The organism is Streptomyces sp. NPDC002057 (assembly GCF_040296665.1).
Taxonomy (GTDB): Bacteria; Actinomycetota; Actinomycetes; order Streptomycetales; family Streptomycetaceae; genus Streptomyces.
On record NZ_JBEOXR010000040.1, the window covers coordinates 1 to 57,671 of the forward strand.

At 73.3% G+C, this 57,671-nt stretch carries 47 protein-coding genes (1 of these 47 running past the window's edge); 29 read left to right on the forward strand and 18 right to left on the reverse strand.

Annotated features, from left to right (window positions below; translation table 11 throughout):
• Nucleotides 1-118 precede the first annotated feature (118 nt).
• Nucleotides 119-505, forward strand: coding sequence for an amphi-Trp domain-containing protein (locus tag ABT129_RS26440; protein ID WP_351906454.1), 387 nt, complete (start codon nt 119-121; stop codon nt 503-505).
• A 23-nt stretch (nt 506-528) separates the two neighbouring features.
• On the opposite strand, the gene ABT129_RS26445 is transcribed toward ABT129_RS26440, so the two are convergent.
• Together ABT129_RS26445 and ABT129_RS26450 are read right to left on the reverse strand one after the other, a co-directional pair.
• Nucleotides 529-723, reverse strand: coding sequence for a hypothetical protein (locus ABT129_RS26445; RefSeq protein WP_015033610.1), 195 nt, complete (start codon nt 721-723; stop codon nt 529-531).
• A gap of 151 nt (nt 724-874) precedes the next feature.
• Entirely contained in the window at nt 875-2,020 is a 1,146-nt protein-coding gene (locus ABT129_RS26450; RefSeq protein ID WP_351906457.1) for a PP2C family protein-serine/threonine phosphatase, read from the reverse strand.
• Nucleotides 2,021-2,126: 106 nt separating this feature from the next.
• Here ABT129_RS26450 and ABT129_RS26455 point away from each other — a divergent pair, with 106 nt between their 5' ends.
• The gene (locus ABT129_RS26455) at nt 2,127-3,356 is read left to right on the forward strand and encodes a GNAT family N-acetyltransferase (protein ID WP_351906460.1); all 1,230 of its coding nucleotides are present in this window, start codon (nt 2,127-2,129) and stop codon (nt 3,354-3,356) included.
• A gap of 47 nt (nt 3,357-3,403) precedes the next feature.
• Here ABT129_RS26455 and ABT129_RS26460 read toward each other — a convergent pair whose 3' ends face one another.
• Both ABT129_RS26460 and ABT129_RS26465 read right to left on the reverse strand, forming a co-directional pair.
• Nucleotides 3,404-4,213 carry an Fpg/Nei family DNA glycosylase gene (locus ABT129_RS26460; protein ID WP_351906463.1) on the reverse strand — a complete coding sequence of 270 codons (810 nt, stop codon included), beginning with the start codon at nt 4,211-4,213 and terminating at the stop codon, nt 3,404-3,406.
• Nucleotides 4,213-4,707, reverse strand: coding sequence for a ribose-5-phosphate isomerase (locus tag ABT129_RS26465; RefSeq protein WP_351906466.1), 495 nt, complete (start codon nt 4,705-4,707; stop codon nt 4,213-4,215). Before ABT129_RS26465 ends, ABT129_RS26460 begins: the two co-directional genes overlap by 1 nt.
• A gap of 196 nt (nt 4,708-4,903) precedes the next feature.
• Here ABT129_RS26465 and ABT129_RS26470 point away from each other — a divergent pair, with 196 nt between their 5' ends.
• A complete protein-coding gene (locus ABT129_RS26470) occupies nt 4,904-6,358 on the forward strand; it encodes an amino acid permease (RefSeq protein ID WP_351906469.1) in 1,455 nt (484 codons plus the stop codon).
• A gap of 81 nt (nt 6,359-6,439) precedes the next feature.
• On the opposite strand, the gene ABT129_RS26475 is transcribed toward ABT129_RS26470, so the two are convergent.
• Entirely contained in the window at nt 6,440-7,033 is a 594-nt protein-coding gene (locus tag ABT129_RS26475) for a biotin transporter BioY (protein WP_351906472.1), read from the reverse strand.
• A 263-nt stretch (nt 7,034-7,296) separates the two neighbouring features.
• Between ABT129_RS26475 and ABT129_RS26480 the strand changes: the two genes are divergently transcribed.
• The 3 genes from ABT129_RS26480 (at nt 7,297) to ABT129_RS26490 (ending at nt 11,113) form a co-directional block, all read left to right on the forward strand.
• The gene (locus tag ABT129_RS26480; protein WP_351906608.1) at nt 7,297-8,682 is read left to right on the forward strand and encodes an amino acid permease; all 1,386 of its coding nucleotides are present in this window, start codon (nt 7,297-7,299) and stop codon (nt 8,680-8,682) included.
• A gap of 116 nt (nt 8,683-8,798) precedes the next feature.
• Entirely contained in the window at nt 8,799-10,217 is a 1,419-nt protein-coding gene (locus ABT129_RS26485) for an amino acid permease (protein WP_351906475.1), read from the forward strand.
• Between the two features lie 251 nt (nt 10,218-10,468).
• Entirely contained in the window at nt 10,469-11,113 is a 645-nt protein-coding gene (locus tag ABT129_RS26490; protein ID WP_351906478.1) for a superoxide dismutase, read from the forward strand.
• A 164-nt stretch (nt 11,114-11,277) separates the two neighbouring features.
• Here the strand turns inward: ABT129_RS26490 and ABT129_RS26495 are convergent, their stop codons facing one another.
• Nucleotides 11,278-11,913, reverse strand: coding sequence for a mycothiol-dependent nitroreductase Rv2466c family protein (locus tag ABT129_RS26495; protein ID WP_351906481.1), 636 nt, complete (start codon nt 11,911-11,913; stop codon nt 11,278-11,280).
• A gap of 143 nt (nt 11,914-12,056) precedes the next feature.
• Here ABT129_RS26495 and pepN (ABT129_RS26500) point away from each other — a divergent pair, with 143 nt between their 5' ends.
• Both pepN (ABT129_RS26500) and ABT129_RS26505 read left to right on the forward strand, forming a co-directional pair.
• Nucleotides 12,057-14,621 (forward strand): aminopeptidase N, encoded by a 2,565-nt coding sequence (pepN, locus tag ABT129_RS26500; RefSeq protein WP_351906484.1) that lies wholly within the window; start codon nt 12,057-12,059, stop codon nt 14,619-14,621.
• 185 nt (nt 14,622-14,806) lie between these two features.
• Nucleotides 14,807-15,811 carry a hypothetical protein gene (locus ABT129_RS26505; protein ID WP_351906487.1) on the forward strand — a complete coding sequence of 335 codons (1,005 nt, stop codon included), beginning with the start codon at nt 14,807-14,809 and terminating at the stop codon, nt 15,809-15,811.
• Nucleotides 15,812-15,838: 27 nt separating this feature from the next.
• Here the strand turns inward: ABT129_RS26505 and ABT129_RS26510 are convergent, their stop codons facing one another.
• Genes ABT129_RS26510 through ABT129_RS26520 form a run of 3 tightly spaced genes read right to left on the reverse strand, consistent with a single transcriptional unit; the run spans nt 15,839 to nt 17,703 of the window.
• Entirely contained in the window at nt 15,839-16,306 is a 468-nt protein-coding gene (locus ABT129_RS26510; protein WP_351906490.1) for an NUDIX hydrolase, read from the reverse strand.
• 34 nt (nt 16,307-16,340) lie between these two features.
• On the reverse strand, nt 16,341-17,237 hold the full coding sequence (locus ABT129_RS26515) for a pyridoxamine 5'-phosphate oxidase family protein (protein ID WP_351906493.1): 897 nt from the start codon (nt 17,235-17,237) through the stop codon (nt 16,341-16,343).
• Nucleotides 17,238-17,247: 10 nt separating this feature from the next.
• Nucleotides 17,248-17,703 carry a VOC family protein gene (locus ABT129_RS26520; protein ID WP_351906496.1) on the reverse strand — a complete coding sequence of 152 codons (456 nt, stop codon included), beginning with the start codon at nt 17,701-17,703 and terminating at the stop codon, nt 17,248-17,250.
• A 127-nt stretch (nt 17,704-17,830) separates the two neighbouring features.
• On the opposite strand from ABT129_RS26520, the gene ABT129_RS26525 reads away from it, so the two are divergent.
• The 3 genes from ABT129_RS26525 (at nt 17,831) to pepN (ABT129_RS26535) (ending at nt 22,258) form a co-directional block, all read left to right on the forward strand.
• Nucleotides 17,831-18,373, forward strand: a complete 543-nt coding sequence (locus tag ABT129_RS26525) for a CGNR zinc finger domain-containing protein (protein ID WP_351906499.1) — start codon at nt 17,831-17,833, stop codon at nt 18,371-18,373.
• A 137-nt stretch (nt 18,374-18,510) separates the two neighbouring features.
• The gene (locus tag ABT129_RS26530; protein ID WP_351906502.1) at nt 18,511-19,527 is read left to right on the forward strand and encodes an aspartate-semialdehyde dehydrogenase; all 1,017 of its coding nucleotides are present in this window, start codon (nt 18,511-18,513) and stop codon (nt 19,525-19,527) included.
• 154 nt (nt 19,528-19,681) lie between these two features.
• Entirely contained in the window at nt 19,682-22,258 is a 2,577-nt protein-coding gene (gene pepN / locus ABT129_RS26535) for an aminopeptidase N (protein ID WP_351906505.1), read from the forward strand.
• A gap of 121 nt (nt 22,259-22,379) precedes the next feature.
• On the opposite strand, the gene alc is transcribed toward pepN (ABT129_RS26535), so the two are convergent.
• The 4 genes from alc to ABT129_RS26555 all read right to left on the reverse strand — a co-directional run bounded on the left by alc (nt 22,380) and on the right by ABT129_RS26555 (nt 26,544).
• Nucleotides 22,380-23,504 carry an allantoicase gene (alc, locus tag ABT129_RS26540; protein WP_351906508.1) on the reverse strand — a complete coding sequence of 375 codons (1,125 nt, stop codon included), beginning with the start codon at nt 23,502-23,504 and terminating at the stop codon, nt 22,380-22,382.
• Nucleotides 23,505-23,607: 103 nt separating this feature from the next.
• Nucleotides 23,608-24,534, reverse strand: a complete 927-nt coding sequence (locus ABT129_RS26545) for a LysR family transcriptional regulator (protein WP_351906511.1) — start codon at nt 24,532-24,534, stop codon at nt 23,608-23,610.
• Nucleotides 24,535-24,544: 10 nt separating this feature from the next.
• Nucleotides 24,545-25,576, reverse strand: coding sequence for a DMT family transporter (locus tag ABT129_RS26550; protein ID WP_351906514.1), 1,032 nt, complete (start codon nt 25,574-25,576; stop codon nt 24,545-24,547).
• Nucleotides 25,577-25,581: 5 nt separating this feature from the next.
• Nucleotides 25,582-26,544 (reverse strand): EamA family transporter, encoded by a 963-nt coding sequence (locus ABT129_RS26555; protein ID WP_351906611.1) that lies wholly within the window; start codon nt 26,542-26,544, stop codon nt 25,582-25,584.
• 157 nt (nt 26,545-26,701) lie between these two features.
• Here ABT129_RS26555 and ABT129_RS26560 point away from each other — a divergent pair, with 157 nt between their 5' ends.
• Entirely contained in the window at nt 26,702-27,208 is a 507-nt protein-coding gene (locus ABT129_RS26560; protein WP_351906517.1) for a MarR family winged helix-turn-helix transcriptional regulator, read from the forward strand.
• Nucleotides 27,209-27,307: 99 nt separating this feature from the next.
• Here the strand turns inward: ABT129_RS26560 and ABT129_RS26565 are convergent, their stop codons facing one another.
• From ABT129_RS26565 to ABT129_RS26575, 3 genes are read right to left on the reverse strand one after another with little or no spacing between them, the layout of a single operon-like run.
• Nucleotides 27,308-27,535, reverse strand: a complete 228-nt coding sequence (locus tag ABT129_RS26565; protein ID WP_351209892.1) for a hypothetical protein — start codon at nt 27,533-27,535, stop codon at nt 27,308-27,310.
• 20 nt (nt 27,536-27,555) lie between these two features.
• On the reverse strand, nt 27,556-29,664 hold the full coding sequence (gene malQ / locus ABT129_RS26570) for a 4-alpha-glucanotransferase (RefSeq protein WP_351906520.1): 2,109 nt from the start codon (nt 29,662-29,664) through the stop codon (nt 27,556-27,558).
• 1 nt (nt 29,665) lies between these two features.
• Complete coding sequence (locus ABT129_RS26575) at nt 29,666-29,866, reverse strand: hypothetical protein (RefSeq protein ID WP_351906632.1); 201 nt, start codon at nt 29,864-29,866, stop codon at nt 29,666-29,668.
• Between the two features lie 233 nt (nt 29,867-30,099).
• Here ABT129_RS26575 and ABT129_RS26580 point away from each other — a divergent pair, with 233 nt between their 5' ends.
• Complete coding sequence (locus tag ABT129_RS26580; protein ID WP_351906523.1) at nt 30,100-33,342, forward strand: beta-N-acetylglucosaminidase domain-containing protein; 3,243 nt, start codon at nt 30,100-30,102, stop codon at nt 33,340-33,342.
• Nucleotides 33,343-33,405: 63 nt separating this feature from the next.
• Here ABT129_RS26580 and ABT129_RS26585 read toward each other — a convergent pair whose 3' ends face one another.
• Nucleotides 33,406-33,969, reverse strand: a complete 564-nt coding sequence (locus tag ABT129_RS26585; protein ID WP_030325842.1) for an HNH endonuclease — start codon at nt 33,967-33,969, stop codon at nt 33,406-33,408.
• Nucleotides 33,970-34,225: 256 nt separating this feature from the next.
• On the opposite strand from ABT129_RS26585, the gene ABT129_RS26590 reads away from it, so the two are divergent.
• The 14 genes from ABT129_RS26590 (at nt 34,226) to ABT129_RS26655 (ending at nt 53,338) form a co-directional block, all read left to right on the forward strand.
• Nucleotides 34,226-35,287 carry a mechanosensitive ion channel family protein gene (locus ABT129_RS26590; RefSeq protein WP_351906527.1) on the forward strand — a complete coding sequence of 354 codons (1,062 nt, stop codon included), beginning with the start codon at nt 34,226-34,228 and terminating at the stop codon, nt 35,285-35,287.
• A gap of 211 nt (nt 35,288-35,498) precedes the next feature.
• Nucleotides 35,499-36,710, forward strand: a complete 1,212-nt coding sequence (locus tag ABT129_RS26595; protein ID WP_351906530.1) for an ROK family transcriptional regulator — start codon at nt 35,499-35,501, stop codon at nt 36,708-36,710.
• A gap of 72 nt (nt 36,711-36,782) precedes the next feature.
• Nucleotides 36,783-38,129, forward strand: coding sequence for an ABC transporter substrate-binding protein (locus ABT129_RS26600; protein WP_351906533.1), 1,347 nt, complete (start codon nt 36,783-36,785; stop codon nt 38,127-38,129).
• A 16-nt stretch (nt 38,130-38,145) separates the two neighbouring features.
• The gene (locus ABT129_RS26605) at nt 38,146-39,144 is read left to right on the forward strand and encodes a carbohydrate ABC transporter permease (protein WP_502981919.1); all 999 of its coding nucleotides are present in this window, start codon (nt 38,146-38,148) and stop codon (nt 39,142-39,144) included.
• 3 nt (nt 39,145-39,147) lie between these two features.
• Nucleotides 39,148-40,035: a carbohydrate ABC transporter permease gene (locus tag ABT129_RS26610; RefSeq protein WP_351906536.1), complete on the forward strand. Its 888-nt coding sequence runs from the start codon at nt 39,148-39,150 to the stop codon at nt 40,033-40,035.
• A gap of 8 nt (nt 40,036-40,043) precedes the next feature.
• The gene (locus ABT129_RS26615) at nt 40,044-41,309 is read left to right on the forward strand and encodes a 6-phospho-beta-glucosidase (protein ID WP_351906539.1); all 1,266 of its coding nucleotides are present in this window, start codon (nt 40,044-40,046) and stop codon (nt 41,307-41,309) included.
• Nucleotides 41,300-42,289, forward strand: coding sequence for an N-acetylglucosamine kinase (locus ABT129_RS26620; RefSeq protein WP_502981920.1), 990 nt, complete (start codon nt 41,300-41,302; stop codon nt 42,287-42,289). Before ABT129_RS26615 ends, ABT129_RS26620 begins: the two co-directional genes overlap by 10 nt.
• A gap of 257 nt (nt 42,290-42,546) precedes the next feature.
• A complete protein-coding gene (locus ABT129_RS26625) occupies nt 42,547-43,974 on the forward strand; it encodes a GlnX family signal transduction membrane protein (RefSeq protein WP_502981921.1) in 1,428 nt (475 codons plus the stop codon).
• 11 nt (nt 43,975-43,985) lie between these two features.
• The gene (locus tag ABT129_RS26630) at nt 43,986-45,023 is read left to right on the forward strand and encodes a glutamate ABC transporter substrate-binding protein (protein ID WP_351906542.1); all 1,038 of its coding nucleotides are present in this window, start codon (nt 43,986-43,988) and stop codon (nt 45,021-45,023) included.
• A gap of 55 nt (nt 45,024-45,078) precedes the next feature.
• A complete protein-coding gene (locus tag ABT129_RS26635; protein WP_351906545.1) occupies nt 45,079-46,356 on the forward strand; it encodes a coiled-coil domain-containing protein in 1,278 nt (425 codons plus the stop codon).
• A 76-nt stretch (nt 46,357-46,432) separates the two neighbouring features.
• Nucleotides 46,433-48,985 (forward strand): serine/threonine-protein kinase, encoded by a 2,553-nt coding sequence (locus ABT129_RS26640; RefSeq protein WP_351906623.1) that lies wholly within the window; start codon nt 46,433-46,435, stop codon nt 48,983-48,985.
• A gap of 2 nt (nt 48,986-48,987) precedes the next feature.
• Entirely contained in the window at nt 48,988-50,460 is a 1,473-nt protein-coding gene (locus ABT129_RS26645; RefSeq protein ID WP_351906548.1) for a PP2C family protein-serine/threonine phosphatase, read from the forward strand.
• Between the two features lie 53 nt (nt 50,461-50,513).
• Nucleotides 50,514-51,845, forward strand: coding sequence for a vWA domain-containing protein (locus ABT129_RS26650; RefSeq protein WP_351906551.1), 1,332 nt, complete (start codon nt 50,514-50,516; stop codon nt 51,843-51,845).
• 41 nt (nt 51,846-51,886) lie between these two features.
• Nucleotides 51,887-53,338: an FHA domain-containing protein gene (locus ABT129_RS26655; RefSeq protein ID WP_351906554.1), complete on the forward strand. Its 1,452-nt coding sequence runs from the start codon at nt 51,887-51,889 to the stop codon at nt 53,336-53,338.
• 9 nt (nt 53,339-53,347) lie between these two features.
• On the opposite strand, the gene ABT129_RS26660 is transcribed toward ABT129_RS26655, so the two are convergent.
• Nucleotides 53,348-54,301 carry a methyltransferase domain-containing protein gene (locus ABT129_RS26660; RefSeq protein WP_351906557.1) on the reverse strand — a complete coding sequence of 318 codons (954 nt, stop codon included), beginning with the start codon at nt 54,299-54,301 and terminating at the stop codon, nt 53,348-53,350.
• A gap of 85 nt (nt 54,302-54,386) precedes the next feature.
• Between ABT129_RS26660 and ABT129_RS26665 the strand changes: the two genes are divergently transcribed.
• Together ABT129_RS26665 and ABT129_RS26670 are read left to right on the forward strand one after the other, a co-directional pair.
• Nucleotides 54,387-54,791 (forward strand): globin, encoded by a 405-nt coding sequence (locus tag ABT129_RS26665; protein ID WP_351906560.1) that lies wholly within the window; start codon nt 54,387-54,389, stop codon nt 54,789-54,791.
• A gap of 208 nt (nt 54,792-54,999) precedes the next feature.
• Nucleotides 55,000-57,671: the 5' portion of an FtsX-like permease family protein gene (locus ABT129_RS26670; RefSeq protein ID WP_351906563.1), read on the forward strand. The gene runs 679 nt beyond the window's last position; 2,672 of the gene's 3,351 nt are visible here — the first part of the coding sequence; the start codon lies at nt 55,000-55,002; its stop codon lies off the right edge, out of view.

Below are 57,671 nucleotides of genomic sequence, written 5' to 3' on the forward strand. Positions count from 1 at the left end.
GATCCCCCCCCCCCGCCCCCGGGCCGCGGGGCCGCGGGGCACAACCCACCCCCCCCCGGCCCCGAGGCGTTCACGGGCACGAGATGCCGGGCCGGGCGGGCGCGCGCAGACTGGGCTCATGACGGACCTGAAGTTCGAGCAGAAGCGCTCCCTGTCCCGCGCCGAGGCGGCGGACCAGCTCACGGCGCTCGCCGCCGCCCTGCGTCAGGGCGGGGAGGCCGAGCTGGAGCTGGGCTCGGGGACCCTGAGCCTGCGGATCCCGGACGAACTCCGCTGCGAGGTGGAGTTCGAGGTGGACGACGGCGAGATCGAGCTGGAGATCGAGTTCAAGTGGCCGACGGGCCGGTCCGGGAAGAGGGCGCCCGCGCCCGCCGCGTCGGCGAAGCCGGCCGCCGCGGCCGCGCCGGCCGCGAAGTCCGCGCGCTCCGGCTCCACGCCCGCCAAGTCCGCGAAGGCCCCGGCCGGTGGCAGGAGGACGAAGCGGGCGGCGGCGAAGTCCTCCTGAGGCCCGCCCGCGCGGCCGTCGGCTCAGAACTTGATGGAGGCGACCGTCTGCGTTATCGAGTCCAGGAAGCGCTGGATGTCGTCCGCCATGCCGGTCGAGGCGAGGAAGAAGCCGAAGAGGACCGCGACCACGGCCGGGCCGCCCTTGAGGTTCCCCCCTCGGATCAGCACCACCAGGATGATTGCCAACAGCAACACCACAGACAGTGAAATGGCCACAACTGATCACACCCTCGGTCGGTCCCGCCTTGCCCGCCGGGGAGCGCACGCCTGACACCCCCCGGCTCCATGGTGCCACCAACCCCCCTGCCCCCGCTGCACGGTGACGAATCGTCGATGAGAGGATCACGTCACACGGCGGGCGGGCCGGTCAGACCGGGCGGGAGATCAGGAGCAGGGCACGGTCGTCGTTGACGTCCTTGGCGACGGCCTCGATCAGGTGCCAGGCCACGCCGTCGAAGCCCTCGGCGACGCAGCGGTCGGCCTCGCCGGTGAGGCGGTCGATCCCCTCGGCGATGTCCCGGTCGGCGGCTTCGACCAGCCCGTCGGTGAAGAGCATGAGGACGTCGCCGGGGCGCAGCGAGCCCTTGACCGGGTGGAACTCGGCGCCGTCGTAGACGCCGAGCAGGGGTCCCTCGCCGGCCATCTCCTCCCAGCGGCCGCTGCCCGCGTGGAGCTGCAGGGCGGGGAGGTGGCCGGCGGAGAACAGTTCGTAGTCCCCGGACTCCAGGTCGAGGACGAGGTGGATGGAGGTGGCGAAGCCCTCGTCCCAGTTCTGCCGGAGCAGGTAGCCGTTGGCGGCGGGCAGGAAGCCGTCCGGCGGGAGCGAGCCGAGGAGTCCGCCGAAGGCACCGGAGAGCAGCAGGGAGCGGGAGGCCGCGTCCATGCCCTTGCCGGAGACGTCGGTGAGGACGACCTCCAGGGTGCGTCCGCCGTGGGTGCGGGCGGCGACGACGAAGTCTCCGGAGAAGGACTGGCCGCCGGCCGGGCGCAGTGCCATCTCGCGGTGCCAGCCCTGCGGGAGCCGGGGCAGGGCGCTCTGGACGCGGATGCGTTCGCGCAGGTCGAAGAGCATGGTGCCGCCGCGCCGCCAGGGGACGCCGACGCGGGCCCGGAACTGGGCGATGAGCAGGCCGAAGAGGCCGCAGGCGGCGACGACCAGGACGGTGCCGGGGGTGACCCGGGCGGGGCCCTGGGTGTAGGGGCCGAGGACGACGGACTCGACGATGAGGGCGCCCGCCGCGGCCGCGTAGAGACCGAGGAGGCTGGCGGGGCGGAGCAGCAGTCCGCCGGCGACGATGGGCAGGACGAGGGCGGCGGGTGCGCACCAGACGGGGTTGAGGACGGTTCCGCAGGCGATGGCCGGAATCATCAGGAGGAGTCCGGCGAAGGCGAGCCAGTCGGAGCCGTCCCCGCGGAAGTAGTCGACGCCGGACTTGCGCAGCGCGATGCGGGCCCGGCGGGCGCGTCTGCGCGTCCGGGCCGCGTACGTGTTCACTCCGGCGCGGTGTCCCATTGGCCTGGACCCTATCCATCCCGTCCGACATCGCGCAGGGGTACCCCTGTGACAATGTGCGTGAAATCGGGTCGCCCCGGGCGCGCGCCGCTGATATCGATGGCATATGACGACTGAACTGCGGGTTCTCGACCCGAGCGAATGGGATCGCTGGTACGGAGTCCTCGAACTCGCCTTCGGGGGTGTGCCCGAGGCGCCGGAGGAGCGGCAGCTGTGGCGCGACCTGACCGAGTTCGACCGTTCCCTGGGGGTCTGGGACGGTGACCTGTGCGTGGGGACGTCGGGGGCGTTCACGTTCCGGCTCACGGTGCCGGGCGGGGCCTCGGTCCCGGCGGGCGGCGTGACGATGGTGAGCGTGGCCGGCACGCACCGGCGGCGCGGGATCCTGACCTCGATGATGCGGCGGCAGCTGGACGACCTGCGGGCCGCGGGCGAGTCGCTCGCGGTGCTCACGGCCTCGGAGCCGGAGATCTACGGGCGGTTCGGGTACGGGGTCGCGGCGTACGCGACGCGGGCGACGATCGACACGACGCGGGTGCGGCTCTCGGTGCCGGAGGGTACGGACGGGGTGGCGCTGCGGCAGGCCGATCTCGTGGAGTCCTCGGCGGCGTGCGAGGCCGTGTACGCGCGTCTCGTGCCGACGCGGCCGGGGCTGCTCGCGCCGATGCCCGGCTGGGAGCGGCTGGCGCTGCTCGACCCGCCGGACAGCCGGGAGGGCGCGTCGCCGCGGCTGTGCGTGCTCGCCGAGCGGGACGGTGAGGTCGTGGGGTTCACCCACTACTCGATCAAGCCGGACTGGACGTTCGCGGGGGCGACGGGGGCGGTGAACGTGCACCGGCTGTTCGGGCTCGACCCGGTGGCGGAGGCGGCGCTGTGGCGGTTCCTCTGCTCGGTGGACCTGACCTCGGAGGTACGGATCCAGAGCCGGCCGGTGGACGACGGCTGGCAGCATCTGGTGAGCGACGTCCGGCGCTGTTCGCCGACGCTGCGGGACTCGCTGCACGTGCGGCTCGTGGAGGTGGGCGCGGCCCTTGAGGCGCGGACCTATCAGGCGCCGGTGGACGTGGTGTTCGAGGTGGAGGACGCGTTCTGCCCGTGGAACGAGGGGCGTTGGCGGCTGGCCGGGGACGCGAAGGGCGCGAGCTGTGTGCGGACCTCGGATCCGGCGGATCTGACGCTGTCGGTACGGGAGTTGGGCTCGGCGTACCTGGGCGGGACCTCGCTGGTGTCGCTGGCCGCGGCCGGACGGGTGCGGGAGCTGCGCGAGGGGTCGCTGGTGGAGGCCTCGGTGGCGTTCGGCTCACCGGCGGCGCCGTGGCTGCCGCACGGGTTCTAGGGAACGCGGCCGCGTGGCGGGCCCGGTCTCCCCGGCCGGCGCGGCCGCTAGGACTGCTGGCAGCCCGGGCACCAGAAGAGATTGCGGGCCGCCAGCTCCGCCGTGCGGATCTCCGTCCCGCAGAGGTGGCAGGGCAGGTGGGCGCGGCGGTAGACGTAGACCTCGCCGCCGTGGTCGTCCACGCGCGGCGGGCGGCCCATCGCCTCGGGGGTGTGCTCGGGGCGGACCGTGTCGATGCGGTTGAGGCGGACGCCCTCGCGCATCAGTCCCACGAGGTCGGTCCAGATCGCGTCCCACGCGCGGCGGGTCAGGTCCCTGCCCGCGCGGTACGGGTCGATGCCGTGCCGGAAGAGGACCTCGGCGCGGTAGACGTTGCCGACGCCCGCGATGACCTTCTGGTCCATGAGCAGGGCGGCGACGGTCGTGCGGGACTTCGAGATCCGGGCCCAGGCCTTGGCGGGGTCGTCGCCGGCGCGGAGCGGGTCCGGGCCCAGGCGGTCGTGTATCGCCCGCTTCTCGGCGTCCGTGATCAGGGCGCAGGTGGTGGGCCCGCGCAGGTCGACGTGCGCGTCGGCGTCGGCGATCCGCAGCCGGACGGTGTCGGTGGGCGGCGGGGCGGGTGTGGTGCCGAAGTTCACCTTGCCGAAGAGGCCCAGGTGGATGTGGACCCAGCCCATGCCGGCGAAGCCGAGGAAGAGGTGCTTGCCGTGGGCCTCGGTGGTCTCCAGGACGGTGCCGTCGAGCAGCGCCGCCGAGTCCGCGAACTTGCCCTGCGGGCTGGTCACCCGCACGGACCGGCCGCCGAACCGTTCCCGGTGGTCGGCGGCCAGTCGGTGGATCGTGTGCCCTTCGGGCATCAGGCGGTCGGCTCCTGCGGGTGGTGGGCCGGGATCGGGGGGAGCTCGCCGGTGTTCTCGTACGCGGTGAGCATGTCGATCCGGCGGGTGTGACGCTCGTCACCGGAGTACGGGGTGTTGAGGAAGATCTCGACGAACTTCGTCGCCTCTTCCCGGGTGTGCATCCGGCCGCCGACGGAGATCACGTTGGCGTTGTTGTGCTCGCGGCCGAGGGCGGCGGTCTGCTCGCTCCAGGCGAGGGCGGCGCGCACCCCCTTCACCTTGTTCGCGGCGATCTGCTCCCCGTTGCCGGAGCCGCCGATGACGATGCCCAGGCCGTCCGGGTCCGCGGCCGTCTTCTCGGCGGCGCGCAGGCAGAACGGGGGGTAGTCGTCGAGGGCGTCGTAGATGTGGGGACCGCAGTCGACGGGCTCGTGGCCGTGTGCCGTGAGCCACTCGACGAGGTGGTTCTTGAGTTCGTATCCGGCGTGGTCGGAACCGATGTAGACGCGCATGGTGCCGAGTGTGGCATGTCAGGGGCCGGGTAGCAGGCATCGGGGTCGGGACCTTCATCCGGTCTGGTACGGACCTTCGACTCTCGCGAGGCCGTCCGTACAACGATCCGGAATGAGGTCTTCCGATCACCCCCGTTCGCAGGGTTCAATGCTCGGGCTCGTGACCCGAGTGCCCCCCACACACAAGGAAGCGTTCATGAACACGCAACCGACCCTGACGAAGGACGGCGAGGAGACCGGCACCACCGGTACGTCGCCTTCCTCCGACGGTCTCAAGGCCGGACTCAAGAACCGCCACCTGTCGATGATCGCCATCGGTGGCGTCATCGGCGCCGGCCTCTTCGTCGGCTCCGGCTCCGGCATCGCCGCCGCGGGCCCCGCGATCCTGCTGTCCTACGCGCTCGTCGGCACCATGGTCGTCTTCGTGATGCGCATGCTCGGCGAGATGGCCGCCGCCCGGCCGTCCTCCGGCTCCTTCTCCGCCTACGCCGACCAGGCGCTCGGCCGCTGGGCCGGATTCAGCATCGGCTGGCTGTACTGGTTCTTCTGGGTCGTCGTCCTCGCCGTCGAGGCGACCGCCGGCGCGGTGATCCTGGAGAGCTGGATCCCGGCCGTCCCGCAGTGGGCCTGGGCGCTCATCGTCATGGTGGTGCTCACCGCCACCAACCTCGGCTCGGTCGCCTCCTACGGCGAGTTCGAGTTCTGGTTCGCCGGGATCAAGGTCGTCGCCATCGGCGCCTTCGTCGTCATCGGCCTGCTCGCGGTCTTCGGGGTGCTCCCCGGCTCGGACAACCCGGGCGCCGGATTCGCGCACCTCACCGATGCCGGGGGCTTCTTCCCGATGGGCGCGGGAGCGATCCTCACCGGTGTCCTGATGGTCGTGTTCTCCTTCATGGGCAGCGAGATCGTCACCCTCGCCGCCGGCGAGTCCGAGGACCCGCAGAAGGCGGTCACCAAGGCCACCAACAGCGTGATCTGGCGGATCGGCGTCTTCTACCTGGGCTCGATCTTCGTGGTCCTGACCCTGCTTCCGTGGGACGACAAGTCGATCGTCGAGAAGGGCTCGTACGTCGCCGCCCTCGACTCCATCGGCATCCCGCACGCCGGCCAGGTCATGAACGTGATCGTCCTCACGGCCGTGCTCTCCTGCCTGAACTCCGGTCTCTACACCGCCTCCCGCATGGCCTTCTCGCTCGGCCGCCGCGGTGACGCCCCCAAGGCCTTCGCCAAGGTCAACAAGCGGGGTGTGCCGGTGCCCGCGATCCTCGGCTCGGTCGTCTTCGGCTTCGTCGCGGTCTTCTTCAACTACAAGTGGCCGGACACCGTCTTCGCGTTCCTGCTGAACTCCTCCGGCGCGGTGGCGCTCTTCGTCTGGCTGGTCATCTGCGTGACCCAGCTGCGGATGCGCGGCATCATCCTGCGCGAGTCGCCGGAGAAGCTCGTCGTGAGGATGTGGCTCTTCCCGTACCTGACGTGGGCGACGATCGCCATGATCGTGTTCGTCCTCGGTTACATGCTCTACGACGGCGGCAGCGCCCGTGAGCAGGTCGTGCTCTCGCTCCTGGTGGCCGCGCTGGTCATCGTGATCGCCCTGGTCAAGGAGCGGTTCACGAAGTCCTCCGGACCCTCGGAGCTCTCCGAGCGCGTGTAGCGCCGAAGACAGCCGTACGCGAGAGGGCCCGCCGTTCCCCGGGGAACGGCGGGCCCTCTCGCGTACGCGGACGGGCGGGGCTCAGCCCTTGCGGCCGAGGAGCTTCCAGGCCGTCGGCAGGACGCCCATGGCGAGGGCCGCCTTGAGGGCGTCGCCGATGAGGAACGGGGTGAGGCCGGCCGCGACGGCCTGGCCGAGGCTCATGCCGGTGGCGAGGGCCAGGTAGGGGACGCCGACCGCGTAGATGATCGCCGAGCCGAGCACCATCGCTCCGGCGGTGCGCAGGACCGAGCGGTCGGCGCCGCGGCGGGCGAGGGCGCCGACGACCGTGGAGGCGAGGAGCATGCCGAGGATGTAGCCGAAGGACGGCATGCCGTAGCCGGAGGTGGCCTGCGCGAACCACGGCACGCCCGCCATGCCCACGACCGCGTACAGGGCCAGGGCGAGGAAGCCGCGGCGGGCGCCGAGCGCGGTGCCGACGAGCAGGGCGGCGAAGGTCTGGCCCGAGACCGGGACCGGGGAGCCGGGGACCGGGACCGAGAGCTGCGCGGCGAGGCCGGTGAGGGCGGCGCCACCGACGACCAGGGCGATGTCGCGGGTGCGGCTCGCGGGGAGCAGGTCGGCGAGGACGGTGCCCGCACGGAGGGAACGGACGGGGGCGGCGGCGGTGCTCATCGGTACTCCGCGGGGGTGAGGGTGGGTGGGACAGGTTGACGGTATGCCAGGAGTGAACGCTCGATCACCGTCAGCCGCCGACAAAGCGCAAGCCAGCCGCTTCATCGGGTTCTGACAAAGGGTGGTTTTCATGCCCGGCGCTACGTGACCCTCGTCACTGGCAACTCGCTGGGAGACGCCCCTTTTGCGTCAAGGGGAGGTCAACAGAGAGACTGTGGAGTCTCCATAAAGTGTCAACTCCCCGAGAGCGCGAGTCCCCCACCATGCGCGACGCCCCGCCGTCCCCTCTGGTCACCGAACCGGAGCCCCTCTCCCACGGTCTGAAGCAGCGTCACCTGACGATGCTGGGGCTCGGCGGTGTGATCGGCGCCGGGCTCTTCGTCGGTTCGGGCGCGGGCATCGCCGTCGCCGGACCCGGCATCGTGGTCTCGTATCTGATCGCCGGCGCCCTCGCGATGCTGGTCATGCGGATGCTGGGCGAGATGGCGGCGGCGATGCCCGCGTCGGGAGCCTTCTCGGTGCACGCGGAGCGGGCGCTCGGCCGCTGGGCCGGCTTCTCGGTGGGCTGGCTGTACTGGTTCCTGCTCGTCGTCGTCCTCGCCGTGGAGGCCACGGGCGCGGCGCGGATCGCGAACGGCTGGGTGCCGGGGGTCCCGCAGTGGGGCTGGGTGCTGGTCTTCATGGTCGTGTTCACCCTCGCCAACCTCGCGGCGGTGAAGAACTTCGGCGAGTTCGAGTTCTGGTTCGCCGCCCTCAAGGTCGGCGCGATCGTCCTCTTCCTCGTGCTCGGGACGCTGGCGATCGTGGGCTGGCTGCCCGACACGGACCCGCTGGGGCTCGCGAACCTGACCGGGCAGGGCGGTTTCCTGCCGAACGGCTGGGCGGGAGTGGTCTCCGGGGTCCTCGCGGTCGTCTTCGCCTTCGGCGGCCTGGAGGTCGTGACGATCGCGGCGGCCGAGTCGGACGACCCGGCCAGGAACGTGGCGCGGGCGGTGCGCAGCGCGGTGTGGCGGATCCTCCTCTTCTACGTGGGCTCGATGCTGGTCATCGTGACGCTGCTGCCGTGGACGTCGATGGAGCCGGGCGAGTCGCCGTACGTGGCGGTCCTGGACTCGATCGGGGTGCCGGCGGCGGGCCAGATCATGAACGTGGTGGTGTTCGTGGCGCTGCTCTCGGCGCTCAACGCCAATCTGTACGGCTCCTCGCGGATGGTGTTCTCGCTCGCGGAGCGCGGGGAGGCCCCGAAGGGGCTGCTGCGGGTCTCGGGCGGCGGGGTGCCGCGCCGGGCGGTGCTCGCCTCGGTGGCCTTCGGGTTCGTCTCCGTCCTCCTCAATCTGAAGTGGCCGGACTCCGTCTTCCTCTACATGCTCAACGCGGTCGGCGCGGTGCTCCTCTTCGTCTGGGCGCTGATCGCGGTCTCGCAGCTGCGGCTGCGGCGCCGGATCGAGCGGGAGGCGCCGGAGACGCTGACGCTGAGGATGTGGGGCTTCCCCTGGCTGACCTGGGTGGCGCTCGCCGCGATGGGCGCGGTGCTCGTCCTGATGCTGACGGACGACGCGGCCAGGCCGCAGGTGCTGTGGTCGGGGGCGGCGACCGGTGCGGTGCTCCTGGTCGCCTGGGTGCGGGAGCTGCGTACGAACCGGAGCTGATTCTTCACCTTGTGTGAAGGTCGTGCCCGTATAGCGGACATGCGTTCCCTGTGAGCGGTGACGCCCCACAGACTGTGGGCTCCCTCCCCGTCTCAGCTAGTGAACAGGGCTCGCCCATGTCTCGGACCACCGCGCCCGCGCCGGCCGACCGCAAGGACGGCGCGACCGCACCTGCCGAGGGCCTCTCGCACGGCCTCAAGCAGCGCCATCTCTCGATGATCGCCCTCGGCGGCGTCATCGGGGCCGGACTCTTCGTCGGCTCCGGCGCCGGCATCGCCGCCGCCGGGCCCTCGATCGTCATCGCCTACGCGATCTCGGGCGTGCTCGTCATGCTCGTGATGCGGATGCTCGGCGAGATGTCCGCGGCGAACCCGGCCTCCGGCTCCTTCTCCGTCCACGCCGAGCGGGCGCTGGGCCCCTGGGCGGGCTTCACCGCGGGCTGGGCCTTCTGGTTCCTGCTCTGCGTCGCCGTCGGTCTCGAGGGCATCGGCGCCGCGAAGATCATGACGGGCTGGTTCCCGGGCAGCCCCGAGTGGGCCTGGGTCGCGCTCTTCATGCTGGTCTTCTGCGCCACCAACCTGGCGGCCGTGAAGAACTTCGGCGAGTTCGAGTTCTGGTTCGCCGCCCTCAAGGTCGGCGCGATCGTCCTCTTCCTCGGCATCGGCGTGCTCGCCATCGTCGGCGTCCTGCCCGGCACGGACGCCCCCGGCACCGCGAACCTCACCGGCGACGGAGGCTTCTTCCCGCACGGCTCCGAGGGCCTGATCATCGGTCTGCTCGCCTCCGTCTTCGCGTACGGCGGTCTGGAGACGGTCACCATCGCGGCGGCCGAGTCGGAGCACCCGGTGCAGGGCGTCGCCAAGGCCGTGCGCACGGCGATGTGGCGGATCGCGCTCTTCTACATCGGCTCGATGGCGGTCATCGTCACCCTCGTCCCGTGGGGCGACAAGGCGGTCGTCGAGAAGGGCCCGTACGTCGCGACCCTCGACCACCTGGGCATCCCGGCGGCCGGTCAGATCATGAACGTGGTCGTGCTCGTCGCCCTGCTGTCGGCGATGAACGCCAACATCTACGGCGCCTCCCGCATGGCCGGTTCGCTCGTCTCGCGCCGCCAGGGCCCGAAGGCGCTCGGCCGCACCTTCGGCGGCGTCCCCCGTCCGGCGGTGCTCGTCTCCTCCGTCTTCGGCTTCGCCTGTGTGCTGCTGAGCTACTGGCGCCCGGATGACATCTTCGTCTGGCTGCTCAACACGATCGGCGCGATCATCCTGGTCGTCTGGTTCTTCATCGCCGCCTCCCAGCTGGTGCTGCGCCGCCGCACCGAGCGCGAGGCGCCCGAGAAGCTGGTCGTGCGGATGTGGGCCTTCCCGGTCCTCACCTGGGTGGCGCTCGCCGGCATGGCGGCGATCTTCGTCCTGATGGCCCGCGAGGAGGGCACCCGGGTGCAGCTGTACTGGACGGGCGGCCTGACGCTGCTGCTCGCCGCCGTCGGCTTCGCCCGGCAGAAGCTGCGCGGACCGGTGGCCGAGGAGGCCTGACCCCTCCCCACCCGTTCCGGCGCCGCGCCCCGTCGAGCTCACGCTCGGCGGGGCGCGCTGCCGTCTCCGGGGCCTCGACGAGGCGGCCCCAGCGCCGGTTGGTCCGTTCGGCGGAGCGCGCGGAAGCAGTACGAAGGAACCAGAGGACCAGGACCGGCTTAGGACCAAGGACTGATCAACATCGCGCGCACCTACTGTTAGCCTGCACTTGCATATAGGTTGCAATAAGAGGTCAGTCGAAGGGCTCGGTAATGGCGATCTACACACTTCCGGAGCTGCCGTACGACTACGCGGCGCTGGAGCCGGTGATCAATCCGCAGATCATCGAGCTGCACCACGACAAGCACCACGCCGCGTACGTCAAGGGAGCGAACGACACCCTGGAGCAGCTGGAGGAGGCGCGCGACAAGGACCAGTGGGGCTCGATCAACGGCCTGGAGAAGAACCTGGCCTTCCACCTCTCGGGCCACATCCTCCACTCCATCTACTGGAACAACATGAACAGCCCGAAGGAGGGCGGCGGCGGCGAGCCGCTGGCCGCCGACGGCATCGGTGACCTCGCGGACGCGATCACCGAGTCCTTCGGCTCCTTCGCCAAGTTCAAGGCCCAGCTCACCAAGGCCTCCGCGACCACCCAGGGCTCCGGCTGGGGCGTTCTCGCGTACGAGCCGATCAGCGGCCGCCTCATCGTCGAGCAGGTCTACGACCACCAGGGCAACGTCGGACAGGGCTCCGTCCCGATCCTGGTCTTCGACGCCTGGGAGCACGCGTTCTACCTGCAGTACAAGAACCAGAAGGTCGACTTCATCGACGCCATGTGGCAGGTCGTCAACTGGCAGGACGTGAGCAAGCGCTACCACGCCGCCAAGGCCTCGGTACCCCTGATCTCCTTCTGAGGACCGGAGCCCGCACAGGGCTCCCCCCGTCGTCCCACTCGTGATCGTCTTCTCAACCTTCACGTGCGGACGGAATGACGAAGAACCCCCGTGATGACATGAATCACGGGGGTTCTTCCATGCCGCCGGGCCGCTCGGCTCCGGCCCGGCCCGGCCGGAGCGGACTAGTGGAAGCTGGGCGCCTCGGTCCGGGTGCGCTTGATCTCGTAGAAGCCCGGCGTCGACGCCACGAGCAGCGTGCCGTCCCAGAGCCGGGCCGCCGCGTCACCGCGCGGGGTCGGGGTGACGACGGGGCCGAAGAAGGCGACCTCGTCGCCGTCCGGGCCCGGCACCGCGATGACCGGGGTGCCGACGTCCTGGCCGACCTTGTCGATGCCCTCCGTGTGGGAGGCGCGCAGCTCGGTGTCGTACGTGTCCTTGTCGGCGTACTCGACCAGGTCCTCCGGCAGACCGGCGTCCTTCAGGGCGCCGACGATCGCCTCGCGGGTCGGTCCCTCGCCGTTGTTGTGGAAGCGGGTGCCGAGCGCCGTGTAGAGCTTGCCGACGACCTCGTCGCCGTGCAGCTGCTGGGCGGCGACGACCACCCGGACCGGGCCCCAGGCCTTGGTCTCGATCAGTTCCCGGTACTCGGCCGGGACCTCGTCGAGCCGGTTCTCGTTGAGCACGGCCAGGCTCATGACCTTCCAGCGCACGTCGACCGGGCGGACCCGCTCCACCTCCAGCATCCAGCGGGAGGTCATCCAGGCCCAGGGGCAGAGCGGGTCGAAGTAGAAGTCTGCGGTGGTCCTGCTCTCGGACATGTCACTCCTCGGTACGGCCGTGATGAAGGCGGTGTGCCAAAGGGAACGAACGCCGAAGGCGCGTGGCGGCATTCCCGTGTGCCGGGTGACAGCCGCACATGGGAGGATCGGTGCTGTTTCGAACGCGCCACGAAGGAGTGACCGTGCCCGGTGAGAATCTGTCCCGCGACGAGGCCCACGAGCGGGCAGCGCTGCTGTCCGTCGACGGGTACGAGGTCGTCCTCGACCTGCGGTCGGCGGTCGGCGACTCCGACGAGGCGGTGCGCACCTTCCGCTCGGAGACGACGATCCGCTTCCGCCGCACCGGCGGGGGCACGAGCACGTTCGTCGACCTGATCGCCCCGTCCGTGGACGCGGTCACCCTCAACGGGCGCTCCCTGGACCCGGCCGTCGTCTTCGACGGCGCGCGGATCGCGCTCGACGGCCTCGCCGACGAGAACACGCTGGTGGTCGACGCCCGGTGCGCCTACAGCCGGACCGGCGAGGGCATGCACCGCTTCGTCGACCCGGAGGACGGCGAGGTCTACCTCTACACGCAGTACGAGCCGGCCGACGCCCGCCGCGTGTACGCCACCTTCGAGCAGCCCGACCTGAAGGCCCCGCACCTCTTCTCCGTGACCGCGCCCGAGGGCTGGACGGTCTGGTCGAACGGCGCCGGGGAGCAGGACGCCGAGGGCGTGTGGCGGTTCGCGGAGACGGCGCCGATCTCCACGTACATCACCTGCGTCGTGGCCGGCCCGTACCACTACGTCACGGACTCGTACACGCGCGCGCTGCCCGACGGGACCGAGCTGGAGATCCCGCTCGGCGCGATGTGCCGCAAGGGGCTCGCGAAGCACTTCGACGCGGACGACGTCTTCCTGATCACCAAGCAGGGCCTCGACTTCTTCCACGACAACTTCGACTACCCGTACCCCTTCGGGAAGTACGACCAGGCCTTCGTCCCCGAGTACAACCTCGGCGCGATGGAGAACCCGGGCCTGGTGACCTTCCGCGAGGAGTACATCTACCGGGGCAAGGTCACCCAGGCCGCGTACGAGAGCCGGGCCAACGTCATCCTCCACGAGATGGCGCACATGTGGTTCGGCGACCTCGTCACCATGGTGTGGTGGGACGACCTCTGGCTGAAGGAGTCCTTCGCGGACTTCATGGGCTCGTTCGCGAACGCCGAGGCCACCCGCTTCACCAACAGCTGGGTGACCTTCGCCAACAACCGCAAGGCCTGGGCGTACCGCGCCGACCAGCTGCCGTCCACCCACCCGATCACGGCCGACATCCGTGACCTGGAGGACGCCAAGCTCAACTTCGACGGCATCACCTACGCCAAGGGCGCGTCGGTCCTCAAGCAGCTCGTCGCGTACGCGGGCCGGGACGCGTTCCTGGAGGGCGCGCGCCGCTACTTCAAGCGCCACGCCTACGGGAACACCCGGCTCGCCGACCTCCTCACCATCCTGGAGGAGACCTCGGGCCGCGACATGAGGTCCTGGGCGAAGTCCTGGCTCCAGACCTCCGGCGTCAACACCCTGACGCCGGCCGTCACCTACGACGCGGCGGGCCGGATCACCGAGCTGGCCGTCGTCCAGGAGGGCGGCGAGCTCCGTCCGCACCGGGCCGCCGTGGGCCTCTACCGGCTGACGCCGGACGGTGCGCTGACCCGGTACGCGCGGGCCGAGGCCGACCTCACCGGAGCCCGGACCGTCGTCGCCGACCTGGCGGGCGAGGAGAGGCCCGACCTGGTCCTCGTCAACGACGACGACCTCACCTACTGCAAGATCCGCTTCGACGAGGGCTCGCTCGCCACGCTGCGCGCGCACCTCGGCGACATCACCGACCCCCTCGCCCGCGCCCTGTGCTGGTCCGCGCTGTGGAACCTGACCCGTGACGGGCTGATGCCCGCCCGGGACTTCGTCTCCGTGGCGCTCGCCTTCGCGGGCCGCGAGACCGACATCGGCGTCCTCCAGATGGTGCACGCCTGGACGAAGTCGGCCGTCACCCTCTACGCGGCCCCCGAGTGGCGCGAGGAGGGCGGGCGACTGCTCGCCGAAGCGGGCCTGCGCGAGCTGCGGGTGGCCGAGCCGGGCAGCGAGCACCAGCTGACCTGGGCGCGGTTCCTCGCCGCGACCTCCTCCACCGACGCCGACCTCCAGCTCCTCGCGGGGCTGCTCGACGGTACGGCGAAGATCGACGGCCTCGACGTCGACCAGGAGCTGCGCTGGGCGCTGCTCTCCCCGCTGGCCGTGCACGGCCGCGCGGACGAGGCCCGGATCGGCGAGGAGCTGGCCCGGGACGACACGGCGACGGGCAAGCGCCACCAGGTCCGCCTGCTCGCCTCGCGCCCCTCGGCCGCGGTCAAGGCGCAGTCCTGGGCGCAGGTCGTCGAGGCGGACACCCTGTCGAACGCGCTGGTCGAGGCGACCATCGCGGGCTTCGTCCAGCCCTCGCAGCGCGCACTGATCGCCCCGTACGCGGAGAAGTACTTCGCGGCGATCGAGCGGCTGTGGGACGAGCGGTCGATCCAGATCGGCATCGACGTGGTCAAGGGTCTCTTCCCGGGGCTCCAGGACGACGAGGCGACGCTGACCGCGACGGACGCCTGGCTCTCGGCGCACGAGGCGGCGGCGCCGGCGCTGCGCCGCCTGGTCCTGGAGGCACGGGACGACCTGGCGCGGGCCCTGCGCGCGCAGGCGTGCGACCGCCTGGCGGCGTGACGCCGCACCCGACGGAGAAGGGGGTCGCGGGCTTCGGCCCGCGGCCCCCTTCGGGCGTTCCGGCCCCGGTGGACGCGCCCCTCATCGGCAGTCGAACGCGCGTACTTTAGGGCGAGCTTGTCCCCAAATGTCGACGAGCGTGTAACAGGGGTTAGGGGAGCCTTCGGGAGCGGAAGACCCCCGGCATGAACCACAACACCCCCATCACCCCCCGCCCCCTCCCCCTCGCCTCCCGCACCGGTGGCACGGAACGCCTCGCGTCCGCGGACCAGTTGAGGGCCCGGGGCATCCCGGCCGGCGAGGTCGCCGCGCGCTGCCGGCCCGGCGGCTGGCAGCAGCTGCTGCCCGGCGTCTTCCTGCTCCAGCCGGGGCCGCCCACCAGCGAGGACCGGCTGCACGCCGCGCTGCTCTACGCCCGCAGGACCGCGGCCCTCCCCACCCAGGGGCCCGACGCGATGATCACCGGGCTCGCCGCGCTGAACCTGCACCGCTTCGCCTCCGCTCCCCCGCTCACCTCCCTGGAGCGGATCGACGTCCTGGTCCCGCGCACCCGGCGGCTGCGCTCGACCGGCTGGGTGCGGGTGGTGCGCGCCCCCGAGTCCCCCGAGCCCGTCGCGCTGACGGGTGTGCCGGTCGCCCCGGTCGCCCGCGCCGTCGCCGACGCGGTGTCCGGGCTCTCGGACGCGGAGACCGTACGCCGGCTGCTCACCGAGGCGGTGCGCGGCGGGCACTGCGAACCGGGTGCGGTGGTGCGGGAGTTGAGCCGCGCACGGCTGCTCACCCGGCCGCACGTGGTGGACGCGGTGGACACGCTGCTCGCCGAGGGGCGGTCGCTCTCCGAGGAGCGGCTGTACGAGATGGTGCGGGCGTTCGGCCTGCCGGACCCGCTGTGGAACGTGGACCTGCGGCTGCCGGGCGGCCCGCACCTGGGCGGGGTGGACGCCTACTGGCCGGACCAGGCGGTCGCCGTCGAGCTGGACACCCGGGCTCCCCGGCAGGAGGACGACGCGGTGTGGTCCGAGTACACCCGCAAGCGCGAGCACCTGGAGCGGCTCGGCATCACGGTCGTCCACCTGACCCCGCGCAAGCTGCGCGAGGCGATGGACCAGCAGGCCACCGTGGTGCGTACGGCCCTGATGGCCGCGCCCGACCGGCAGCCCGCCGCGTACGTCGCCGTCCTGCCCCGGTGACCCGCCGGGGTGCCGGTCGAGCGGTTCTCAGCCGTTCGACGGATCGGCGAGCCGGGAGCGGCCCACCGGGGGCCGTTCGCGCCAGAGGTCGAGGCCGATGTCGACGAGTTCGACGCGGGCCAGGCCGGGGACGGCGTCGAGCGGATGCCAGGCGGCGAGGTCCGTGGAGCCCCCGGTCTCGTTGCGGAGCGCACCGCCGGTGACCTGGACCTCGTAGATGATCCGCAGCCCCTGGAAGTCTCCGGGACCCGCGAGGCGGCGCAGCCGGGCGCGGCGGATGGAGTCGATTCCGAGGAGGGCGGTGGGTTCGGTGAGGTAGCCCGTCTCCTCCTCCACCTCGCGGACCACGGTCTGTACGGGTTCCTCCCCGTGTTCCATGCCGCCGCCCGGCAGGGTCCACCGCCTGGTGCCGTCGCCCGCCACCCAGCGGGCGAGGAGCACCTCCCCGTCCCGTACGCACACGGCGTAGGCCGCCACCCTCAACTCCTGCTTCATGAGCCGAGGTTAGAGCCAGTACGCGGGGCGGTGGTCACGGGGTGTCGGCGGGCGGGTTGGACGGGGAGTACTCCGGGGGCGACCAGCGCAGGGGGCTCCCCGCCGGGGTCTCGACGACGCGCTCGACGCGGAAGCGGGTGACGCGCCCGTCGGGGCCGTACTCGGTGTGGGCGAGGCCGCTCAGCTGGAGCGTCGTCCCGGTCTCCCAGTCCAGGAACAGCAGGCCCGCGCGGCCGTCCGCCTCCAGGTTCCCCAGGGTCAGGAACATGGCGTTGCCGGGGTAGTCGCGCCAGCTGAGCTCCCGGGGCGTGTCGACCCGGACGAAGCCGGGGTTGCCGCCGCGATGGCTGGTGTCGACGCCGTCGGGGGCGGCGGTGGCCACGAAGAAGGTGTCGGCGGCACGGACGCGGCGCACCTGGTCGGGGGCGAGCGCCTCGCCGTGCCGCACGGCACCGGTCTCGGGGCGGGCGGCGTCGGAGCCGTACCACTCCCGCTTCTGGAGGTACTTCGGGCAGTTCGAGAAGACCTGTTCGGCCTCGATCGTGAACCCGCGCGCGCTGGGCCGGGCGATGCCGTTGAGGCGCATGCGGCGGCGGGTGCGGGGGTCGAGGGCGAGGGTGCCGACGGGTGTGCCGGCGGGGGTGATCGCGTCGGCGAGCGGGTCGTGGGCCGGGATGCCGCCGGCGACGGAGACGGTGTGCGGGCCGGTGGCGCGGGTGAAGCCGGGCGGGCCCGTGAGGAGGCCGGCCCAGACGCCGCCGGCGCGGTCCGCCGCGCCGATCATCAGCATCGGCTGGGCCTCCAGGAAGGCGGCGGCGACGGGGCGGATGCCGGGGGTGATGGAGCGGCCGACGTGGGCGGCGAGCTCCTGGACGCCGAGGTGCGCCTGCACGGCGAGGGAGCCGTCGTGGTAGGCGGGGACGGTGGTCATCGGGTCCTCCTTAGAAGAAACCGCAGGTCGGAGCCGAGCCCGAGGGGGCTTCCGCGCCCTCCGCGCCCTTCGGGACCGAGATCTCCAGGCGGGTGCCGTCCGGGTCGTGGAAGAAGATGCCGCCGGAGGCCGCGCCCTCGTGGTGGGCCACCACGCCCTCGTGGGCGAAGGTGGCGCCGCGCGCGGTGAGCGCGGCCTCGGCGGCGCGGACGTGGTCGAGGGACTCCGCCTCGAAGGCGAGGTGGTGGAGGCCGGCGCGGCCGGGGGCGTACGCGGTGTCGGCCTGTTGCCAGAGGGTGAGGACCAGGCGGCCGTCCCGGCCGAGGAAGGCGAAGCGGCTCTCCCCCTCGGCGCCCCGGCCGAGGGTCTCGAAGCCGAGGACGTCCCCGTAGAAGGTGAGCGAGCGGTCGAGGTCGGTGACGTTCAGGCCGACGTGGTGGGTGGTGAGCGTGCCGATGGCGGTCATGGCGGTCCTCCTGGCGTGGCCGGCCCCCTCGGGCTAACCTCTTAATACGACTTTAGAGGTTAGACGCGAGGAGCGTCAACCGCTCACGTACCCTTGAGGGGTTAGTTCATCGAGGAGGGCTCCCGCCATGACCGCCATCGACCCACGACCGCTCACCGGCGAGCCCGTCTCCCTGGACCTCCTCAACACCCGCTGGAACGAGGAGGGCGTCCGCCGGGACCTGCTCTCCGGGGTCGAGGGCCTCGCGGTCTGGCTCGCCGCCAACGGCCTGGACGACCGGTTCACCGCCGACGCCGCCACCCTGCGCCACACGCTCACCGCCCGGGACGCGCTGGCCGCGCTCGTCGACCACCCCGGCGACCCCGCCGCCACCGCGCGGGTCGACGCCGTCCTCGACCACGGCCGCATCCGGGCCACGCTCACCGCCGAAGGCCCCGGCGAACGGCCCGAGTTCGACGACCCCGCCCGGGGCCCGGGCTGGACCGCCGCCCGCGACTACCTCGACCTGCTGCGCGGCGCCCCCGACCGCATCCGGGCCTGCGCCCACGAGGCGTGCGTCCTGCACTTCTTCGACACCTCGCGGAACGGCACCCGCCGCTGGTGCTCGATGGCGGTCTGCGGCAACCGCGCCAAGGCCTCGCGCCACTACGCCCGCACGAAGGAGGGCTGAGGGGCGGAGCCGGGCGGCGGAGCCGGGGAAGAGCCCCGCACCCGTCCCGACCCTTGGACAATGGATTGGACAAGGCGACCCGGGACATACGCATCATGGACCGGCAGCAACCTGCACATACGTACGGAGGAGTCCCCGTGAAGGTCGGAATCGTCGGAGCCACCGGTCAGGTCGGCACAGTCATGCGGAAGATCCTGGCCGAGCGGAACTTCCCGGTCGACGAGCTGCGGCTCTTCGCCTCCGCCCGCTCCGCCGGCACCGTCGTGGACGGGGTCACGGTCGAGGACGCCTCCACCGCCGACTACACCGGCCTGGACATCGTGCTCTTCTCCGCCGGTGGCGCCACCTCCAAGGCCCTCGCCGAGAAGGTCGCCGCCCAGGGCGCCGTCGTGATCGACAACTCCTCCGCCTGGCGCCGCGACCCCGAGGTCCCGCTGATCGTCTCCGAGGTCAACGCGCACGCGATCAAGGACCGCCCCAAGGGCATCATCGCCAACCCGAACTGCACCACGATGGCCGCCATGCCGGTCCTCAAGCCCCTCCACCAGGAGGCCGGCCTCACCGCGCTGATCGCCACCACCTACCAGGCCGTCTCCGGCTCGGGCGTGGCCGGCGTCGCCGAGCTGCGCACCCAGGCGTGCGCCGTGGCCGAGACCGCCGACCAGCTGGCGTTCGACGGCGAGGCCGTCGCGTTCCCCGAGCCCACCGTCTACCAGCGCCCGATCGCGTTCAACGTGGTCCCGCTGGCCGGCTCGATCGTCGACGACGGCTCCTTCGAGACCGACGAGGAGCAGAAGCTCCGCAACGAGTCCCGCAAGATCCTGGAGATCCCGGAGCTCAAGGTCTCCGGAACCTGCGTGCGCGTCCCGGTCTTCTCCGGCCACTCCCTCCAGGTCAACGTCCGCTTCGAGCGCCCGATCAGCGTCGAGCGCGCCTACGAGCTCCTGAAGGACGCCGAGGGCGTCGTGCTCTCCGAGATCCCGACCCCGCTCCAGGCGGCCGGCAAGGACGCCTCGTACGTCGGCCGCATCCGCGTGGACGAGACGGTCGACAACGGTCTGGCGCTCTTCCTCTCCAACGACAACCTGCGCAAGGGCGCGGCGCTCAACGCCGTGCAGATCGCGGAGCTGGTCGCGGCCGAGCTCAAGGGCTGATCCGCACCGTACGCGCGAGGGGCGGCCACCCACCGGGGTGGCCGCCCCTCACGCGTGCCGCGACCCGGTCCGCCGCCGTGGAAATGTCCGGTGCGCCGCCGAGGCGCCCCGTGGAAGGATGGGCCAAACGTCACGAAACCGAGGAGTTGACCGGGTGCCTGGCACGAACCTGACCCGTGAAGAGGCTCAGCAGCGGGCGGCGCTGCTGACCGTGGACGCGTACGAGGTCGAACTCGACCTCTCCGGTGCGCAGGAGGGCGGCACCTACCGGTCCGTCACCACCGTCCGCTTCGATTCCGCCGAGGCCGGTGCCTCGACCTTCATCGACCTCGTCGCGCCCGCCGTCCACGAGGTCGTCCTCAACGGCCACGCCCTGGAGATCGGCGCCGTCTTCCGGGACTCCCGGATCGCCCTGCGCCATCTGCAGGAGGGCCGCAACGAGCTCAAGGTCGTCGCCGACTGCGCGTACACCAACACCGGTGAGGGTCTGCACCGCTTCGTCGACCCGGTCGACGACCAGGCCTATCTGTACACCCAGTTCGAGGTGCCGGACGCGCGGCGGGTCTTCGCCTCGTTCGAGCAGCCCGACCTGAAGGCGACCTTCCAGTTCACCGTGAAGGCCCCGGCCGGCTGGAAGGTCATCTCGAACTCGCCGACCCCGGAGCCCAAGGACGACCTCTGGGTCTTCGAGCCGACCCCGCGGATCTCCACGTACATCACCGCGCTGATCGTCGGCCCGTACCACGCGGTGCACTCGACGTACGAGAAGGACGGGCAGACGGTGCCGCTGGGCATCTACTGCCGTCCGTCGCTCGCCGAGTTCCTCGACGCGGACCACATCTTCGACGTGACCCGCCAGGGCTTCGACTGGTTCCAGGAGAAGTTCGCGTACGACTACCCGTTCGCCAAGTACGACCAGCTCTTCGTGCCCGAGTTCAACGCGGGCGCGATGGAGAACGCGGGCGCGGTCACCATCCGCGACCAGTACGTCTTCCGCTCGAAGGTGACGGACGCGGCGTACGAGCGGCGCGCCGAGACGATCCTGCACGAGCTCGCCCACATGTGGTTCGGCGACCTCGTGACCATGGAGTGGTGGAACGACCTGTGGCTGAACGAGTCGTTCGCCACCTACACCTCCGTCGCCTGCCAGGCCTCGGTGGCGGGCACCCGCTGGCCCAACGCCTGGACGACCTTCGCCAACGCGGAGAAGACCTGGGCCTACCGCCAGGACCAGCTGCCGTCCACGCACCCGATCATGGCCGAGATCAACGACCTGGAGGACGTGCTCGTCAACTTCGACGGGATCACGTACGCCAAGGGCGCGAGCGTCCTCAAGCAGCTCGTCGCCTACGTCGGCCAGGACGAGTTCTTCAAGGGCGTCCAGGCCTACTTCCAGGCGCACGCCTTCGGCAACACCCGCCTCTCCGACCTCCTCGGCGCCCTGGAGGAGACCTCCGGGCGCGACCTCAAGACCTGGTCGAAGGCGTGGCTGGAGACGGCCGGCATCAACATCCTCCGCCCGGAGATCGAGACCGACGAGAACGGCGCCATCACCGCCTTCGCGGTCAGGCAGGAGGCCCCGGCGCTGCCCGCCGGCGCCAAGGGCGAGGCCGTCCTGCGCCCGCACCGGATCGCCATCGGCTTCTACGACCTCGACGAGGCCGGCAAGCTGGTCCGCACCGAGCGCCTCGAACTCGACATCGCCGCCGAGGGGCTGACCGCCGTACCGCAGCTCGTCGGCAAGGCCCGCCCGGCCGTGGTCCTCCTCAACGACGACGACCTGTCGTACGCCAAGGTCCGCCTCGACGAGGTGTCCCTGAAGAACGTCACCGCGCACCTCGGCGACTTCGCCGAGTCGCTGCCGCGCGCCCTGAGCTGGGCCTCGGCCTGGGACATGACCCGCGACGGCGAGCTGGCCACCCGTGACTACCTGGAGCTCGTGCTCTCCGGCGTCGGCAAGGAGACCGACATCGGCGTCGTCCAGTCGCTCCAGGGCCAGGTCAAGGCGGCCCTCGACCTGTACGCGGCGCCCGAGTGGCGCGAGGCCGGCCTGACCCGCTGGACCGAGGCGACGCTCGCGCACCTGCAGGCGGCCGAGCCGGCCGGCGACCACCAGCTGGCGTGGGCCCGCGCCTTCGCGGCGACCGCCCGCACCCCGCAGCAGCTGGACCTGCTCGCCGCCCTCCTGGAGGGCCGCGAGACCGTCGAGGGTCTGGCGGTCGACACCGAGCTGCGCTGGGCGTTCGTGCAGCGGCTCGCGGCGACCGGCGTCTACGACGAGACGGAGATCGCCGGCGAGCTGGAGCGCGACCGCACGGCGGCGGGCGAGCGCCACGCGGCGACCGCCCGTGCGGCCCGCCCGTCGGAGACGGCGAAGGCGGAGGCCTGGGCCTCCGTCGTCGAGGACGACAAGCTGGCGAACGCCGTGCAGGAGTCCGTCATCGGCGGCTTCGTCCAGTCCGACCAGCGCGAGCTGCTCGCCCCGTACACGGCGAAGTACTTCGCCGCGATCAAGGGCGTCTCGGAGACCCGCAGCCACGAGATGATCCAGCAGATCGTGGTCGGCCTCTACCCGACGCTCCAGGTCTCGCGGGCGACCCTGGACGCGACGGACGCGTGGATCACCGAGCACGACCCGGCGCCGGCGCTGCGGCGTCTGGTGACCGAGTGCCGCGCGGGCGTGGAGCGCGCGCTGCGGGCCCAGGCGGCGGACGCGGCCGCCGCGAAGTAGTCCGGCGGCAGCCGGTGCGCGAGAAGGGGCGCCCTCCCCCGTGGGGGCGCCCCTTCTCCTGTGTGAGGTCCGCCCGGCGGGCGGGCGTCGGCGCGCTGCCGCTCCGCCGGGCGGAGGCGTGTCAGCCGCCGAGCGCCGTGAACCGGGCGCGCAGGTCGGCCGCGCCCTGCTCCGTCAGCGCCCCGTGCAGCCGCATCCGGGCGACGCCGCCGTCCGGGAAGGCGTCGAGGCGGACGTGGGTGACGACGGCCCGGGCGGGCAGCTTGAAGCGGTGGAGGGTGTCGGGCTGGAGCCTGGTCCGGGGGATGATCTCGAACCACTCCCCCGTCTCTCCGTTACGGCCCTGGAGGGCGATCCAGCCGGCCGAGTTGCCCTTGAGGTAGGCGGTGTCGATCTCGACGGCGCGGACGGCGCCCTGCGCGGCGAGCCGGAAGCGCACCCAGTCGTTGGTGCCGCGCACCCGGCGGCGGCGGTTCTCCCAGCCGTCGTCCATCTTGCGGGAGGTGCCGGGCAGGATGATCTGGGTCGGCGAGGAGTAGAAGCGGTCCGAGGCGTCCTCGTACGAACCGCCGTTGAGTACGGAGATCAGGTCGAGGGTGCCCAGCAGGTCCAGCCACTCGGGGTCGGGGACGACCTCGCCGTGGACGCGGAGGCGGGCGATGCCGCCGTCGGGGTGCTGGCAGACCCGGACGTGGGTCCAGCGGCGCTCGGCGGTGATCGTGAAGCCGTTGGCGGCGTGGCCCCGGACGGGGGTCGGCGGGACGAGTTCCTCCCACTTCGCGTCGAGCAGCTCCGCGGGGCCGGGGGACCCCTCCACGGAGGTGGCCTGGACGCTCACCCGCTGCGGGTAGTTGCCGCGGAAGTGCGCGGTGTCGACGACGATCCCGCGGATCACACCGGGAGCGCCGAGCCGGACGATCGCCCAGTCGTGGTCCTCGGGCGCGGGGAAGACGTTCTCGGCGTCGGCGCCACGACGGCGGCGGGTCTCCCAGCCGTCCATGATCTTGCCCTTGTGGCCGAAGTGCTCCGGGTCGAAGACGGCGCGCTCGCGGACGAGGAGGTTCTCCCGCTCGGCGAAGAACTCGTCGTTCGCCGCGACGACCCCCGCGCCGAGGCGGCGGTCGGCGAGGTCGACGAGTTCGGTGAAGGGGAAGTCGCCCGTGCGGTAGTCGGCGTACGGGTCACCGCCGGAGTAGGGGGCGGCGTCGTTGGCGTGCGGGTCCTGGTGCGCGTCGAGGCTGCTCATGGGACGAGCCTCCCTCCGCCTGAGGCCCGGGTCCATCGAATGTTTTCGACAGGTACGTTCAGACCTGCTGAAAGGTCCGGGGGCGGGGCGGAAAGGTCGGGGCTCAGGCCTGCTGAAGGGTCTCCCGGGCCGTCGCCGCCTGGCGCAGGGCCGCGAGAACCCGGGCCACCGCCGGGCCCTCCTCCGCCCCCCGCCGTACCGCCGCGACGACATGGCGGCGCGGCTGGTCGGCGGCGAGGACGCGCATGACGACCCCGGCGCCGCCCCGGCGTTCGGCGGAGGCCATCCGGGGGACGAGCGCGATCCCCATCCCGGCCTCGACCATGGCGAGGATCGCGGTCCAGCCGGAGGCGCTGTGGGCCTGTTCGGGCACGAACCCCGCGGCCTCGCAGGCGGCGGTGGTGATCTCGGACCAGGGCCCGGAGCCGCCGAAGATCCAGGGCTCGGCCGCGAGGTCGGCGAGCCGCAGACCGGGCGCGTCGGCGCGCGGGTGCCCGGCGGGCAGAGCGACGTCGAGCGGGTCGGCGAGCAGCGGCACCCGGCTGAACTTGGGGTCGCGCGCGGAGGGGGCGTGGGCGGCGAGCGAGAGCGCCAGATCGACCTCGCCGGCGGTGAGCAGCTCGTACGCCTCCGCCGCCTCGGCCTCCCGGACGCGGAGGTCGAGCCCGGGGTGCGCGCTCCTCAACTGCCGTACGGCGGGCACGACGAGGGCGGGCACGGCCGTCGAGAACGCGGCCACCCGCACCTGCCCCGCCTCGCCCCGCAGGTATCCGTCGAGTTCGGCGTCGGCCCGCTCCAGCTGGGCGAAGACGACCTCCGCGTGGCGCAGCACCAGATGGGCGGCGTCGGTGAGCCGGACCCGGCGGCCCTGGGCCTCCAGGAGCCGCACGCCGAGCTGCTTGGCGAGGTTGGTGAGCTGCTGCGAGACGGCCGAGGGGGTCATGAGCAGGGCCTCCGCGGTCGCGGTGACGGTGCCGCGGTCACGGAGGGTGCGGAGGATCTGGAGCTTCTTGATGTCCCACTCGGTCATGGGGCGCAACCTACCGGGCCGAGCTCAGCGCCACTCCGCCGAGGACGAGCGCCATGCAGGCGGCCCCGAGGACGCCGAGCCGTTCGCCGAGGAACGCGTACGACAGGAGGGCGACGCAGACGGGCTGGAGGTAGTAGACGACGCCCGCGCGCGCCGCGCCGATGAGGGCGATCGCCCTGTTCCAGGCGAAGAAGGCGACGGCGGAGGAGAGGACGCCGACGTAGAGCAGCGGGCCGGCGGTCGCGGCGCCGACGGTGAACCCGCCCTGGACGGCGAGGGAGACGGCGTAGGCGGGGGCGAGCATCAGGGCGCCGAGCAGGAAGGTGGTGAAGAGGAAGGCGAGTCCGTCGATCCCGGCGGGCTTCCGCTTGAGCAGGGCGCTGTACGAGGCGAAGGAGAGGGCCGCGGCGAACATCCACAGGTCGCCGGCGGAGAGGTCGAGGGTGAGCGAGCCCTTTCCGACGAGCAGCAGCACGCCGAGCGCGGCGATCAGCATCCCGAGGACGCGCCGGGTGCCGAGGCGTTCGCCGCCGAGCCGGGCGTAGAGCGCCATCAGCACCGGGGAGGCAGCCATGATCATCCCCATGTCGGAGGCGGAGGTGGTCAGTCCGGCCTGGTGCACGAGGGTGTTGTAGAGGGCGACGCCGAACAGCGAGGCGAGGGCGACGAAGCCGAGGTGGCGGCGGATCGTCCTCCACTGCCGCAGGAACGGCCGGACGGCGAACGGGGCGACGGCGGCCAGCGCGATGATCCACCGCCAGAAGACGGCCTGGACCGGGGGGACCGTGTCGGCCATGTCCCGGGTGGCGACGAAGCTGCCGGACCAGACGACGGTCGCGAGGAGGGCGAGGAGAACGCCGAGGCCGGCGCCTCGCGCGAGCTTCCTCGCGGGCACCGGCCTCTCGGTGGCTTCGGTGGGGACTTCCGTGGCGGTGGCTTCGGCGGGGACTTCGGAGGCGGTGGCGGCTTCGGGGTCGGCGGAGGTCTCGGAGTCGGCGGTGGCTTCGGCGGGGGTCGGGTGGCGGGCGGTGATCAGGCTCATGCCGCCTACCGTCGCACTCCCGAAACCTCCAGGTCCATCGAAACTTCCTGACCGTTCTTTTCAGTGGAACTGAACGGTTCAGCGGACTCCGGGACGGTGGTGGAGACCTTCGGGGTACGGGGTCCCAGCTGCCCCGCCAGGGTGGCGCCGAAGGCGATCACCATGCCGAGCACCTGTACCGGGCCGAGCGCCTGACCGAGCGCCACCCAGCCGATGACCGCGGCGGTGAGCGGCGAGAGCGGACCGAGGAGGGTGGCCGAGGAGGCACCGAGCCGCTCGATGCCGCGGAACCAGAGGAAGTAGGAGATCGCGGTGTTGCCGAGGGCGAGGTAGGCGTAGCCGGCCAGGTGGGTGCCGGTCAGGGCGGGCGGCGCACCCTCGACCAGGAGGGCGATCGGCAGGATGACCAGACCGCCGGCGGTGAGCTGCCACCCGGTGAGCGCGAGGGCGCCGACGCCCTCGGGGCGGCCCCAGCGCTTGGTGAAGACGACGCCCGCCGACATGGAGAGGGCGGAGAGCAGTCCGGCCATCACCCCGACGAGGTCGAGCGCGGCCCCCGCCTTGAGGACCACGAGGCTGACGCCGAGGGCGGCGGCGACGGCGGTGACCAGGGACCTCACCGTCGGCCTGTCGCCCAGGAAGAGGGCGGCGAGTCCGACGACGAAGAGCGGGCCGACGGAGCCGACGACGGCGGCGACTCCGCCGGGGAGCCGGTAGGCGGCGAGGAAGAGCAGCGGGAAGAAGGCGCCGATGTTGAGGGCCCCGAGGACCGCGGACTTCCACCACCAGGCGCCCCGCGGGAGCTTGCGGGTGAGCGCCAGGAGCAGGAGTCCGGCGGGCAGGGCGCGCATCAGGCCGGTGAAGAGCGGCCGGTCGGGCGGCAGGAACTCCGTGGTGACGAAGTAGGTGGAACCCCAGGAGATCGGGGCGAGGGCGGTCAGTGCGACGACGGCTGCCTTGCTGGACATGACGGTGGACATGACGGTCTCCCCCTCGTGCGGATGCCGGCCGGCTGCGGACCGGACTGGCTTGGCGGTAATTAACTTACCACTAAGCTACTTACTTGCAAGTGGCTTGCTCGGGAGTGGCTTGCCATCGAGGAAGAGGGGAGGGAAGACTGGAACCATGGACACGCAGCCCCCCGCCCACGACGCCGTCGACGCCATCGCCGACCAGTGGGCGGCCGTCCGCCCGGACCTGGACACCGTCCCCATGGCGGTCTTCGGGCGGATCTACCGGCTCTCGAACGCCATGCGGGCCAGGGTGGACAAGGCGTACGCGCCCTACGGCATGGCCCTCGGGGAGTTCGACGTGCTCGCGACGCTGCGCCGCTCCGGGGAGCCGTACACGCTCTCACCGCGCGAGCTGACCGCCACGCTGATGATCACCACCGGCGGGATGACCGGACGGCTGGACAAGCTGGAGAAGGCCGGGCTGCTCACCCGCAGCCCCGACCCGAACGACCGGCGCGGACTGCGGGTCACCCTCAGCGAGCGCGGCAAGGAGCTGGTGGACCAGGCGGTCGGGGCCGGCCTCGCGGAGCAGCGGGCCGCCCTGGGGGCCGCGCTCAGCGAGGAGGAGGCGGCGCAGCTGACCGGCCTGCTGCGCAAGCTGCTCTCGACCACCGCGTGAGACCCGTGGCGCGGCCCCGGAAGGGGCTGGACGCACGCGAGGGCGCCGCACGGTACGTCGTACCGTGCGGCGCCCTCGGCGGAGCGGAAGAGGAGGCGGTCAGGCCTTCTTGGACTTGTCGAGCACCATCACCAGTCCGGCGATGACGAGGAACAGCACCAGCGGTGCGACCACGAACAGGCCGAGGGTCTCGATGACCTCCAGCTTGGGAGCCGGGTCGTCGCCGTCGTCGCGGGTGAGCGCGAGCGCGGGGGACGACATGAGCAGCATCATCAGCGTCGTACCGGCCGCGAGCGAGCCGGCGCGCAGTGCGTTCTTCTTGTCCACGGTGCAAACGTAGCGAACACCTAAACGCGCCGCGCGCCCGGGGGTGCCGTACGGGGATCGGGGGCGGTCGTACGGGCGTGGAGTTCGCGCAGCAGGGCGTGCGCCCGGGGCGAGGCGGCGAGCCGTTCCAGGGTGAGCGGCTGGCCGTCCGGACCCGCGAGCGGCAGCCGCCAGTTGGGGTACTCGTCCCAGGTGCCCGGCAGGTTCTGCGGTCTGCGGTCCCCCACCGTGTCCGGCAGCCACACCCCGACCATGCGGGCCGGGGTGCCGAGCAGGAACCGGTGGACGGCCCGGATCTCGGCCTCGTCGTCCCCCGGCCCTCCCGGCCCCTCCGGGAGCAGCCCGAGCCGCTGGAAGAGCCCCAGCCACTCGGCGGTCTCGGCCGCGTCCGCCGCCCGCTCGCGCTCCAGGTCGCCGGCGAGCAGGCCGAGGCGGTGCCGCAGGGTGACGTGGTCGCCGGCGAGGCGGGCGGCGGTCGGCGGCAGGTCGTGGGTGGTGGCGGTGGCCACGCACTCGGCGCGCCAGCCGTCCTGCGGCAGCGGGCGGCCGGTGCCGTCCCAGTCCCGCTCGAACCAGAGCACGGAGGTGCCGAACACCCCGCGCGCGGCCAGCCGGTCCCGTACGCCGGGCTCGACCGTGCCGAGGTCCTCGCCGATGACGAGGGCGCCCGCCCGGTGGGCCTCCAGGACGAGGACGGCGAGCATCGCCTCGGCGTCGTACCGGACGTAGGTGCCCTCGGTGGGCTCGCGGCCCTCCGGCACCCACCAGAGCCGGAAGAGGCCCATCACGTGGTCGATGCGGAGCGCGCCCGCGTGGCGCAGGAGTTCGCGCAGGAGGCCGCGGTACGGGGCGTACCCCGAGGCGGCGAGCGCGTCGGGGCGCCAGGGGGGCAGCCCCCAGTCCTGGCCCCGGGAGTTGAAGGCGTCGGGCGGGGCTCCGACCGACATGCCGGCGGCGAAGGCCTCCTGCTGGGCCCAGGCGTCCGAGCCCTCCGGGTGGACGCCGACCGCCAGGTCGTGGACGATCCCGACCGCCATCCCGGCTTCCCGGGCGGCCTCGGCGGCCTCGCCCAGCTGCCGGTCCGTCAGCCAGGCGAGCCGGCAGTGGAAGTCGACCCGGGCGGCGAGGGCGGGGTCGTCGCGCACGACGCCCTCCGCCGCGCGCGGGGTGCGCAGCTCCTCGGGCCAGGTCCGCCAGTGGGGTCCGTGCCGCTCGGCGAGGGCCTGGTAGGTGGCGTGGTCCTCCAGGGCGCGGCCCCGGGCGGCGAGGAAGTCGTGGAAGTCGGCGCGCCGCCCGGGGCCGGTCTCCACGCTCCCGACGACGAGTTCGAGGGCGCGCCGCTTGACCTCCCACACGGCGTCCCGGTCGATCGCCGCGCCCTTGCCGAGGACCCGCTCGCGCAGTTCGGCGGCCTCCCCGAGGACGCGGTCGAGCTCCTCGCGGCGCTCGGGGCCGATCAGGGCGTACTCGGGGACGGCCTCGACCCGCAGGTGGACGGGGTCGGGGAAGCGGCGCGAGGAGGGGCGGTACGGGGAGGGGTCGCTCGGCGCCCCGGGCACGCCCGCGTGGAGCGGGTTGACCTGGACGAATCCCGCGCCGTGCGTGCGGCCCGCCCAGGTGACGAGTTCGCGCAGGTCGCCGAGGTCGCCCATGCCCCAGGAGCGGGTGGAGAGCAGCGAGTAGAGCTGGACGAGGAGTCCGTAGGAGCGCCGCCCGGGGCCGGGCACGCGCGGGGGGCTCACGATCAGGGTGGCCGTGGCGGCGCGCCCGTCGGGGGCCTGCGCCTCGACGGTGTGGACGCCGAGGGGCAGCGGCTCCCACTCCTCGCCGGTGTGGACGTCGCCGTCCTCGGTCGTGACGCGGAGCCGGGTGCCGGGCGGCAGTCCGGGCGGGGGCCCGGCGGGCTCCTCGCCGCGCCACCGGACCAGGGTCGGGGGCAGCAGGCGCTCGCGCTCGGCCCGTTCGGCCGCTTCGAGGGCGGCCGTGACCGCCTCCGGCGTGGTCGCGTCCACGCCCAGGGCGCCGAGGACGGCCACCACGGTCGTGTCCGGCACGGGCACGGTGACGCCTTCGGAGGGGCGGTGGTCGGTGGCGACGCCGTGACGGGCGGCGAGACGGGCCAGGGTCACTTCACACTCCGGGGGACTCCGTGCCGCCCGCGCTGCCGGGGGCGTTGGGTTCGCTGGTGAGGGGGGTCGCCACCGCCAGGGGCGGCTCGCTGGTGAGGGGGGCCGCGTCGGGGAGCGGCGGTTCGCTGGTCAGCGGTTCGCCGGCGGGGGCCGGCTGCTGCGGAATCCGTATCCGTCCGAGGTGGCGGGCGGTCGTGGTCACGGGGGTCTCCCGGTTCGTCTCGACTGGTGGGACCTGGGTCACGACTGAGCCCTACCCACCGCACCACGTTTTACCGGCGGATCACGACGAAGTGACGTCACCTCGCCGACGGCACGCCGGGCAAAGGCGACACATCGGCCACCTGCATTGACACTCCGTGCGACGGGTGGTGGGCTCGTGACCCACTCGTTACCAACCGGCGGAGCGGCCGGCCCGGCCGAAGGGAGACGCCCGTGCACCTCGGGCGCAGGAAGCGCACCGCGACGGCCGTCGCCGCGGCCGTCATCGGCGGCCTCCTCGGCGGATCGGTGCCGGGCTCGGCGCAGGCGGTCCCGGCGGCCCCCGAGGCACGGCGCTCGCCGCTCGCCCCGACGGGGCCGTTCGCCCCGGCGGCGCCCGCGGATCCGGGCACGCCCGTCACCTCGTCGACCGCGGCACCGGGTCCGCCCGCGACTCCCGGCTCCACGAAGCCGCCCGGCGCGCGCGTGCCCGCCGTCTGGCCCCGGCCGCAGTCCCTGACCGGCGCCGGGCCCGCCGTACCCCTCGGGGACGAGGTGACGCTGGTCGCCGACGACGACGCCGATCCGTACGCCCTCGCCGCCCTGCGCGAGCTGCTGCGGACCGCCGGGGTACGGACCGTCCACACCGGACTCCCGGGCCGGGGGCCGGTCCTGCGGGTCGCGGGGCCCTCCGGCGAGGCCGCGGAGAAGGCGCTGACCGCCCTGCGCGTGCCCGACCGGATCGATCTGCCGCGCGGCGGCTACCGACTCGCGACGGGCCGCCTCCAGGGCCGGGACACGGTCGTCCTGGACGGGGTGGGCGAGGATGGCCTGTTCCACGCCGTGCAGACGCTGCGTCAGCTCGTCGGCACCGGCCGGGAGGTCCCGGGGGTCGTCGTGCGCGACTGGCCCGGCACGGTCGAGCGGGGCATCACCGAGGGCTTCTACGGCCGCCCCTGGACCGCCGAACAGCGGCTCGCCCAGATCGACTTCCTCGGCCGGACCAAGCAGAACCGCTATCTGTACGCGCCCGGCGACGACCCGTACCGGGGGGCGCAGTGGCGCGAGCCCTACCCGGCGGAGCGGCAGGCGGAGTTCCGGGCGCTCGCGGAGCGGGCCCGCGCCCAGCACGTGACGCTCGGCTGGGCCGTCGCGCCCGCCCAGTCCATGTGCCTGTCCAGGGCCGGTGACATGGCGGCGCTGACACGGAAGATCGACGCGATGTGGGAGCTCGGGGTGCGCTTCTTCCAGCTCCAGTTCCAGGACGCCTCGTACGACGAGTGGCACTGCGACCGGGACGCCGACGCCTTCGGGCGGGGACCCGAGGCCGCGGCCGGGGCCCACGCGCGCGTGGCGAACACCGTCGCCCGCCATCTCGCCGAACGGCACCCGGGCGCCGAGCCGCTGACGGTGATGCCGACGGAGTACTACCAGGACGGCGCGACGGCGTACCGCGTGAAGCTCGCGGAGACGCTCGACACGGACGTGCGGGTGGCGTGGACCGGGGTCGGCGTCGTGCCGCGCACGATCACCGGCGGCGAGCTGGCCGAGGCGCGGAGCGCGCTGCGCCACCCGCTGGTCACCATGGACAACTACCCGGTCAACGACTACGCGCAGGACCGGCTGTTCCTGGGCCCTTCCACGGGCCGGGAGCCCGCGGTGGCCGCCGGCTCCGCCGCCTTCCTCGCGCTCGCCATGGAGCAGCCCGCCGCCTCCCGCGTCCCGCTCTTCACCGCCGCCGACTACGCCTGGAACCCGCGCGGCTACCGGCCGCGGGAGTCCTGGCGGGCGGCCGTCGACGACCTCGCGGGCCCGGAGCCGGCCGCCCGCGAGGCGCTCCGCGCGCTCGCCGGGAACGGCGCCTCCTCGGTCCTCGACCCGGCGGGCGAATCGGCCTACCTGAAGCCGCTCCTGACGGCCTTCTGGGCCTCCCGCACGGCCATGGGCCCGGCGGCGGCCGACGCGCGGGCGAAGGCGGCCCGCGAGCTGCGGGCCGCGTTCACGGTGATGCGCGGGGCCCCCGGGCGGCTCGCGGCCACCGCGGACGGCGCCTTCGACGACGAGACCGGCCCCTGGCTGGAGCGGCTCTCCCGGTACGGCGAGGCGGGCGAGGCGGCGGTCGACATGCTGCGCGCCCAGACCGCCGGTGACGGCGCGGCGGCCTGGCGTGCGCAGCTGCGCCTCGAAGCGCTGCGGAAGGAGCTGGCGGCGGGCCGGGTGACGGTCGGCGCGGGGGTGCTCGACCCGTTCCTCACGCGCGCGGTGGAGCTGGCTGCGGCCTGGACCGGCGCCGACCGGACCCCGGTGGCCGCCGCCGACCGCGCCACCGGCTCGTACACCGTGCGGCTCGACCGGGCGCGGCCCGTGGAGGCCCTGACGGTGATGGCGGAGCCGGGCGCGGCGGGTACCGGCGGGGACGCGCGCGTGGAGGCGTACGTCCAGGGCGAGGGGTGGCGGCCGGTCGGCCCGCTGTCGGCCTCGGGCTGGACGCAGGCCGACCTCAAGGGGGTGCGGGCCGAGGCGCTGCGGGTGGTGTGGAGCGGTGCGGGGCCGGCTCCCGAGGTGCGTTCGCTGGTGCCGTGGTTCGCGGACGGGCCGCGTGCGGGGCTCGACCTGGCCCGTACGGAGACGGACGCGGAGATCGGCGGCCCGGCCCAGCGGGTGGACGTCGAGCTGTCGGGGCGGCGCGCGGGCGAGGTGCGCGGGCCGCTGACGGCGAAGGCGCCGAAGGGGATCACGGTCTCGCTGCCGGAGCGGGCGGTGGTGGAGCGCGGCGCGCGGACGACCGTGCCCCTGCGGGTGTCGGTGGCTCCGGACGTGCCGGCGGGCGCGTACCGGGTGCCGGTCTCCTTCGCGGGCGAGGAGCGGGTGCTGACCGTGCGGGCCTTCCCCCGTACGGCGGGCCCGGACCTGGCGCGGGCGGCGACGGCCTCCTCCTCGGGCGACGAGACACCGGACTTCCCGGCCTCCCTCGCGGTGGACGGCGATCCGGCCACCCGCTGGTCCTCCCCGGCGGAGGACGGCGCCTGGTGGCAGCTGGAGCTGCCCGAGCCGGCCCGGATAGGGCGGGTGGTGCTGCACTGGCAGGACGCGTACGCCTCCCGCTACCGGGTGCAGGTCTCGGCCGACGGGCGGGTCTGGCGGACGGCGGCGACGGTCGCGGACGGCAGGGGCGGCCGGGAGTCGGTCCGGATGGACGCGGCGGACACCCGGTTCCTGCGGGTGCAGGGGGAGACGCGGGCGACCCGGTACGGCTACTCGCTCTGGTCGGTGGAGACGTACGCGGTGGCCCCGCCGAAGGGCCCGGCCGGCCCCGGCGGGAAGCCGCCCGCCGCCGCCTCCCCGTCCGTGCCGGCCACGGGGGCGGGGGCCGCGGCCACCGGCACCGGCACTCCGGCCGAGGGCACGGCGTCCCCGGCGACGGCGGCCGGGGGCACGACGGCCTCGGGCACGACGGAGGAGCGGCCCGCCCCCTGAGGGGGTGCCGCTCCCGTGCCCCACGCCCCGCGTCCCCGTGCCCGGATACGCGAAAGGCCCGGCTCAACCCGTCGTCAGCGCCCTCACGGGGGCGTCGGCGACGGAGTCGATCCGGGCCATCACGTCCTCGGCTCCGTACGGCTGGAGGTACGGAAGCCAGCGGGGGTCCCGGTGTCCGGTCCCGATGATCCGCCAGGCCAGGCCGGTCGGCGGGGCCGGTTGGTGGCGCAGCCGCCAGCCGATCTCGCGCAGGTGCCGGTCGGCCTTGACGTGGTTGCAGCGGCGGCAGGCCGCCACCACGTTCTCCCAGGCGTGCGTGCCCCCGCGGCTGCGCGGGATGACGTGGTCGACGCTGGTCGCGACACCCCCGCAGTACATGCAGCGCCCGCCGTCACGGGCGAAGAGGGCCCTGCGGGTCAAGGGAACGGGCCCCCGGTAGGGGACCCGCACGAAGCGCTTCAGCCGCACCACGCTGGGCGCGGGGACGACTTGGGTCTCGCTGTGCAGGAAGGCGCCGGATTCCTCGAGGCAGAGAGCCTTGTTCTCCAGTACGAGGACGAGTGCGCGGCGGAGCGGTACGACGCCGAGCGGCTCGTACGACGCGTTGAGGACCAGGACATGCGGCACGGATGCCTCCTATGACGCCGGCGGCGCGTGGCTCGCGCCGGGACGAACTGCTCTCAGTCTCTCCTCATGCCTGGTCGGAACGCCACCACGTACCGGGATCGGGGTGAACGGCCCGGCGTGTTCTCGACCACATCGGCATGTCTTCCTTCTGTCTGCCCGGGTGAGGTCCGTCTCTCCCTCGAACACGGCAACGGGACCATGCCCCAAGCCCCGTTACTGTGGATGGCCTGCGTACGCGATACCTGGAGGTCCTCCCTTGTCCTGGTCCGCCCTGGCGGCTGCCACCGAGCCCGAGCCCCTTCCGGTGACCCTGGACGAGGCCGCGGAGAAGGCGACGAACGCGGCGAGCTGGGTGGAGGAGAACTGGTCCACCTGGCTGAACACGGGACTGCGCATCCTGCTGATCCTGGTCGTCGCGCTGCTCCTGCGGATGGCCGTCCGCCGCGCCCTGACGAAGCTGATCGAGCGGATGAACCGTTCGGCGCAGGCGGTGGAGGGGACGGCCCTGGGCGGTCTCCTCGTCAACACCGAGCGGCGCCGGCAGCGCTCGGAGGCGATCGGCTCCGTGCTGCGTTCGGTGGCGTCCTTCCTGATCCTGGGCACGGCCGGGCTGATGATCCTCGGCGCCTTCAAGATCGACCTGGCACCACTGCTCGCCTCGGCCGGTGTGGCCGGTGTGGCGATCGGTTTCGGTGCCCGGAACCTGGTGACGGACTTCCTGTCGGGTGTCTTCATGATCCTGGAGGACCAGTACGGCGTCGGTGACTCGGTCGACGCGGGCGTGGCCTCCGGCGAGGTCGTGGAGGTCGGCCTGCGGGTGACCAAGCTGCGGGGCGTGGACGGCGAGATCTGGTACGTGCGCAACGGCGAGATCAAGCGGATAGGAAACCTCAGCCAGGGCTGGGCGACGGCCGCCGTGGACGTGACGGTCCGGCCGACGGAGGACCTGGAGCGGGTGAAGTCGGTGATCACCGAGGCCGCCGAGTCCATGGCGAAGGACGAGCCGTGGAACGAGCGCCTGTGGGGCCCGGTGGAGGTGCTCGGCCTGGTCGAGGTGCTGATGGACTCGATGACCGTCCGGGTCTCGGCGAAGACGATGCCGGGGAAGGCGCTGGGCGTGGAGCGCGAGCTGCGCTGGCGGATCAAGCGGGGCCTGGACGAGGCCGGCATCCGGATCGTGGGCGGCGTCCCGGCGCCGGCCGAGGAGGCGGCCGCCGATCCGACCGCGGGCATGGCGGCCCCGTCGGCCTTCTCCTCGGCGACCTCGCCGCAGTCGGCGGCGGCGACCCCGCTGCCGAGGCCGGACCTCTCGAAGTAGCCCTCTCCCCCCGTACGGCCCGACGCCCCCGCAGGTAACGCTTTGGTTGCCTTCGGGGGCGTCTCGCGTGCCCGGGTATTGACGCCCCCGTGACGGCCGCCTTATTTTCCTCCCACCGAATAGGAAACTTTCCTAACAGTGCAGTTGGGGAGACGGGCCGCCGGAAGGCAGCAGAATGGCCCGATCGAAGCCGAAGGGCAGGTGCGACCTCATGGCCGGTACGACCCCGGGAACGCCCGGCACACCGCGCGTCCTGCGCGCCATGAACGACCGCGCCGCCCTGGACCTGCTCCTGGAACACGGCCCCCTCTCGCGGACCCGGATCGGCAAGCTCACCGGCCTGTCCAAGCCGACCGCCTCCCAGCTGCTCGCCCGCCTCGAAGCGGCCGGTCTCGTCGTCGCCACCGGCACCACCGAAGGCCGGCCCGGACCGAACGCCCAGCTCTACGCGGTGAACGCGCGGGCCGCGTACGCCGCCGGACTCGACGTCACCCCGGTCCGCATCCGCGCCGCCGTCGCCGACATCACGGGCGAGATCGTCGGCGAGTACGAGCTCCGCACCCCCGGCCGCGCCGCGTCCGGCGTCGTCCGCCAGGTCACCGAGGCCCTCGACGGGGCCGTCAAGGCCGCCGGGATCACCCGCGAGGACGTCCGGCGCCTGGTCATCGGCACCCCCGGCGCCTTCGACCCGGCCACCGGGCGCCTGCGGTACGCCTCCCACCTGCCCGGCTGGCACTCCCCCACCCTCCTGGAGGAGCTGGCCGCCGCCCTGCCCCCGTTCGAGTACGAGAACGACGTCAACCTCGTCGCCGTCGCCGAGCAGCGCGTCGGCGCCGCCCGCGGCCACACGGACTTCGCCCTCCTGTGGAACGAGGCGGGCCTGGGCGCCGCCCTCGTCCTCGGCGGACGGCTGCACCGCGGCTTCACCGGCGGCGCCGGCGAGGTCGGCTTCCTGCCCGTGCCCGGCACCCCGCTCGTACGCCAGGTCGCCAAGGCCAACTCCGGCGGCTTCCAGGAGCTCGCGGGCGTCCAGTCCGTACCCCGGATCGCCCGCGCCGCCGGGATCGACACCCCCGAGCAGCCCTACGTGGAGGTCGCCGCCCGGCTGCTCGCCCACGCCGTCGAGGCACACGCCGAGGACCCCCGGTACGCGGAGCTGCTCGACCGGTACGCCGAGCGCCTCGCCACCGGACTCGCCTCGATCGTCGCGGTTCTCGACCCCGAACTGGTCGTGCTGTCGGGCCCCGCCCTGGTCGCCGGCGGCGAACCCCTCCGCGCCCGCGTCCAGTCCGAACTCGCCGACCTCGCCGCCTCCCGGCCACGGCTCGTCCTCGCCGCGGTGTCCCGGCACCCCGTGCTGCGCGGCGCCCTCGAAAGCGCCCTCGCCACCACGCGCGACGAGGTCTTCGACACCTCGCGCTGACCCACCGACCGACCCACCGCCCCTCGCTCCGCCCCTTCCCCCGTAAGCCCTCCGCCACAGGGAGACACCGTCATGCCCGTACGTCCGCGCAGAGCGGCCGCCGCACTGGCCGCCACCGCCTCGATCGCCCTCTTCGCCTCCGCCTGTACGGGCTCCGCGGACAACGCGGCCTCCGACGACCCCAAGGCAGCGACGACCATCACCTTCTGGCACGGCTGGGTGGCCCCCGCCGAGGTCAAGGCCATCCAGGCCGGCGTCGCCCGCTTCGAGAAGGCCCACCCGAACATCAAGGTGAAGGTCGTCGGCAACATCAACGACGACAAGCTGGGCCAGGCGCTGCGGGCGGGCGGGTCGAACGGCCCGGACGTCGTCTCGTCCTTCACGACGGCCAACGTCGGCAAGTTCTGCGCCTCGGGCTCGCTCGCCGACCTCAAGCCCTTCATCGAGAAGGACAAGCTGGACCTGGACAAGATCTTCCCGAAGGTCCTCCAGTCGTACACGCAGTTCGAGGGCAGGCGCTGCTCCCTCCCGCTGCTCTCCGACGCGTACGGCCTCTACTACAACAAGGACGCGTTCAAGGCGGCCGGCCTCGACCCCGAGGCCCCGCCGAAGACCTGGTCCCAGTTCACCGAGGTCGCCAAGGCGCTCACCAAGGCCAAGGGCGACTCCTACGAGCAGGTCGGCTTCATGCCGAACTACCTCGGCTACGAGACCGTCGTCTCCCACTACATGTCGCAGTGGAAGCACGACGGTTACTTCGGCGCGGACGGCACGTCGGCCGTCGCGAAGGACCCGGCGTTCGCCGAGATGATGACGTACCAGAAGTCCCTGGTGGACGCCCTGGGCGGCTTCCAGAAGCTCGACAAGTACCGCAGCACCTTCGGTGACGAGTGGGGCGCCAAGCACCCCTTCCACACCGGTCAGGTCGCCATGCAGCTGGACGGCGAGTGGCGGCTGAACTTCGTCAAGGAGGCGAAGGTGACGTTCGACGTCGGCGTCGCGCCGCTGCCGGTCGCCGACGACGAGATCGCCGAGTACGGCAAGGGCTACCTCTCCGGCACGATCATGGGCATCGCCCCGCAGAGCAAGAAGCAGAACGCCGCCTGGGAGCTGGTCAAGTACATGACCACGGACACCGAGGCCGTGGTGGGCTTCGCCAACGACATCGGCAACGTCCCCTCCACCCTGGAGGCGCTCAAGTCGCCGAACCTGAAGTTCGACGCGCGCTTCAAGATCTTCCTGGACATCGCCCGGCACCCCGCCTCCACCACCTCGGACGGCGCGGTCAACGGCTCCGCCTACCAGGACACCCTCCAGAAGTTCGCCCAGCGGTACGAGAAGGGCCAGGTCACCGACCTCAAGAAGGGCCTCGCGGACACCGCGGCCCAGATCGACCGCGACATCGCCGCGGCGAAGTGACGGCCGGGACCCACCCATGAGCACGGACACCCTGCCCGCGAAGGAGGCGGCCGCCCCGGCCGCCCCCTCCCCCGGGGGACGCAACACCCTGCGGCACAAGCGCCGGCGCAACGCGCTCCGCACCCTGGCGTTCATGTCGCCCTGGCTGATCGGATTCGGCGTCTTCTTCGCCTATCCGCTCGTCTCCACGCTGTACTTCTCGTTCATGCGGTACGACGGCCTCAACCCGCCGACCTGGCGGGGCCTGGACAACTGGTCGTACGTCTTCTCCGACCTGCCCCAGTTCTGGCCCGCCCTGCAGAACACCCTCTGGCTGGCCGTCGTGATGGTCTCCTGCCGGGTCGTCTTCGGCCTCGGCATCGGGATGCTGATCACCAAGATCAAGACGGGCGCCGGAGTCTTCCGCACCCTCTTCTACCTGCCGTACCTGGCCCCGCCGGTGGCGGCCACGCTCGCCTTCGTCTTCCTGCTCAACCCCGGCACCGGACCGGTCAACTCGCTCCTGGAGGCGGTCGGCATCCCCGCCCCCTCCTGGTTCAACGACGCGGACTGGGCCAAGCCGGCCCTGACGGTCCTCGCCGTGTGGGGCGTCGGCGACCTCATGGTCATCTTCATGGCCGCCCTGCTCGACGTACCGAAGGAGCAGTACGAGGCCGCCGAGCTCGACGGCGCGTCCCCGTGGCAGCGGTTCCGCTACATCACGCTGCCGAACATCTCGCCGATCGTGCTCTTCGCGGTCGTCACCGGGATCATCGGCGCGATGCAGTACTACACGCAGCCGATCGTGGCCTCCAAGCTCGCCTCGGGCGTGATGGGCGGCTCCGGCGTCACCTTCGTCCCCGGCCACCCGGACGACTCCACGCTGACCCTGCCGCAGCTCGTCTACAGCCTCGGCTTCAGCCAGTTCAACTACGGCGCGGCCTGTGTGGTGGCGCTGGTGCTCTTCGCCTTCTCCATGGCCTTCACCGCGCTCCTGATGCGGCGGCGCGGCGGCCTGATCGGCTCGGGTGACTGAACCATGACGACCGCAACGCTCCCCGACCGGCCCGAGACGGCGAACCCCGCCCTGAAGCGGGCCCGCCGCAAGGCGCTGCTGCACTGGATCGCCGTGCACTCGCTCGGCATCGCCGCCGCCCTGTTCTTCGTCCTCCCGTTCGTCTTCGTCCTCCTCACCTCCCTGATGAGCGACGACCAGGCGCTCACCCGGGACCTGACGCCGAACTCCTGGCACTGGGACAACTACGTCAAGGTCTTCCGGACCGAGGGCTTCCTCACCTGGTGGCGGAACTCCCTGCTGTACGCGGGCCTCGGCACCGTCCTCGTCGTGGTGTCCTCGATACCCGTGGCGTACGCGCTCGCCAAGTTCCGCTTCCGCGGCCGGCACCTGTCGCTGCTGCTCGTCATCTCGATGATGATGCTGCCGCCGCAGGTCGTCATCATCCCGATGTACCTGTTCTGGGCCAAGCAGATGGACCTCTCCGGCACGCTGTGGCCGCTGATCATCCCGATGGTCTTCGGTGACGCGTTCGCCATCTTCCTGCTGCGCCAGTTCCTGCTGACCATCCCGAACGAGTACGTCGAGGCCGCGCGGATCGACGGGTGCGGCGAGTTCCGCACCCTGATCCGGATCGTGCTCCCGATGGCGAGGCCCGGCATCGCCGCCGTCGCCCTGTTCCAGTTCTTCTACTGCTGGAACGACTACTTCGGGCCGCAGATCTACGCCTCCGAGAACCCGGGCGCCTGGACGCTCAGTTACGGCCTGGAGTCCTTCAAGGGCGCGCACCACACCGACTGGAATCTGACCATGGCCGCGACCGTTCTGGTCATGGCCCCTGTGATCCTCGTCTTCTTCTTCGCCCAGAAGGCGTTCGTCGAGGGAGTCACACTGACCGGAGTGAAGGGCTGACTCACACCATGAAGCTCACTGTCGTGGGGGGCGGTTCCACCTACACCCCCGAACTGATCGACGGCTTCGCGCGCCTGCGCGACACCCTGCCCATCACCGAACTCGTCCTCGTCGACCCGGCCGCCGACCGGCTCGAACTGGTCGGCGGGCTCGCCCGGCGCATCTTCGCCAAGCAGGACCACGCGGGGAGGATCGTCACCACCACCGACCTCGACGCCGGGGTCGAGGGCGCCGACGCCGTCCTGCTGCAGCTGCGGGTCGGCGGGCAGGCCGCCCGGCAGCAGGACGAGACCTGGCCGCTGGAGTGCGGCTGCGTCGGCCAGGAGACCACCGGCGCCGGCGGTCTCGCCAAGGCGCTCCGCACGGTCCCGGTGGTCCTGGACATCGCCGAGCGGGTCCGGCGCACCAACCCGGACGCCTGGATCATCGACTTCACCAACCCCGTCGGCATCGTCACGCGCGCGCTGCTCCAGGCCGGGCACAAGGCCGTCGGCCTGTGCAACGTGGCCATCGGCTTCCAGCGGAAGTTCGCCGCGCTCCTCGGCGTGGCCCCGTCCGAGGTCCACCTGGACCACGTCGGGCTCAACCACCTGACCTGGGAGCGGGCGGTGCGCCTCGGGGGGCCCGAGGGCGAGAACGTGCTGCCCCGGCTGCTCGGCGAGCACGGCGACGCGGTCGCCGACGACCTGCGGCTGCCGCGCCCGGTCCTCGACCGGCTCGGCGTCGTCCCCTCGTACTACCTGCGGTACTTCTACGCGCACGACGAGGTGGTGCGGGAGCTCGGCACGAAGCCCTCGCGGGCCGCCGAGGTCGCCGCGATGGAGAAGGAACTCCTCGACCTGTACGGGGACCCGGCGCTCGACGAGAAGCCGGCCCTGCTCGCCAAGCGCGGCGGCGCCTTCTACTCGGAGGCGGCCGTGGACCTGGCCGCGTCCCTGCTGGGCGGGGGCGGTTCGCCGTACCAGGTGGTGAACACCTACAACAACGGCACGCTGCCGTTCCTGCCGGACGACGCCGTCATCGAGACGCAGGCCGCGGTCGGTGCCCACGGCGCCGCGCCGCTGCCGGTCGCCCCGGTGGACCCGCTGTACGCCGGTCTCATCGCGAACGTCACGGCCTACGAGGACCTGGCCCTCGAAGCGGCGCTGCGCGGCGGCCGGGACCGGGTGTTCAAGGCGCTGCTCGCGCACCCGCTGGTGGGGCAGTACGCGTACGCCGACGGGCTCACCGACCGGCTGATCGCGCACAACCGGGAGCACCTGGCGTGGGCGTGAACCTGAACGGCGTCCTCCTCGCGGTCGACGCGGGGAACAGCAAGACCGACGTCGCGGTCCTCTCCCGGGACGGCGCCGTCCTGGGGGCGGCGCGCGGCGGCGGGTTCCAGCCGCCGGTGGTGGGGGTGGCGACGGCCGTCGACACGCTGGCGGAGATCGTCGGGCGGGCGTGGGCGGAGGCCGGCGGCGCCGGTGCCTCCCCCGCGTTCGCGCATGTCGCGGCCTGTCTCGCCAACGCCGACCTGCCCGTCGAGGAGACCGCGCTCCAGGCCGAGATCCTCGGCAGGGGCTGGAGCCGGTCGGTGCGGGTGCACAACGACACCTTCGCGATCCTGCGGGCCGGGCTGGACGAGCCGCGCGGTGTCGCGGTGGTGTGCGGGGCGGGGATCAACTGCGTCGGCATGACCCCGGACGGGCGGACCGCGCGGTTCCCCGCGATCGGGAAGCTGTCCGGCGACTGGGGCGGCGGCAGCGGCATGGCCGAGGAGGCGCTCTGGTTCGCGGCGCGCGCCGAGGACGGGCGCGGCGCGCCGTCCGAGCTGGCGCGCGCGCTGCCCGCGCACTTCGGTCTGGAGTCGATGTACGCGCTGATCGAGGCGCTGCACCTGGGGCACGTGCCCGTCGAGCGCCGGCACGAGCTGACGCCCGTGCTCTTCCGGGTGAGCGCGGAGGGCGACCCGGTGGCCCTCTCGCTGGTGCACCGGCTCGCCGAGGAGGTCGTCGCCCTGTCGGCCGTCGCGCTCGGGCGGCTCGGCCTCCTGGAGGAGGAGGCTCCGGTGATGCTGGGCGGCAGCGTGCTCGCCGCGCGCCACCCGCAGTTGGAGGAGCGGATCCGTGAACTCCTCGCCGAGCGGGCGCCGAAGGCCGTCATCGGCTTCGTGACGGCGCCGCCGGTGCTCGGGGCGGGGCTGCTCGCCCTGGACGAGGTGGCGGCGGGACCGGAGGCGGGGACCCGGCTGCGGGAGCGCTACGGGGCCTGAGGTGCGGGGTGGTTCGCGGGGCGTCTCTTCGCCGGGAAGAGGCGCCCCGCAGCCGTGTTCACCTGTTCGAGCGATCTCCGGGACGGAACCGATCACGGCCCGGCGACGTATTCAGAGTGAGGGGATTCGCCTGCGGATGTGCCGGGGGCATACGGCACGATAAGAACAAGATCCAGTCAATCCCGGTGTGCGGACGGCCCCCTGCGGCCATACTGCAGGCCGGACCGGCCGAAGTCGGCGACCGAGGGGGAGGTCACGTGACACACCCGCCGAACGCACCTGCCGCCCCGGCGGCGCGGAGCACGGCGCCCGCGCCCGCGCGCCCGGTCGGCGTGCCCGCGCAGCCGTCGCCCGCGCCCGGCGCCGCCCCGCCCGCGGGACGGGGCGCCTGGGCCGTGGGACGGGAGCGGCTGCGGGTCGCCACCACGACCGAGCCCGGCCGGCTCCAGATCCTCGGGGCCGTCCTCGCGCTGCTCGTCGTCGCGTTCGGCGCCGTCACCGCCCTCCAGGTCGACGACCGGGCCGGCGCCGCCGACGACGTCGTCAGCCGCAGCCAGCCGCTGTCCGCCGACGCCGCCGCGATCTACCGCTCCCTGGCCGACGCGGACACCACCGCCGCCAGCGGATTCCTCGCGGGCACGCTGGAGCCCGCGGAGTCCCGCGCGCGGTACGACCGGGACATCGCCACCGCCGCCCGGCTCCTCGTCAAGGCCGCCGCCGGCACCGACGGTTCGGGCGAGTCGGCCCGCGAGATCGCCACCCTGAACGAACAGCTCCCCCGCTACACGGGCCTGGTCGAGCGCGCCCGGGCCGCCAACCGGCAGGGCCTGCCGCTGGGCGGGGCCTATCTGCGGTACGCCAACCAGCAGATGACCAGCACCCTGCTCCCCGCGGCCGAGCGGCTGTACGCGGCGGAGACGGTACGGCTCCAGGAGGACGACGAGTCGGCCCGCGCCTGGCCCCTCCTCTCCCTCGGTCTGGGCCTGCTCACCCTCGCCGCCCTCGTCTGGGCCCAGCGCCGCAACTACGCGAAGACGCACCGGGTCTTCAACCACGGCCTGCTCGCCGCCACCGCCGCCACGGTCGTCGTCGTGCTCTGGCTCCTCGCCGCGCACACCGTCGCGCGCACCGGCCTGAACAGCGCGCGGGAGGACGGGCAGGAGTCCCTCCAGGTCCTCAACGTCGCCCGGATCAGCTCGCTCACGGCCCGCGCCAACGAGAACCTGACCCTGGTCGCCCGGGGCGCCGTCCTCACCGAGGACGGAAAGAACGACCGGTACGAGGCGGAGTACACGGCGAGCATGGCGGCCCTGACGGACGCGCTGGCCACGGCCGGGGAACGGTCCGACGACGACGCGGGCCGCACCCCGGTCGACGAGGCCGCCTCCCGTACGGGCGAGTGGCAGCAGCGCCACAAGGACGCCCGCGCGAAGGACGACGCCGGCGACTTCGAGGGCGCCCTCGGCCGGATCGTCGGCGCCGAGGAGACGACGGGGCAGTCCTTCGACCAGGTCGACGCGGCCCTGGAGCGGGCCCTCGCCCATGAGCAGGCCGAGTTCACCCGTGCCGCCGGGGACGCCAGGGACGCGCTGACGGCGCTGCCCCTGGGCGCGGCCGCCCTCGCGGTCCTGGGCGCGGCGGGCGCCGTGCTCGGCATCAACCGCAGACTGTCGGAGTACCGGTGAGAGGGGGCGGGATGCCGAGCGGCACGTACCCGCTGGTGCGGCGGACGGCGCGGCGGTTCCGGGGCTGGGGCGGGGTGACCGCCATGGCGGTGGCCTGTGGGCTCACCGCCTCGCTCACGCTGCTTCCGCTGGCGCACGACGGCGGCGCCGTGGCGGCCGCGCCCGGGACGCACGGTCCCGGACCCGGCGTCGGCACCGGGGTCCAGATCAAGGCGGACACCTGCGAGCGGCCGGAGGCCTCCCTCACCCCCTCGTCGGCGGACGGCCCGTCGATCGGGGCCATCAAGGACCGCGGGAAGCTGGTCGTCGGCGTCGACCAGTCCAGCTACCGCTGGGGCTACCGGAACCCGGAGACGCGCGCCCTCGAAGGCTTCGACATCGATCTGGCGCGGGCGATAGCCAAGTCGATCCTGGGCAGCGAGGACGCCGTCATCTTCCGGGCGATCCCCACCAACCAGCGGATCGCCGCCCTCGACAGCGGCAAGGTCGACCTCGTCGTGCGCACGATGACGATCAACTGCAAGCGGATCCAGCAGGTCGCCTTCTCCACCGCCTACTTCCAGGCCGGGCAGCAGGTCCTGGCGCCCAAGCTCGCCCGGGACATCACCGGCTACGACTCCTCGCTGCGCGGCAAGCGGGTCTGCACCGCGGAGGGCTCGACTGCCTACGAGGCCCTGGAGGAGAACTCCTTCGGCGCGCTGTTCAAGGACGAGCGCGACGGCACCAAGGACGACAAGGACCTGCTCACCGTCCCCAACCAGCTGGACTGCCTGGCCAGGCTCCAGATGGGCGAGGTCGACGCGGTCGTCACCGACAACGCCCTGGCGGCCGGACAGGCCGCCCAGGACCCGGCGGTCGAGCTCAAGGGACGTCCGTTCACCACCGAGTTCTACGGAGTGGCCGCCAGACTCGGCAACGACGACCTGATCCGCCGGGTCAACCAGGTCCTCGTGGCGTACCGGAACGGGCCCTGGCAGGCCGCGTACAAGCAGTGGCTCCAGGCGGACCTGCCCGGGATATCCGGGCCGCCCGCCCCCCTGTACAAGTGACCCGGCCGGGAACCCCGGCACGCAACCCCTGTACGCGCGGTGGAAGAGGTGATCGATGGGCGTCACGGGACCCCCTGGGCCGGTGATGGACCGGGACGAGGTGGACCGTGCGCTGGCGCGGCTCGGCGCCGAGCACAAGGCGGTCGAGGACTCGCTCCTCGCCCTCCAGGACCACGCGGGCCGCAGACTGCTCGAAGGGGCCGAGCTGACCGGTACGACCCGGGACCGCTGGGTGGCGACCGAGCGGACCATCACCCTGCTCTGGACCTGCTTCGACGTGTACACCGGCGCCCTGCGGGACGCCCGTGAGGTGCGCGCCAGGCGCCGCTGGCCCGGCCGTGACGAGCTCCTGGAGCTGACCGACCGGCTGCGCGGCGAGAGCGTGCTCGTCGCGGGCGGCGCGGGCGAACAGGGGCTGCTCTCGGAGCGGTTCACCCTGGAGGGCCTCGTCCGCCGGATGAACGAGCTGTACGCGTCCTCCCTCGACATGGTGGTCACCGCCGACGCCGTCTGGTCGGCGCTGCCCGCCCGGATAGACCTGCTCGCCGCCGAACTGGGCCGGACGCGCTCGCTCGCGCACTCGGTCGGGGTACGGCCCGGGGAGCACCCGGCCGGGGACGACCTGGAGGACATCACCGCCGAGCTGACCGCGCTGCGCTCCCAGGTGGTGACCGATCCGCTGGCGTTCTGGCGTCCGGCCGCGGGGAGTTCGGCGCCCGGCGGGGGCCGCCCCGACACCGGGCGGTACGACCGGGCGGCGCTCGCCCTGGAGGACGTCCGGCGCGAGATCGAGGCGGTGCTCGCGGTCCGGCAGGACTCCGAGGACCGGCTGCTGCGGCTGCGGGACGTGCTCTCGCGGGCGGACCGGACGCTCGCCGAGGCGCGGTCCGCGCGCGGCGAGGTCCTCGCGAAGATCGCCGCCTCCGAGGTGCCGGCCGTCAGCGGGCCGCCGATCGTGCTCCAGGAGCGGCTCGCGACCGCCGCCGAGTACCGCAGGCACGCCCAGTGGCACCGGCTCTCCCCGCTCCTGGAGTCCCTGGAGCGGGAGGCGGAGGACGAGCTGATGCGGGCCCGGGAGTCGCTGACCGCGGTCACGGCCCCGCTCGCGGTCCGGGCCGAGCTGCGCGGCCGGCTCGACGCGTACAAGGCGAAGGTGGCCCGGCTGGGCGCGGCGGAGGACCCGCTGCTCGTGGAGCGGTACGACGCGGCCCGCCGGATGCTGTGGAGCGCGCCCTGCGATCTGCGGGTCGCGGAACAGGCCGTGCTGCGCTACCAGCAGGCGGCGGCGGACGTACTGTCCGGCCCGAGGGACGCGGGAGGACGACAGTGGTGAGCGGGGAACAGTGGTGAGCGGGGAGACGGGCGTGGGGAGCTGTCAGCGTCCTTCGTGCGAGGGTTCGTACGAGGACATGGGAGGCGGCGAGCTGTACTGCGACACCTGCGGGCTCGCCCCGGTGGTCGCGCCCGGCGGGCTCATCGGGTCGACGCCGACGGGGATGGCCGTGCCCGGCAGGGGCACGGGCGGGGTCGGGGGGACCGACTCGGCCTCCTCGCGGAGCAGTTCGCGGGCGTCCTCGCGGGCCTCGTCGCGCTCCTCGACCTCCCGGCGTTCGGTCTCCGGGCGCCTCTCGCGTTCGCTCTCGGGGGCCGCCTCCTCCCGTTCGGTGTCGGTGCGCAGTTCGGGCACGTCGACCGGGCAGTCCGCCCGGAACCGGCTGGGCGCGGGCCTCGTCTCGATCCCGGAGGTGCCGCGCCCCGACCCTCGGGCCGCGGTGATGGCGAACCCCGAGGTTCCCGAGCGGAAGCGATTCTGCTCCCGCTCCGACTGCGGGGCGCCGGTGGGCCGTTCGCGCGGTGACCGGCCGGGCCGCACGGAGGGCTTCTGCACCACGTGCGGTCACCCGTACTCCTTCGTGCCGAAGCTGCGGGGCGGGGACATCGTCCACGGCCAGTACGAGGTGGCGGGCTGTCTCGCGCACGGCGGCCTCGGCTGGGTCTACCTCGCCGTCGACCGGGCCGTCTCCGACCGGTGGGTCGTCCTCAAGGGCCTGCTCGACACCGGCGACCAGGACGCCATGGCCGCCGCGATCTCCGAGCGCCGCTTCCTCGCCGAGATCGAGCACTCCAACATCGTCCGCATCTACAACTTCGTCGAGCACCTCGACCAGCGCACCGGCTCCCTGGACGGCTACATCGTCATGGAGTACGTCGGCGGCAAGTCGCTCAAGGAGATCGCCAACGACCGGCGCACCCCGGACGGCCGGCGCGATCCGCTGCCGGTCGAGCAGGCCTGCGCGTACGGGATCGAGGCCCTGGAGGCGCTCGGCCACCTGCACAGCCGGAACCTGCTGTACTGCGACTTCAAGGTCGACAACGCCATCCAGTCCGAGGACCAGCTCAAGCTCATCGACATGGGCGCGGTCCGGCGGATGGACGACGACGAGTCCGCGATCTACGGCACGGTCGGCTACCAGGCGCCGGAGGTGGCCGAGGTCGGCCCCTCGGTGGCGAGCGACCTGTACACGGTGGCGCGCACGCTCGCCGTGATGACCTTCGACTTCCAGGGCTACACGAACGTCTTCGTGGACTCGCTGCCCGACCCGGACAACATCGCGGTCTTCCGGACCTACGAGTCGTACTACCGCTTCCTGGTCCGCGCCACCGACCCGGACCCGGCCCGCCGGTTCTCCTCCGCGCAGGAGATGGCGGAGCAGCTGACCGGTGTGCTGCGGGAGGTGGTGGCGCTCCAGTCGGGGCGGCCGCGCCCGGCGCTGTCGACCCTGTTCGGCACGGAGGTGCGGGTCACGGACACGACCCTGTTCGCCGAGCTGACGGAGGACGTGTCGCTGCTCGGGGCGCGGCGGGGCCGCAAGCAGCGGGCACGGCCCGGTGCGGCTCCGGGCGGTGCTCCGGGGGGTACTCCCGGCGGCGCTCCGGGCGTGGCGGTGCCCGGTGGTGCTTCCGGCGGTGCTCCCGGTGCCGTCGCGGGGGCCGGGCTGCCCGCCGGGGCGCGGGGACCGGGGCTCGGGGAGCTGCTCGCGCCGCTCGACCCGCCCGCCACCGCGCTCGCGCTGCCCGTGCCGCGCGTCGACGCGGCCGACCCCAACGCCGGGTTCCTCGCCGGTCTGGCCGCCGCCGCCCCCGGCGAACTGCTCGGCGCGCTCCAGGGCGCGCCCGCGCCCTCCGCCGAGCTGCGGCTGCGCACCCTGCGGGCCCAGCTGGAGCTGGGCGACCTGCCCTCCGCCGTACAGACCCTGGCCGGTCTGGAGGAGCGGGACCCGGACGACTGGCGGGTCGTCTGGTACCGGGGTGTCGCCTCCCTGGTGACCGGCGACCACGAGCACGCGGCGCTCGCCTTCGACGCGGTGTACGACGCCTTCCCCGGCGAGCCGTCGCCGAAGCTGGCCCTCGGGATCTGCGCCGAGGTGCTCGGCCAGCTCGACAACGCCGCCGAGTACTACCGCCTGGTGTGGGCCACCGACCCCAGCTTCGTCAGCGCCGCCTTCGGGCTCGCCCGGGTGCGGCTCGCGGCGGGCGACCGCACCGGAGCCGTACAGGCCCTGGAGTCGGTACCGGAGGCCTCGATCCACTACACGGCGGCCCGGGTCGCGACCGTGCGGGCGCGGCTGCGGCGGCGCCCCGCCCGGGAGCCGCTCGGCGCCGACCTGACGGCGGCCGCGGCGCAGGTCTCCGCGCTCCAGGGCTTCGGTCTGGACGCGGTGCGCCGGGAGCAGTTGTCGACGGAGGTCCTCGGAACGGCCCTCGACTGGGTACTCTCCGGGAGTCCCGGTGCGGAACCGGGCGGCGGCACGCTGCTGCTCGGAAGTGAACTGGACGAGCGCGGACTGCGCCTCGGCCTCGAACGCTCGTACCGGGTGCTGGCCCGGCTCGCCCAGCGGGGCGAGGAGAGGATCGAACTGGTGGAGCGCGCCAACCGCTTCCGCCCCCGGACGTGGGTGTGAGGATGTCCCAGAACCCGAAGCCGTCGCACGGTCTCATCGCCTGCCCGGAGTGCGCGGAGCCCCTGGAGTCGGGTGACCGGTTCTGCGGGGCCTGCGGCCACGACCTGACGGCCGTGCCGGTCGCCGGGATCGAGCCGGACCGCCCGACCGTGGCCATCGGCTCGCCGGTGGCCTGGCCGGACGCCCCGCCCCGGGAGCCCGGTTCGCTGTCGACCGCGACCCAGCACCCGGGTGACCTCCCGGGCACCGACTCCGGTGGCCGGGACCTGCCGACGATGCCGGTCCGCACGGACGGCCCGGTGCCGCCCGTCGCCGCCGGGGAGACCACGACGGGCAGCGGGGACTTCGAACTGGCGGCGCCCGATCCGCGTACGGCGGTGCGGGCGAACCCGGCGCCGCCGGTGCCGGCCGCGCCGCCCGTACCGGCCGTCCCTCCCGTTCCGGCGGTCCCGCCCGCCCAGGCGGGCGCGGCCCCGGTCGCCGCTCCGGCTCCGGCCCACGCCTCTCCGGCTCCGGCCGCCCCGGTCCACGCCACCGCCACCGGCGCCGCCTCCGGCCTCTGTGTCGCCTGCCGGGCCGGGCGCGTGGACACCGACGGCTACTGCGAGAACTGCGGGCACGCGCAGCCCCGCGAGCGCGACCACATGGAGCGGGAGCTCGACGGCGTGGCCGCCGTCAGCGACCGGGGACTGCGCCACCACCGCAACGAGGACGCCTTCGCGGTCTCCGCGACCACGCTCCCCGACGGCTCCACCGCCACCGTCGCGATCGTCTGCGACGGCGTGTCCTCGGCGACCCGGCCCGACGAGGCCTCGGCCGCCGCCGCACAGGCGGCCGGCGCCTCGCTGCTCGCCGCGCTGCCCCGGGGCACCCACCCGCAGCAGGCGATGCACGAGGCGATCGTGGCCGCCGCCGAAGCCGTCAACTCCCTCGCGGAGGAACCCGGCGAGGAGGGGGCGGAGCACGATCCGCACCGCCACCGCAACGCCCCGGCCTGCACCATCGTGGGCTCCGTCGTCACCGACGGACTGCTCGTGGTGGGCTGGATCGGCGACAGCCGCGTCTACTGGGTGCCCGACGACCGGGCCACCCCGGCCGCCCGGCTCACCGAGGACGACTCGTGGGCCGCGCAGATGGTCGCGGCGGGTCTGATGAACGAGGCCGAGGCGTACGCGGACGAGCGTGCCCACGCGATCACCGGCTGGCTGGGCGCCGACGCCTACGAGCTGGAGCCGCACACGGCCGCGTTCAAGCCGGACCGTTCCGGCGTGGTGGTGGTCTGCACCGACGGCCTCTGGAACTACGCGGAGGGCGCCGACGACATGGCCAGGGTCGTCCCGGCCGACGCGGCCGACCGCCCGCTGCACAGCGCCCAGGTCCTCGTGGGCCACGCCCTGGACGGCGGAGGCCACGACAACATCACGGTCGCGCTCGTGCCGTTCGCCGTCACTCCCCAAGGGGCAGGATCCGCCTGAGCGGTCGCCGATCCCCCGTCCCTTCACCGTTGTTGCCCGAGGAGCCGTAACAGATGGCGAACTTCTCCAAGTCGACCGTGCCGCAGTTCTCGGTGGACGTCTACCAGAACGAGTTCCTGCCCGAGGGCGGCCGGGACGTCAGCGCGATCGTCACGGTCACCTCGACCGGGGGCGGCACCAGCGCGCAGCGGCTGGCCGCCCCGGCGGACGCCGGGGCGGCCGGCGTCGTGATCATGGTCGACTGCTCCGGCTCGATGGACTACCCCGCCACCAAGATGCGCGGCGCCCGGGAGGCGACCGCGTCCGCCGTCGACACCCTGCGCGACGGCACGGCCTTCGCCGTCGTCGCCGGTACGCACGTGGCGAAGGAGGTCTACCCGGGGAACGGCCGGCTCGCCGTCGCCGACGCCAGGACCCGGGCCGAGGCCAAGGAGTCGCTCCGCCGGCTGAGCGCGGGCGGCGGCACGGCGATCGGCACCTGGCTGCGCCTCGCGGACCGGCTGCTCTCCTCCGCCGACCTCACCATCCGGCACGGCATCCTGCTCACCGACGGCCGCAACGAGCACGAGTCGCCGGAGGAGCTGCGGGCCGCGCTCGACGCCTGCGCCGGCCGCTTCACCTGTGACGCGCGCGGGGTGGGCACCGACTGGGAGGTCAAGGAGGTCACCGGGATCGCCTCGGCGCTCCTCGGCACCGCCGACATCGTCGCCGACCCGGCCGCCCTCGCCGCCGACTTCACGACGATGATGGAAGAGGCCATGGGCAAGGGCGTGGCGGACGTCGTACTGCGCCTCTGGACCCCGGTCGGGGTGGAGATCGCCTACGTGAAGCAGGTGGCGCCGACGGTCGAGGACCTGACCGGGCGGCGTACGGAGGCCGGGCCGCGCGCCGGGGACTACCCGACGGGTTCGTGGGGCGACGAGTCCCGCGACTACCACGTGAGCGTCCGGGTGCCGCAGGCCGCGGTCGGCCAGGAGATGCTCGCCGCCCGGGTCTCCCTGATCGCCCCGGACCCGGTGGACGGCACCCCGCGTCCGCTGTCCCAGGGACTGGTACGGGCGGTGTGGACGGACGACCTGGCGATGTCGACGTCGATCAACCCGCAGGTGGCGCACTACACCGGCCAGGCCGAGCTGGCGGACGTCATCCAGCAGGGTCTCGATGCCCGCAAATCGGGCGATCGTGACGGCGCGACCGCCAAACTGGGCCGTGCGGTGCAGCTCGCGGCCGCCTCCGGCAACGCGGATACGGCGAAACTGCTTTCGAAGGTGGTCGACGTTGTCGATGCGGCGACCGGTACTGTGCGTTTGAAGGCGAAGGTCGCGGAAGCGGACGAGATGACACTCGAGACCCGCTCCACCAAGACCGTTCGCGTCAAGAGGTAGCCCGGCCAACGGGCCGGACGACGAGAGGGGGAAGCACCGACATGCCGACCTGCCCGAACGGACACCAGTCGGTCTCCGACGACTGGTGCGAGGTCTGCGGCCATCGCATGGCCGGGGCGGGTGCGCCGACGGGTGCCGTACCGCCGCCTCCCCCGCCGCCGCCCGCCTATGGATACCCCGGCCCCGACAGACCGGGGGGTTACGGCGGCCCCGAAGGCCCCGGTGGCTACGGCGGCCCCGGTGGTCACGGTGCTCCGCCCGCTCCCGCTGGCTACGGCCCCGGTGGCGACCCGAACGCGACGGCCCAGGCGGAGCTCTGCCCGCAGTGCCGTACGCCGCGCGAGCCCATGGCGCCGTTCTGCGAGGAGTGCCGCTGGAACTTCCTCACGAACACGGCGACCTCGTACACGCCGCTGGCCCCGCAGAACGTCCCGTCCCCGCAGCGGCAGCCCGGACCGCCGCCCGGCCTGAACCTGCCGCCCGGCTTCCAGTCCCCGCCGCAGCCGCCGCAGGGCCAGCAGCATCCCCAGGGCCAGCAACCCCCGCAGGGACAGCAGGCTCCCCAGGGACCGCCGCCGCAGGACCCGTTCGGCTACCAGGGATCACGGCCCTCTCAGGTGAACCGCCCCGCCGAGCCGTTGGGCGGCGACCCCACGCACCATCAGGCCCCGCCGCAGCGCCCGCCGGTGCAGCAGCCTCCCGCGCACCAGCAGCCGGCGCCCCCGGCCTACTTCCAGGCCCCGTCCGCCCAGGCCCAGGCCCCGGCGCCGCCCGCGCCGCCGCAGCCGCGCGCGGACGACGACTGGGTGCTCTCGCCCCCGTCGCAGCACCAGCCGCCGCAGCCTCCGCAGCACCAGGCTCCCCCTCAGCACCAGGCGCCTCCGCAGCCCCCGCAGCACCAGGCTCCCGGCCAGCACCAGGCGCCTCCGCAGCACCACGCGCCGCAGCCGCCTCCGCCGCCGTACGAGCAGCAGGGGCAGCACGGACAGCACGGACAGCAGGGGCACCAGGGGCAGCACCAGGCCCCGCCGCCCCCGCAGCAGCATCAGGCGCCCCCGCAGCAGCAGTTCCAGCCGCCGCGGCAGCCGCTGTCCTGGACCGCGGTGATCGGTCCGGACCGCGAGTACTTCATGGCGATGATGCAGCGCAGCGGCCCGGAGGCCACGGGCCTGAACCTGCCCGCGTACTCCCCGGACAAGCACCTGCCGCTCCAGGGCAACCAGATCTCCATCGGGCGCCGCCGGCACTCCACCGGCGAGTCCCCCGACGTCGACCTCTCGGTGCCGCCGGAGGACCCGGGCGTCTCGCACCAGCACGCCGTGCTCGTGCAGCAGCCGGACGGCTCGTGGGCGGTGGTGGACCAGAACTCCACCAACGGCACCACGGTCAACGGCGGCGAGGAGCCGATCCAGCCCTACGTCCCCGTCCAGCTCCAGGACGGCGACCGGGTGCACGTCGGCGCCTGGACGACGATCACGATCCGGCTCGGCTGACCCGCGTCCTCACGCCTCGGGCAGGGGCCAGGCGTACGGCCCTCCGGGGTCGTCCAGCCAGGCCCACTGCCGGTCGCCGCTGACCGTCACCCCGAAGCGCTCCCGCTCCGGCCGCCCCTCGCGCAGCCAGAGCGAGAGCGCTTCGCGTCTGTCCAGGACCTGGTCGGCCAGACCCCACAGGAAGCGGAAGTGCTCGTCCCCGGCGGGTCCGTGGCGCGGGGTGCGGGCGGCGACGCCCCGGAGCGCCACGAAGTACGCGGAGGTGGCCAGGAACCGTCCCTCGGCGTGGGTGCGGTCGCGCACCCGCAGCAGGATCAGCCCGGTGGAGAGCGGAGCGAGCACCAGGGCGCCGCTCCCGCACTGGGCGAGCCAGGGGTACGGGACCGAGGGCACCGCGCAGGTCGCCACGATCCGGTCGTAGGGCGCGCGCTCGGGGCAGCCGCGGGCCCCGTCGGCGGCGACCACGGCCGGCCGGTACCCGACCGCGGCGAGATGGGTCCGGGCGGACTCGGCGATCTCCTCGTCCAGGTCGACGGTGGTGACGTGCTCCGCGCCGAGCCGGTGGCTGAGCAGGGCCGCGTGGTAGCCGGTCCCGGCCCCGATCTCCAGGACGTCGTCGCCGTCGCGCACGTCCAGGGCGTGCAGCATCAGCGCCATCAGGGAGGGCTGGCTGGCGGAGGAGACCAGTTCCCCGTCCCGTACCCGGGTGGCGATCGCCGTGTCCGCGTACGCCCCGCGCAGCCAGCGGTCCCGCCGCCCGGGGTCGGGGTCGCCGGACCAGAGCCGCTCGTAGCCGTCGGTCCCGGGGACGTAGTAGTAGGGGACGAAGCGGTGCCGTGGGACCTCGGCGAAGGCGGCCCGCCAGGCGGGATCGGTCAGCACGCCCGCCGCCTCGATCTCCCGCACGAGCGCCCGTCGCGCCCGTGCGCCGGTCCCGGCGAACTCGTCCCGCCCGTCACCCATGTCTCCACTCTGCCGCCGCCCGGGGGCCCCGGCGAGCGGTCCTGGACCTCAAGTCCTAGGACGGGTCATCTGAGACGATGGAACGGTGAACGAGATTCCCGGGGAAACACCACAGGAGCAGACCTTCTACGAGCAGGTCGGCGGCGAGGAGACCTTCCGTCGCCTGGTCCGCCGCTTCTACGAGGGCGTCGCGGAGGACCCGCTGCTGCGCCCGATGTACCCCGAGGAGGACCTGGGCCCCGCCGAGGAGCGCTTCCGGCTCTTCCTCATGCAGTACTGGGGAGGCCCCCGCACCTACAGCGACCACCGCGGTCACCCCCGGCTCCGGATGCGCCACGCCCCGTTCGCCGTGGACCGGGCCGCCCACGACGCCTGGCTCCGCCACATGCGGGTCGCCCTGGACGAGCTGGACCTGGCCCCCGAGCACGAGCACGAGCTGTGGCGCTACCTGACCTACGCGGCGGCCTCGATGGTGAACACGGCCGGCTGACCGCCTTCCGCTCCCCGTCCGTGCTCCCCCCGGCACGGACGGACACATTCCGGAGCCGGAACCCCGGATAACGGTCACGATCACGTCAAGGCGGGCCCGCAAGCGGTTTCCAACGGCACATGCACTCTGAAAGCATCCGAGAGAAGTTTCGGGAGCGTTCGGTACGTGTTCGACGTGCGCACCGTGATCAGGGTGGCCAGGGGGATGGGTGACGGGGTTCGTACTTCTGCGCGTCAGGGCGCACCGGCTGCTGCTGGCCGCGGCGCTGCTCGCCGTGCTCCTGACCACCTCGGCGCTCGCCACCCTCGCCTCCTTCTCCGGGGCGATCGGGGACGCCGCGCTCCAGGCCGGACTGCGCGGGCGCTCCGCGTCCGCCGCCGCGCTCGTGGTGAGCGGGCAGGTGCCCGCCGCCCAGCGGGCGACCGCCGAGGAGGCCGTCCGGGACGGGGCGCGGAAGACCTTCGACGGACTGCCGGTGACCGTGCGGCGCCTCGAACGCTCGGGGCCGTACGCGCTTCCCCGGAGCCTCCGGGCGCCCGCCGCCCGCGGCGGCGACCCCGACCTGACCCACTTCGCCGCGCTCGACCGCTCGCGGCTCTCCCTCGTCCGGGGCTCCTGGCCCTCGGCCGCCCGGGCGGCCGGCGTGGTCGAGACGGCGCTGCCCGAGGAGGCGGCGCGACGGCTGCGGGTCGGCCCAGGGACCGTGGTCGAACTGCGCGACCGGATCGACGACCGACCGCTGAGGGCCCGGATCACCGGCGTCTACAAGCCCGTCGACACCGCCGACCTGTACTGGCGGCTCGACCCGGCGGGCGGGCGCGGGGTGCGGACGGCCACGTTCACGACGTACGGCCCGCTGCTCGTCGACCCGGCCGTGCTGGTCTCCGGGGCGCTGAGCTCCGGTGAGACGTCCTGGCTCGGCTCCGCCGACTTCTCCGGCCTCACCACCGACCGCATCGACGCCCTGCGCGCCGCCGCGACCGAGGGCCCGAGGACGATGTCCGCCGACACCTCCCGCTTCGGTACGACCATCTCGGTGTCCACCGCGCTTCCGACCGTCCTGGAGCAGACCCAGCGGGCGCTGCTCGTCTCCCGTTCCACCCTCCTGATCGTCGCCGTACAGCTGGTGCTGCTCGCCGCGTACGCGCTGCTGCTCGTCGCCCGGCTGCTCAGCACCGAGCGTTCCGGGGAGACCTCGCTGCTGCGGGCCCGGGGCGGTTCGCGGCGCCGGATCGCCGGACTCGCCGCCGTCGAGGCCCTGCTCCTCGCCCTTCCGGCGGCGGTCGCCGCTCCGCTCCTCTCCGGACCGCTGACCCGGCTCTTCGCCGAGGAGAGCGCCCTCGCCTCCCTCGGCGTACGGCTCGACACGACCCCCTCGCTCCAGGTGTGGCTGGTCGCCGCCGCCGTGGCCCTGTGCTGCGCCGCCGCCGTCGTCGCGCCCGCGCTCGCCACCGGGGACGGCTCCGGCGTCTCGCTGCGCCCGGCGCGCTCGGCCGCCCTGCCCGGTCCCGTACGGGCCGGCGCGGACCTCGGCCTGCTGGCCGTCGCGGCCGTCGCCTACTGGCAGTTGCAGCGCCCCGCCGCGGCGGGCGGCACCGCCGGCGCGGGCGGGTCCGGCGGCTCCGTGGACCCGGTGCTCGTCGCCGCCCCCGCCCTCGCCCTGCTGGCCGGCACCGTCCTGACGCTGCGTCTGCTGCCGCCCGCCGCCAAGCTGGCCGAACGGCGCGCGGCGGGCGCGCGGGGGCTCTCCGCCGCGCTCGCGGGGTGGCAGCTCAGCCGCCGGCCGCTGCGCGGGGCGGGCCCCGTCCTCCTCCTCGTCCTCTCCGTGGCGATGGGCATGCTGGCCATCGGGCAGAGCGGCTCGTGGGAGCGTTCGCAGCGCGACCAGGCCGACTTCCGGATCGGCTCCGACGTCCGTGTCCTCGGCAGCGGCCCCGGCGAGCCCACCCAGACCGAGCGGCTGGGCACCGTGCCCGGTGTCCGCGCGGTCACCCCGGTGCACCGCGTCACCATGGACGTCGCCGGGAAGAGCGCGACCGTCCTCGCCGCCGACACCCGGAGCCTCACCGACGGTCTGCTGCTCCGCGACGACCTCGCCGACGTCCCCGTCCGTTCCCTCCTCGCCCCGCTCGCCCCCGAGCCCGCGAGCCGCCCCGGTCTCCCGCTGCCCGCCGGCACCCGGTCGCTCACCGCCGACCTGCGGTTCACCGAGGCCACCGGCGACGGCGCCCAGGTCGTCGCCGTCCTGGAGGACCCGGACGGCATCCCGTACCGGCACACCATGGGGTCGCTGGGCGCCGACGGCCGGACGCACCGGATGACCCTCGACCTCGGTGCCCTGACCGCCGCTCCCGGCGCCGAGGGGAACCGCGGCTCCGCCGGCCGGCTCACCCTCGTCGGCCTGGAGCTCTCCGGCCACGTCGACCCCGACGTGAACGTCAGGCAGACCCTCCGCGCCGAGCGCTTCGGCGTCGTCCCGGCGGAGGGACCCGAGCGGGTCCACTCCCCCGCGCGGGTCCTCGCCCCCTGGACGCGCGCCTTCGAGCAGACCGAGGAGAACGTCCCCCAGGGGCCGCAGGCCACGACGGCCGTCCCCGGCGCCGCCGGGCCCGGCGGCCGTCCCGCCCCGTTCTCCGTCTCGTTCGGCCTCGTCGGCGCTCCCCCGGAGACCCTCTGGGGGCAGGGCACGGACTTCGCCCTGCGGTTGCGGGCACCCGCGCCGAAGGCACCCGCCCGGGTGTCCGCCGTCGCCACCCGGAGCTTCATGGCGGCCGCCGGCGCCAAGCCCGGCGAGCTCATCGAGGTCACCGTCGGCGGTCGCGTCAAGGTCGTCGTCGACCGCGTCGTCGACGAGCTGCCCACCACCGGCCCGGGCGCCCC

Coding starts and splice junctions, on each gene's coding strand:
- ABT129_RS26525 (WP_351906499.1), top strand. CDS start 17,831: ATGACCGCCATCGACCCACGACCGCTCACCGGCGAGCCCGTCTCCCTG.
- ABT129_RS26480 (WP_351906608.1), top strand. CDS start 7,297: ATGCGCGACGCCCCGCCGTCCCCTCTGGTCACCGAACCGGAGCCCCTC.
- ABT129_RS26495 (WP_351906481.1), bottom strand. CDS start 11,913: ATGTCCGAGAGCAGGACCACCGCAGACTTCTACTTCGACCCGCTCTGC.
- ABT129_RS26550 (WP_351906514.1), bottom strand. CDS start 25,576: ATGAGCCTGATCACCGCCCGCCACCCGACCCCCGCCGAAGCCACCGCC.
- ABT129_RS26490 (WP_351906478.1), top strand. CDS start 10,469: ATGGCGATCTACACACTTCCGGAGCTGCCGTACGACTACGCGGCGCTG.
- ABT129_RS26660 (WP_351906557.1), bottom strand. CDS start 54,301: ATGGGTGACGGGCGGGACGAGTTCGCCGGGACCGGCGCACGGGCGCGA.
- ABT129_RS26650 (WP_351906551.1), top strand. CDS start 50,514: ATGGCGAACTTCTCCAAGTCGACCGTGCCGCAGTTCTCGGTGGACGTC.
- ABT129_RS26635 (WP_351906545.1), top strand. CDS start 45,079: ATGGGCGTCACGGGACCCCCTGGGCCGGTGATGGACCGGGACGAGGTG.
- ABT129_RS26600 (WP_351906533.1), top strand. CDS start 36,783: ATGCCCGTACGTCCGCGCAGAGCGGCCGCCGCACTGGCCGCCACCGCC.
- ABT129_RS26615 (WP_351906539.1), top strand. CDS start 40,044: ATGAAGCTCACTGTCGTGGGGGGCGGTTCCACCTACACCCCCGAACTG.
- ABT129_RS26475 (WP_351906472.1), bottom strand. CDS start 7,033: ATGAGCACCGCCGCCGCCCCCGTCCGTTCCCTCCGTGCGGGCACCGTC.
- ABT129_RS26455 (WP_351906460.1), top strand. CDS start 2,127: ATGACGACTGAACTGCGGGTTCTCGACCCGAGCGAATGGGATCGCTGG.
- ABT129_RS26485 (WP_351906475.1), top strand. CDS start 8,799: ATGTCTCGGACCACCGCGCCCGCGCCGGCCGACCGCAAGGACGGCGCG.
- ABT129_RS26555 (WP_351906611.1), bottom strand. CDS start 26,544: ATGTCCAGCAAGGCAGCCGTCGTCGCACTGACCGCCCTCGCCCCGATC.
- ABT129_RS26520 (WP_351906496.1), bottom strand. CDS start 17,703: ATGACCGCCATCGGCACGCTCACCACCCACCACGTCGGCCTGAACGTC.
- ABT129_RS26630 (WP_351906542.1), top strand. CDS start 43,986: ATGCCGAGCGGCACGTACCCGCTGGTGCGGCGGACGGCGCGGCGGTTC.
- ABT129_RS26515 (WP_351906493.1), bottom strand. CDS start 17,237: ATGACCACCGTCCCCGCCTACCACGACGGCTCCCTCGCCGTGCAGGCG.
- ABT129_RS26640 (WP_351906623.1), top strand. CDS start 46,433: ATGGGAGGCGGCGAGCTGTACTGCGACACCTGCGGGCTCGCCCCGGTG.
- ABT129_RS26545 (WP_351906511.1), bottom strand. CDS start 24,534: ATGACCGAGTGGGACATCAAGAAGCTCCAGATCCTCCGCACCCTCCGT.
- ABT129_RS26560 (WP_351906517.1), top strand. CDS start 26,702: ATGGACACGCAGCCCCCCGCCCACGACGCCGTCGACGCCATCGCCGAC.
- ABT129_RS26465 (WP_351906466.1), bottom strand. CDS start 4,707: ATGCGCGTCTACATCGGTTCCGACCACGCCGGATACGAACTCAAGAAC.
- alc (WP_351906508.1), bottom strand. CDS start 23,504: ATGAGCAGCCTCGACGCGCACCAGGACCCGCACGCCAACGACGCCGCC.
- ABT129_RS26655 (WP_351906554.1), top strand. CDS start 51,887: ATGCCGACCTGCCCGAACGGACACCAGTCGGTCTCCGACGACTGGTGC.
- ABT129_RS26605 (WP_502981919.1), top strand. CDS start 38,146: ATGAGCACGGACACCCTGCCCGCGAAGGAGGCGGCCGCCCCGGCCGCC.
- ABT129_RS26470 (WP_351906469.1), top strand. CDS start 4,904: ATGAACACGCAACCGACCCTGACGAAGGACGGCGAGGAGACCGGCACC.
- ABT129_RS26510 (WP_351906490.1), bottom strand. CDS start 16,306: ATGAAGCAGGAGTTGAGGGTGGCGGCCTACGCCGTGTGCGTACGGGAC.
- ABT129_RS26595 (WP_351906530.1), top strand. CDS start 35,499: ATGGCCGGTACGACCCCGGGAACGCCCGGCACACCGCGCGTCCTGCGC.
- ABT129_RS26505 (WP_351906487.1), top strand. CDS start 14,807: ATGAACCACAACACCCCCATCACCCCCCGCCCCCTCCCCCTCGCCTCC.
- ABT129_RS26610 (WP_351906536.1), top strand. CDS start 39,148: ATGACGACCGCAACGCTCCCCGACCGGCCCGAGACGGCGAACCCCGCC.
- ABT129_RS26645 (WP_351906548.1), top strand. CDS start 48,988: ATGTCCCAGAACCCGAAGCCGTCGCACGGTCTCATCGCCTGCCCGGAG.
- ABT129_RS26450 (WP_351906457.1), bottom strand. CDS start 2,020: ATGGGACACCGCGCCGGAGTGAACACGTACGCGGCCCGGACGCGCAGA.
- ABT129_RS26440 (WP_351906454.1), top strand. CDS start 119: ATGACGGACCTGAAGTTCGAGCAGAAGCGCTCCCTGTCCCGCGCCGAG.
- ABT129_RS26460 (WP_351906463.1), bottom strand. CDS start 4,213: ATGCCCGAAGGGCACACGATCCACCGACTGGCCGCCGACCACCGGGAA.